54 protein-coding genes and 2 pseudogenes (1 of these 56 running past the window's edge) are annotated in these 55,841 nt (G+C 71.7%); 20 read left to right on the top strand and 36 right to left on the bottom strand.

Annotated features, from left to right (window positions below; translation table 11 throughout):
• Both IE295_RS06210 and IE295_RS06205 read right to left on the bottom strand, forming a co-directional pair.
• On the bottom strand, positions 1-447 hold the 5' portion of the coding sequence (locus IE295_RS06210) for an SAM-dependent methyltransferase (RefSeq protein WP_190062488.1). It extends 387 nt beyond the left edge of the window; only the first 447 of its 834 coding nucleotides appear in the window; it begins with the start codon at positions 445-447; its stop codon lies beyond the left edge, outside the window.
• Positions 448-631: 184 nt separating this feature from the next.
• A complete protein-coding gene (locus tag IE295_RS06205) occupies positions 632-1,672 on the bottom strand; it encodes a helix-turn-helix domain-containing protein (protein ID WP_190062487.1) in 1,041 nt (346 codons plus the stop codon).
• Positions 1,673-2,677: 1,005 nt separating this feature from the next.
• On the opposite strand from IE295_RS06205, the gene IE295_RS06200 reads away from it, so the two are divergent.
• The gene (locus IE295_RS06200) at positions 2,678-3,238 is read left to right on the top strand and encodes a GNAT family N-acetyltransferase (protein WP_190062937.1); all 561 of its coding nucleotides are present in this window, start codon (positions 2,678-2,680) and stop codon (positions 3,236-3,238) included.
• Positions 3,239-3,277: 39 nt separating this feature from the next.
• Here IE295_RS06200 and IE295_RS06195 read toward each other — a convergent pair whose 3' ends face one another.
• The 3 genes from IE295_RS06195 to IE295_RS06190 form a co-directional block, all read right to left on the bottom strand.
• Positions 3,278-3,700, bottom strand: coding sequence for a carboxymuconolactone decarboxylase family protein (locus tag IE295_RS06195; RefSeq protein ID WP_190062486.1), 423 nt, complete (start codon positions 3,698-3,700; stop codon positions 3,278-3,280).
• On the bottom strand, positions 3,697-3,819 hold the full coding sequence (locus IE295_RS34085; RefSeq protein WP_263453525.1) for a hypothetical protein: 123 nt from the start codon (positions 3,817-3,819) through the stop codon (positions 3,697-3,699). Before IE295_RS34085 ends, IE295_RS06195 begins: the two co-directional genes overlap by 4 nt.
• A gap of 103 nt (positions 3,820-3,922) precedes the next feature.
• The gene (locus IE295_RS06190) at positions 3,923-4,411 is read right to left on the bottom strand and encodes a MarR family winged helix-turn-helix transcriptional regulator (RefSeq protein ID WP_190062485.1); all 489 of its coding nucleotides are present in this window, start codon (positions 4,409-4,411) and stop codon (positions 3,923-3,925) included.
• Between the two features lie 95 nt (positions 4,412-4,506).
• Between IE295_RS06190 and IE295_RS06185 the strand changes: the two genes are divergently transcribed.
• The 5 genes and pseudogenes from IE295_RS06185 to IE295_RS06170 all read left to right on the top strand — a co-directional run bounded on the left by IE295_RS06185 (position 4,507) and on the right by IE295_RS06170 (position 8,702).
• Entirely contained in the window at positions 4,507-5,400 is an 894-nt protein-coding gene (locus IE295_RS06185) for an NmrA/HSCARG family protein (RefSeq protein WP_190062484.1), read from the top strand.
• Between the two features lie 28 nt (positions 5,401-5,428).
• Positions 5,429-5,872, top strand: a complete 444-nt coding sequence (locus IE295_RS06180) for a MarR family winged helix-turn-helix transcriptional regulator (RefSeq protein WP_190062483.1) — start codon at positions 5,429-5,431, stop codon at positions 5,870-5,872.
• A gap of 119 nt (positions 5,873-5,991) precedes the next feature.
• Positions 5,992-7,047 (top strand): ligand-gated ion channel, encoded by a 1,056-nt coding sequence (locus tag IE295_RS06175; RefSeq protein ID WP_224323132.1) that lies wholly within the window; start codon positions 5,992-5,994, stop codon positions 7,045-7,047.
• A 55-nt stretch (positions 7,048-7,102) separates the two neighbouring features.
• Positions 7,103-7,234: pseudogene (locus IE295_RS33310) on the top strand (glycosyltransferase); the annotation flags it as partial.
• Between the two features lie 250 nt (positions 7,235-7,484).
• Positions 7,485-8,702 (top strand): beta-ketoacyl-[acyl-carrier-protein] synthase family protein, encoded by a 1,218-nt coding sequence (locus IE295_RS06170; RefSeq protein WP_190062481.1) that lies wholly within the window; start codon positions 7,485-7,487, stop codon positions 8,700-8,702.
• Positions 8,703-8,733: 31 nt separating this feature from the next.
• Here the strand turns inward: IE295_RS06170 and IE295_RS06165 are convergent, their stop codons facing one another.
• Complete coding sequence (locus tag IE295_RS06165) at positions 8,734-9,300, bottom strand: nucleoside deaminase (protein WP_190062480.1); 567 nt, start codon at positions 9,298-9,300, stop codon at positions 8,734-8,736.
• A 105-nt stretch (positions 9,301-9,405) separates the two neighbouring features.
• Between IE295_RS06165 and IE295_RS06160 the strand changes: the two genes are divergently transcribed.
• A complete protein-coding gene (locus IE295_RS06160; RefSeq protein ID WP_224323131.1) occupies positions 9,406-10,383 on the top strand; it encodes an antibiotic biosynthesis monooxygenase in 978 nt (325 codons plus the stop codon).
• 24 nt (positions 10,384-10,407) lie between these two features.
• Positions 10,408-11,787, top strand: a complete 1,380-nt coding sequence (locus tag IE295_RS06155; protein ID WP_224323130.1) for an FAD-binding oxidoreductase — start codon at positions 10,408-10,410, stop codon at positions 11,785-11,787.
• Positions 11,788-11,813: 26 nt separating this feature from the next.
• Here IE295_RS06155 and IE295_RS06150 read toward each other — a convergent pair whose 3' ends face one another.
• The 6 genes from IE295_RS06150 to IE295_RS06125 form a co-directional block, all read right to left on the bottom strand.
• Positions 11,814-13,424, bottom strand: coding sequence for an alpha/beta hydrolase (locus IE295_RS06150; protein WP_190062478.1), 1,611 nt, complete (start codon positions 13,422-13,424; stop codon positions 11,814-11,816).
• A 90-nt stretch (positions 13,425-13,514) separates the two neighbouring features.
• Complete coding sequence (locus tag IE295_RS06145; protein WP_190062477.1) at positions 13,515-14,513, bottom strand: phosphotransferase family protein; 999 nt, start codon at positions 14,511-14,513, stop codon at positions 13,515-13,517.
• Positions 14,510-15,193: a StsF protein gene (locus IE295_RS06140; RefSeq protein WP_190062476.1), complete on the bottom strand. Its 684-nt coding sequence runs from the start codon at positions 15,191-15,193 to the stop codon at positions 14,510-14,512. The genes IE295_RS06145 and IE295_RS06140 overlap by 4 nt, the downstream gene beginning before the upstream one ends.
• Positions 15,194-15,253: 60 nt before the next feature.
• Positions 15,254-15,904 carry a class I SAM-dependent methyltransferase gene (locus tag IE295_RS06135; protein ID WP_224323129.1) on the bottom strand — a complete coding sequence of 217 codons (651 nt, stop codon included), beginning with the start codon at positions 15,902-15,904 and terminating at the stop codon, positions 15,254-15,256.
• A gap of 200 nt (positions 15,905-16,104) precedes the next feature.
• Positions 16,105-17,844 (bottom strand): ABC transporter ATP-binding protein, encoded by a 1,740-nt coding sequence (locus IE295_RS06130; RefSeq protein ID WP_190062474.1) that lies wholly within the window; start codon positions 17,842-17,844, stop codon positions 16,105-16,107.
• Positions 17,841-19,583, bottom strand: coding sequence for an ABC transporter transmembrane domain-containing protein (locus IE295_RS06125; RefSeq protein ID WP_224323128.1), 1,743 nt, complete (start codon positions 19,581-19,583; stop codon positions 17,841-17,843). The genes IE295_RS06130 and IE295_RS06125 overlap by 4 nt, the downstream gene beginning before the upstream one ends.
• A 232-nt stretch (positions 19,584-19,815) precedes the next feature.
• Between IE295_RS06125 and rfbC the strand changes: the two genes are divergently transcribed.
• Both rfbC and IE295_RS06115 read left to right on the top strand, forming a co-directional pair.
• On the top strand, positions 19,816-20,364 hold the full coding sequence (rfbC, locus tag IE295_RS06120; protein ID WP_190062472.1) for a dTDP-4-dehydrorhamnose 3,5-epimerase: 549 nt from the start codon (positions 19,816-19,818) through the stop codon (positions 20,362-20,364).
• Positions 20,361-21,647, top strand: a complete 1,287-nt coding sequence (locus IE295_RS06115) for an NAD(P)H-dependent oxidoreductase (protein WP_190062471.1) — start codon at positions 20,361-20,363, stop codon at positions 21,645-21,647. Before rfbC ends, IE295_RS06115 begins: the two co-directional genes overlap by 4 nt.
• A 37-nt stretch (positions 21,648-21,684) precedes the next feature.
• Here IE295_RS06115 and IE295_RS06110 read toward each other — a convergent pair whose 3' ends face one another.
• The 12 genes and pseudogenes from IE295_RS06110 to IE295_RS06055 all read right to left on the bottom strand — a co-directional run.
• Entirely contained in the window at positions 21,685-22,479 is a 795-nt protein-coding gene (locus IE295_RS06110; protein ID WP_190062470.1) for a glucose-1-phosphate cytidylyltransferase, read from the bottom strand.
• A gap of 25 nt (positions 22,480-22,504) precedes the next feature.
• Positions 22,505-23,530 (bottom strand): NAD-dependent epimerase/dehydratase family protein, encoded by a 1,026-nt coding sequence (locus IE295_RS06105; RefSeq protein ID WP_190062469.1) that lies wholly within the window; start codon positions 23,528-23,530, stop codon positions 22,505-22,507.
• 15 nt (positions 23,531-23,545) lie between these two features.
• Positions 23,546-24,715, bottom strand: a complete 1,170-nt coding sequence (locus IE295_RS06100) for a dTDP-dihydrostreptose--streptidine-6-phosphate dihydrostreptosyltransferase (RefSeq protein WP_505016466.1) — start codon at positions 24,713-24,715, stop codon at positions 23,546-23,548.
• 128 nt (positions 24,716-24,843) lie between these two features.
• On the bottom strand, positions 24,844-25,443 hold the full coding sequence (locus IE295_RS06095; RefSeq protein ID WP_190062468.1) for a streptomycin biosynthesis protein StrG: 600 nt from the start codon (positions 25,441-25,443) through the stop codon (positions 24,844-24,846).
• Between the two features lie 9 nt (positions 25,444-25,452).
• A complete protein-coding gene (locus tag IE295_RS06090; RefSeq protein ID WP_190062467.1) occupies positions 25,453-26,298 on the bottom strand; it encodes a glycosyltransferase in 846 nt (281 codons plus the stop codon).
• 114 nt (positions 26,299-26,412) lie between these two features.
• On the bottom strand, positions 26,413-27,459 hold the full coding sequence (locus IE295_RS06085; protein ID WP_190062466.1) for an inosamine-phosphate amidinotransferase 1: 1,047 nt from the start codon (positions 27,457-27,459) through the stop codon (positions 26,413-26,415).
• A gap of 83 nt (positions 27,460-27,542) precedes the next feature.
• On the bottom strand, positions 27,543-28,469 hold the full coding sequence (locus IE295_RS06080) for an aminoglycoside phosphotransferase family protein (RefSeq protein WP_190062465.1): 927 nt from the start codon (positions 28,467-28,469) through the stop codon (positions 27,543-27,545).
• Between the two features lie 73 nt (positions 28,470-28,542).
• Entirely contained in the window at positions 28,543-29,505 is a 963-nt protein-coding gene (locus IE295_RS06075; protein ID WP_190062464.1) for an aldo/keto reductase, read from the bottom strand.
• A gap of 38 nt (positions 29,506-29,543) precedes the next feature.
• Positions 29,544-30,680, bottom strand: a complete 1,137-nt coding sequence (locus IE295_RS06070; RefSeq protein ID WP_190062463.1) for a DegT/DnrJ/EryC1/StrS family aminotransferase — start codon at positions 30,678-30,680, stop codon at positions 29,544-29,546.
• A gap of 193 nt (positions 30,681-30,873) precedes the next feature.
• The gene (locus IE295_RS06065) at positions 30,874-32,253 is read right to left on the bottom strand and encodes an alkaline phosphatase (protein ID WP_190062462.1); all 1,380 of its coding nucleotides are present in this window, start codon (positions 32,251-32,253) and stop codon (positions 30,874-30,876) included.
• Positions 32,250-33,320: a Gfo/Idh/MocA family protein gene (locus IE295_RS06060; RefSeq protein WP_190062461.1), complete on the bottom strand. Its 1,071-nt coding sequence runs from the start codon at positions 33,318-33,320 to the stop codon at positions 32,250-32,252. Before IE295_RS06060 ends, IE295_RS06065 begins: the two co-directional genes overlap by 4 nt.
• 363 nt (positions 33,321-33,683) lie before the next feature.
• Positions 33,684-34,727, bottom strand: a pseudogene (locus IE295_RS06055) (ParB/RepB/Spo0J family partition protein); the annotation flags it as partial.
• 443 nt (positions 34,728-35,170) lie between these two features.
• Between IE295_RS06055 and IE295_RS06050 the strand changes: the two are divergent.
• The 3 genes from IE295_RS06050 to rfbD all read left to right on the top strand — a co-directional run bounded on the left by IE295_RS06050 (position 35,171) and on the right by rfbD (position 38,244).
• Complete coding sequence (locus tag IE295_RS06050; RefSeq protein WP_190062459.1) at positions 35,171-36,238, top strand: glucose-1-phosphate thymidylyltransferase; 1,068 nt, start codon at positions 35,171-35,173, stop codon at positions 36,236-36,238.
• 73 nt (positions 36,239-36,311) lie between these two features.
• Positions 36,312-37,301, top strand: coding sequence for a dTDP-glucose 4,6-dehydratase (gene rfbB, locus IE295_RS06045; protein WP_190062458.1), 990 nt, complete (start codon positions 36,312-36,314; stop codon positions 37,299-37,301).
• Between the two features lie 31 nt (positions 37,302-37,332).
• Positions 37,333-38,244 (top strand): dTDP-4-dehydrorhamnose reductase, encoded by a 912-nt coding sequence (rfbD, locus tag IE295_RS06040; RefSeq protein WP_190062457.1) that lies wholly within the window; start codon positions 37,333-37,335, stop codon positions 38,242-38,244.
• A 16-nt stretch (positions 38,245-38,260) separates the two neighbouring features.
• Here rfbD and IE295_RS06035 read toward each other — a convergent pair whose 3' ends face one another.
• A complete protein-coding gene (locus tag IE295_RS06035; protein WP_190062456.1) occupies positions 38,261-38,878 on the bottom strand; it encodes a dTDP-4-dehydrorhamnose 3,5-epimerase family protein in 618 nt (205 codons plus the stop codon).
• Between the two features lie 62 nt (positions 38,879-38,940).
• Positions 38,941-39,873, bottom strand: coding sequence for a phosphotransferase (locus tag IE295_RS06030; RefSeq protein ID WP_190062455.1), 933 nt, complete (start codon positions 39,871-39,873; stop codon positions 38,941-38,943).
• A 45-nt stretch (positions 39,874-39,918) separates the two neighbouring features.
• Between IE295_RS06030 and IE295_RS06025 the strand changes: the two genes are divergently transcribed.
• Positions 39,919-40,689: an inositol monophosphatase family protein gene (locus IE295_RS06025; RefSeq protein WP_190062454.1), complete on the top strand. Its 771-nt coding sequence runs from the start codon at positions 39,919-39,921 to the stop codon at positions 40,687-40,689.
• 12 nt (positions 40,690-40,701) lie between these two features.
• Here the strand turns inward: IE295_RS06025 and IE295_RS06020 are convergent, their stop codons facing one another.
• Both IE295_RS06020 and IE295_RS34080 read right to left on the bottom strand, forming a co-directional pair.
• Positions 40,702-41,937 (bottom strand): DegT/DnrJ/EryC1/StrS aminotransferase family protein, encoded by a 1,236-nt coding sequence (locus IE295_RS06020; protein WP_190062453.1) that lies wholly within the window; start codon positions 41,935-41,937, stop codon positions 40,702-40,704.
• Positions 41,938-42,004: 67 nt separating this feature from the next.
• On the bottom strand, positions 42,005-43,504 hold the full coding sequence (locus tag IE295_RS34080; protein ID WP_263453522.1) for an FAD-binding protein: 1,500 nt from the start codon (positions 43,502-43,504) through the stop codon (positions 42,005-42,007).
• Between the two features lie 233 nt (positions 43,505-43,737).
• Between IE295_RS34080 and IE295_RS06010 the strand changes: the two genes are divergently transcribed.
• Complete coding sequence (locus IE295_RS06010) at positions 43,738-45,018, top strand: DegT/DnrJ/EryC1/StrS aminotransferase family protein (protein WP_190062452.1); 1,281 nt, start codon at positions 43,738-43,740, stop codon at positions 45,016-45,018.
• Between the two features lie 7 nt (positions 45,019-45,025).
• Here IE295_RS06010 and IE295_RS06005 read toward each other — a convergent pair whose 3' ends face one another.
• Positions 45,026-45,670, bottom strand: a complete 645-nt coding sequence (locus IE295_RS06005) for an HAD family hydrolase (protein WP_190062451.1) — start codon at positions 45,668-45,670, stop codon at positions 45,026-45,028.
• Between the two features lie 282 nt (positions 45,671-45,952).
• Positions 45,953-46,561: a TetR/AcrR family transcriptional regulator gene (locus IE295_RS06000; RefSeq protein WP_190062450.1), complete on the bottom strand. Its 609-nt coding sequence runs from the start codon at positions 46,559-46,561 to the stop codon at positions 45,953-45,955.
• 91 nt (positions 46,562-46,652) lie between these two features.
• Between IE295_RS06000 and IE295_RS05995 the strand changes: the two genes are divergently transcribed.
• Together IE295_RS05995 and IE295_RS05990 are read left to right on the top strand one after the other, a co-directional pair.
• A complete protein-coding gene (locus IE295_RS05995) occupies positions 46,653-47,087 on the top strand; it encodes a nuclear transport factor 2 family protein (RefSeq protein WP_190062449.1) in 435 nt (144 codons plus the stop codon).
• Complete coding sequence (locus IE295_RS05990; protein ID WP_190062448.1) at positions 47,084-47,947, top strand: NmrA family NAD(P)-binding protein; 864 nt, start codon at positions 47,084-47,086, stop codon at positions 47,945-47,947. Before IE295_RS05995 ends, IE295_RS05990 begins: the two co-directional genes overlap by 4 nt.
• Before the next feature lie 131 nt (positions 47,948-48,078).
• On the opposite strand, the gene IE295_RS05985 is transcribed toward IE295_RS05990, so the two are convergent.
• Together IE295_RS05985 and IE295_RS05980 are read right to left on the bottom strand one after the other, a co-directional pair.
• Positions 48,079-48,570, bottom strand: a complete 492-nt coding sequence (locus tag IE295_RS05985; protein WP_190062447.1) for a hypothetical protein — start codon at positions 48,568-48,570, stop codon at positions 48,079-48,081.
• 123 nt (positions 48,571-48,693) lie between these two features.
• A complete protein-coding gene (locus IE295_RS05980; protein WP_190062446.1) occupies positions 48,694-49,458 on the bottom strand; it encodes a Crp/Fnr family transcriptional regulator in 765 nt (254 codons plus the stop codon).
• A 166-nt stretch (positions 49,459-49,624) separates the two neighbouring features.
• Here IE295_RS05980 and IE295_RS05975 point away from each other — a divergent pair, with 166 nt between their 5' ends.
• From IE295_RS05975 to IE295_RS05965, 3 genes are read left to right on the top strand one after another with little or no spacing between them, the layout of a single operon-like run.
• Entirely contained in the window at positions 49,625-50,368 is a 744-nt protein-coding gene (locus IE295_RS05975; protein WP_190062445.1) for a hypothetical protein, read from the top strand.
• Between the two features lie 47 nt (positions 50,369-50,415).
• Complete coding sequence (locus IE295_RS05970) at positions 50,416-52,557, top strand: hypothetical protein (protein WP_190062444.1); 2,142 nt, start codon at positions 50,416-50,418, stop codon at positions 52,555-52,557.
• A 9-nt stretch (positions 52,558-52,566) separates the two neighbouring features.
• The gene (locus IE295_RS05965) at positions 52,567-53,103 is read left to right on the top strand and encodes a Pycsar system effector family protein (protein ID WP_190062443.1); all 537 of its coding nucleotides are present in this window, start codon (positions 52,567-52,569) and stop codon (positions 53,101-53,103) included.
• Between the two features lie 119 nt (positions 53,104-53,222).
• Here IE295_RS05965 and IE295_RS05960 read toward each other — a convergent pair whose 3' ends face one another.
• The 4 genes from IE295_RS05960 to IE295_RS05945 all read right to left on the bottom strand — a co-directional run.
• On the bottom strand, positions 53,223-53,681 hold the full coding sequence (locus IE295_RS05960) for a hypothetical protein (RefSeq protein WP_190062442.1): 459 nt from the start codon (positions 53,679-53,681) through the stop codon (positions 53,223-53,225).
• Positions 53,682-53,819: 138 nt separating this feature from the next.
• A complete protein-coding gene (locus IE295_RS05955) occupies positions 53,820-54,521 on the bottom strand; it encodes a hypothetical protein (protein ID WP_190062441.1) in 702 nt (233 codons plus the stop codon).
• A gap of 126 nt (positions 54,522-54,647) precedes the next feature.
• Entirely contained in the window at positions 54,648-55,346 is a 699-nt protein-coding gene (locus tag IE295_RS05950) for a hypothetical protein (RefSeq protein ID WP_190062440.1), read from the bottom strand.
• 40 nt (positions 55,347-55,386) lie between these two features.
• On the bottom strand, positions 55,387-55,841 hold a 455-nt coding region (locus IE295_RS05945), incomplete at its 5' end, for a glycosyltransferase (protein ID WP_190062439.1).

The following is a 55,841-nucleotide window of genomic DNA, read 5'->3' as shown; positions in this document are numbered from 1 at the left end:
GATGAGACGTCGCGTCTCTTCATGACCGAAGATGGCCTCGGTGTCCCGCATGTCGGCCTGGATCACGGCGGTGCGGGAATTCTCCTCCAGCGCCGTGCGGCCGTGCGCGAGGACCATCGGGTCGTTGTCGATGTACACCACGCGGCAGTTCTCGTCGATGCGCTGGGCGACTTGGTGCACATTGTCCTGCGTCGGCAGGCCCGATCCGTGATCGATGAACTGCTCGACGCCGTATTGCTCGACCAGCACTCTGACGATGCGGCGCAAAAAGGCCCGGTTGTGCCGGGCCAGTGATTGTGAGCTGGGCGCGTACTCCAGGAGCTGAGCACAGGCCTCCCTGTCCGAAAGGTAGTTGTCGACTCCCCCCAATAACCAGTCGTACATCCGTGCAACGCTCGGCGTATGCACGTCGACAACGGGAGTTTCGTATTTCTCTCTGCGGACCATCCCCGTCCCCCTTCGACCGTGATCGGTCCCGCTTCGATCGAAGTGCTCATGCTAGAGAGGGCCCACAGTCGGGGGTAGTCCCCCGTTAGAGGGCTTCACGGCCCTCCGGGGTGGATTTCGGGCCACGCGCGGAGAAATTCCGGACGGGGACGACGGCCGGCGGGGCCCGGCATGGAACCGCAGGTCAGCGAAGCGCCGCGCCGGAGGACCGGTCGGCGATGCGGGCGTAATCCCATTCCTCCCACAGGCCCCGGACGAGCTCCGGGCCGGCGCCCAGCCCCACCGTCAGGGCGGCCGTCGTGGGCCAGTCGGGCAGGTCCCGGCCGCTGAGGACTCCGGCGGCGGCCGCGGCGGACAGCCCCGACGCGCGACCGACCTCCTGGAAGGAGGGGCACCCCGCCGCCAGGTGCAGACCGCGCAGCGCGTGGCGGAGATTCGTGGCGGCTTCCGCGGGAGTCAGCCTCGAGGGCCGTCGCATGCCCTGTGCCGCTTCCCAGAGGATGCGCGCTTCCTGGGGCCGGCCCCCGAAGATGGTGGTGAGCATGTGCGCGACCGGCCATACGGGCACGTGGTCGCCGCTGAGGATCCGGCGCAGTTCGGCCGGGGCGAGGTCGGCCTGCCGTGCGGCCTCCCGCACGCCGAGTCCCGAGCGCTCCCGCAGGACCGACAGCGCCTGCCCGAGAGCGTGCGATCGCAGCGAATGCTCGTCCTTGTCCTCTTCCTGCTCCTGGAGGACCGGCTCACGGACGGCCCGCGCTTCGTCCACGGTGAGGACGTCGGCCGGCATCGCCGCTGCCTTGGCCGCGAGGGGGACGAGCTGGACTTCGCTCCAACGGGCCCGCGCGGACGCCTCGCTGACGCCGCCGGCCGAGCCGACGTCCCGCCACGACATGCCCTCGCGCCGTGCTTCGTGCACCGCGGCACCCGCGTAGGAGCGTGCGAGCTCCACCATCTGTTCCGCCATGGCCAGGCGAGTGCCCAGAGGCGCGCGGGAGTCCTCCGCCGCCTCCAGCCGCCGCGCGAGGACGCGCAGGCCGCGCGCCGCTGACGCCCCGGTGGGCAGCACGTCCACCGACGGAGGCCGGTGCCGGCTGCGCGCGCGGTCGCGCTCGGCACGTCGACGGCACGTCACGTCGCAGTAGTCCCTCGGCCTGCCGGCCCCGGCCCGGCGGACGACCTCCTCGCCGCACGCCGCGCACGTCCGCCGCTCCTGCGACGCCCCCATCCGCACCTCCCCTGCCGGCCTGCCACGGTCGGCGACCGGCGGGCACCGGCCGCCCATGGCGGGTGGGCGGGCGCCCGACGGCTGGCCGCCCACCCGCGTCGTGTCAGCCGCGGCGGATGCTCAACAGCGGTACGGGGGAACCGGACGCCCCCGTGGGAGATCCGACCGGGATCTGGGGTAACCATTCCGGCACGGGGCCGCCGACGACCGTCCAGACGGCGAGGACCAGCAGCATCACGGCAACGTCCGGGTACAGATTGATCTCGTATGCCCACGAGGATGTTTTCACGCTGCCGGGGCGAGGCATGCTTGACTGATGTAGGACCGAGGACGTGGCAAGACGTCCGCGGTCATTTCGCATGGCCATGGGTTTCCCTTCCGAGGATCGGGCCATCGAGAAACGACCCTGGGTGGCAGCCCAGGGTCGCTTCATATGAGCGACGGGTAAGTGACGCCCGTTATCCCGACGATACAACTTGTGCCCGCACATTTACGACCTTCATGGAAGGACAAGAAGATCGTTCTCACCATGCAAACGGCGACGCCGATGCAACCCGGAGGGCACGAACAAGGGCGCACGTCAAGGGAATCGACCTCATCGCGCATAAAATTTCCGACATCACGCCTGAGAGGTCACCGCCAACACCCCATAGTCGAAACGAAATTGCTTTACTTCTGTCAGATTCGATCAGTCGCGCAACCCGCCGAGTAGACCTCGACTGCATCAACCATCAACTACAGCCCGGAAGTCCTGCAGAAATACGCTCGTGTGAGTGAAGGATCCCCTGCGGCGAAATATCAGTTCCACTTGCGCGCGCACGGGAAGATGCAAAAAATAGCAAATCGCTTTCGCATATACACGCACTTGGAGCAAACCTCCGGGACCCCCGTCACCTGCACGGAGGACCGTATACCCCCCGTTCGCTCCAACCCCTCGGCGCTCGACGCCTCCGTGAGAAGATCATTTCGCGCGTGTGTGCTGGTCCGAACCATTGGAGGGTGACGATGTACGCGATACCGCTGGGCGACGACGGTGCCGAGCTGCGCCCGCTCGAGCCGTGGCAGGCCGAGGAGTTCCTGGCCCACGTGGACCGGGGACGGGAGTTCATCGGGCAGTTCAACGCCCTGCCCGACATCGTCACGGACCTGGAGTCGAGCCGGGCGTTCCTCCAGGCCTACGCGGAGAAGACCGCGGCCGACGCCGGGCGGCTCTACGGCATCCGGGTGGACGGCAAGCTGGTCGGGGCGGTCCTCTTCCGGAGGATGGACGTCGCACAGGGTGTTGCCGAGGCGGGCTGCTGGCTGGAGCCGGCGGCGGCGGGCAAGGGGCTGGTGACCCGGGCCGTACGCCTGATCATCGACTGGGCCGTCGAGGAGCGCGGCATCCACCGCGTGGAGTGGTGGGTCGTGTCGGGCAACGCGCCCAGCATCGCCGTGGCGCGGCGGCTCGGGATGACGAAGGACGGCGTGCTGCGCGAGAGCTACCTCTACCGGGGCACGCGGCACGACGAGGAGATCTGGTCGGTGCTCGCGCCGGACTGGCGGGCGGCCAAGCAGGCGTCGTGAGCCGCTGACTGGTCTCTTTTGCGGGGGCGGCGGTCGTCGTTACCGCGACGCGACGGGGAGGAGGCCGCGTTCGCCGAAGACCTTCTTGGCGACGAAGGTCGCGTTGAGGGCGCGGGGCATGCCGCAGTAGACGGCGGAGTGCAGGAGCGCCTCGGTGATCTCCTCCGGGGTGAGGCCGACGTTGAGGGCGGCGTTGATGTGCACGTCCAGCTGCGGTTCGCAGCCGCCCAGGGCGGTGAGCATGCCGAGGGTGACGAGCTGCCGGTCGCGCGGGGCCAGGCCGGGACGGTCGTAGATGTCGCCGAAGGCCCAGGCGACGACTTGATGTCCGAGCTCCGGGGAGATGTCGGCCAGGGAGTCGATGACCTTCTGCCCGCTCTCCCCGTCGATGCGGGTCAGGACCTCCATGCCATGGTCGAAGCGCGCCTGGCGGATCTCGGCGGTGGTTGCGTTCGCGGTCATCTCTGATCCGTTCCCCGCTGCCCGGACGGCAGCCGTTCGTCGTGGTCGGTCCTCGCGGCCGGCGCGAGCGCGTCCCGCTGGAGAGCCTGGCCGTGCGGAAGGGCGTTTCCGCTGGTCATGTGACCACCGTAGGACTTGGAGCGTGCTCCAGGTCAAGCTCTGCCGCCGCCGCGCTGCGGCGCCGCGGAACACCCGCCCATCCCCCCGTACGTGGGCCCGTGCTCAGTCCGGCTTCGGCCGGGAGCGCAGGTGTTGCATCTGGGCGTGGCTGAGGTCGTACGCCTCGCGCATGTGACGAATGATCACCTCGAGTTCGTCCTCGGTGTTCCCGTCGAGAAGCGCCTGCCAGGCCGGGCCGAGGTCGTCCCACACCGCGGTGACGCGGGCGAGACGGTCCGGCACCGGGGTGACCAGCACCCGTCGGCGGTCCTGCTGGTCGGGGGCGCGGACCACGTAGCCCCCTCGCTCGAGCCGGTCCACCAGCCGTGTGGCCGAGCCCGTGGTCAGCCCCGTCATGTCGGCGATCTGCTTGACGGTGAGCGGCTCGGGCTCGGCCGTCAGCAGGCTCAGGCACTGCACGTCCGTCGGGTGGAGCCCGAGGTGGTCGGCGAGTGCCTGGTTGAACAGCACGTACGCCGCCAGGTAGCGGCGGGATTCCGTCGACAACTCCTCGTAGAGCCGGCTCCGGCGCGCGTCTGTCACGTGGATCACACCCCTTAATCGCTGCGCGGCGCAGCAATATCTCGTACTCTTCTGCGTGACGCATTAACTGCGCCACGCAGCCATTGTAAACCTCTGGGAGAACCATGCTCACCGTCGCCGTCACCGGAGCCACCGGAGCTCAGGGCGGGGCCACCGCCCGCGCCCTGCTGACCGCCGGCCACCGGGTCCGCGCCCTCACCCGCAACCCCGGCTCGCCCGCCGCCGACGCCCTGCGCCGCCTCGGCGCCGACGTGCACCACGCCGACTTCGACGACCGCGCCTCGCTCGACGCCGCCCTCGCCGGCGCCGACTCCCTCTTCGCGGTCACCACCCCGTTCGGCGCCGACACCGACACCGAAACCCGGCAGGGCAACGCCCTCGTCGACGCCGCGGCGGCCGCCCGCCTCGGGCACGTCGTGCTCACCTCCGCCGCCCACGCCGACCGCGGCACCGGCGTCCCGCACTACGAGAGCAAGCACCGGGTCGAGCAGCACCTGCGCGCGGCCGGCATGCCCTGGACCGTGATCGCTCCGGCGGCGTTCATGGACAACTACGCCAGTGGCTGGACCCTCGACGGACTGCGCGACGGCACCTTCGCCTGGCCCATGCCCGCCGACCTGCCGCTCACCCTCATCCCCGCCGCCGACATCGGCGCGTTCGCCGCGCTGGTCCTCCAGCGCCGCGACGAGTTCGCCGGGCGACGCATCGACATCGCCTCCGACGAACTCACCCCCGGCCGGATCGCGGAGGCCCTCACGGCCGCCATCGGCCGTCCGGTCACCCACCACGAGGTGCCCTTGGCCTACGTCCGGACCCGGTCCGCCGACCTGGCGGCCATGTTCGAGTACTTCACCACGCACGGCCTCGACGTCGACGTCGCCGGACTGCGCCGTGACTTCCCCGAAGTCGGCTGGCACAGCTTCACCGACTGGGCCGCCGGCCAGGACTGGGCCGCACACCTGTCGTCACACCTGTCGTCCGTGCCGGCACATCCGTAACGTCCCCCCTCATGGGAGGAGCACCCTCGTGAAGCCCATCGGCTATTGGCTCAACCGCACCGACCAAGCCCTCACCCGCCACATGAACGACATGCTGGAGGAGTTCGGCCTCACCCGGATCGCATGGCAGGTCCTCAACGTCCTCCACGCCGCCGGCGAGGCCGCCGACGCCGAGATCCTGTCGGTTCTTTCCGCCAACGCCGACGTCCCCACGCTGAACGCCGCCATCGACACCGCGCTCGCCGACGGCTGGGCGACCCGCCCCGCACCGGACCGGCTCACCCTCACCTCCGGTGGCCGCCGGCGCCTGGGCGATGTCGCCGAGCACGTCGACGCGTTCCGCGACCTGTCCACAGCCGGCATCTCCCCCGACGAGTACCGGACAGCGGTTCTCGTCCTGGAACGCATGACCCACAACCTCGAGACGACAACCGGCTCCGACCGTCGGCCACTTCGCCGCGTACTGCCGTAGCCGGCAACGGGCCGGACCTCCTGGTTCATCGAACGGTTCGGGGAGCAGGTCCCCCACACCGGCGCATTCGCCCACTGGGCCCGCCTCGGTCAGCCCGGGCCCGGCGACAATAGGGCCATATGGCTGCGATGACGTTCGCACGACAGCACCTCTTCCGGCCCGCCGCCGTACCGGCCGTGTCGCTCGCCGTCCTCACCCTGTTCGCGCTCTGGCTGTCCACGGCCCCGGCAGCGGCCAGGACTTCGCCCGGCCGGGCAGGCGTTCCCCGGTGTGAGCTGGGCGCCTACGTCAGCGACCTGTACGACATCGACCCCGCCAAGGGCAGGTTCTCCGCACGGTTGTGGCTGTGGACCATCTGCCCCGACCGGCGCACCGATCCCCTGCCGCAGATGTCCTTCTCCAACGCCGACGACCCCGACACCTCCGAACCCAACCTGATCAACCAGGGCGGGCAGGTGCTGGACCAGGTGCGGGTGCAGTCCAGTTTCCGGCAGGAATGGGACGTCCGCGACTTCCCCTTCGACCGCCACCGCATCGAGGTGCTGATGACCGCGCCCCAGGACACCGGCCACTTCCGCTTCACCGCGAACGAAGCCGACTCCCAGCTCAACCCGGAGATCCGCCCGCGTGGCTGGCGGGTGACCGGGTTCCGGCTGGTCACCGCCGACAAGCACTACACCACCACCTACGGCGACCGCAGCCTCGAGCACGGCAGCACCTACCACCGGGTACGCATCCAGATCGACCTCGAGCGTTCCCACCCCACCGCCTTCTGGAAGCTCACCACTCCCCTCTACCTCGCCCTCCTCATCGCCGCCTCCACCTTCCTCGTCTCCTCACGCCACGAAGAACTGGCGACCGCCGAACGGCTGGAGGGCATTCACAGCCGGCTCGGCGTCCTGGGCGGCGGACTGTTCGTCGTGGTCCTCAACATGCAGCAGGCCGAGAACGAGATCACGAGCACCATCGGGCTGACCCTCATCGACTGGCTCCACCTCATCACCCTCGCCTACCTGCTCCTCGCCGTGGCCGGCACCGTCCTCGCCTGGCGCCGGACCAGCCGGGGAGGCAGCGTCGCCCGGGCGGAGCGGGTCAGTCACCGCGCCGCCTGGGCCGGACTCGCCACCTACGCCCTCACTTGCGGGACCTTGGTGCTCCTCGCCGCGTGCAGATGACCCCCTCCGCATCCGCCCGCAAGCGGCCGGGCGGTTGCCGCCGGCTTCCGGATCCGGCGACGCGGAACGGCTGAGCGAGATCGCCGTGCGAGCCCTGCGCCGCGCCGGGCTGCGCGGCATCCTCCAAGGCGGCAGCGCCGGGCTCGCCGCCGAGGGCGACGACGTCCTCACCATCGGGGACGTACCGGGTGTGCGAGCACGGAGCAGGCCAGGTCCTCAAGGCCGTCCAGCAGCTGACCGGCAGATGATGCCCATCGGCTTCCGGCAAGCGGCCGTTTTGTAGCACCCCCATAGATTCCCGCTGCCGATTCGGTGGACTGGGCCGAGCGGGAGCCCCTGCCGCGAGCTGGCAGTGTCTTCTTCGTGACGCAAGGAGGAGGCGCGCGGATCATCCTCGCGCCTTTGTTGATTTCCTACCTACGCAGGGAGGGGTGGCTGTGAGCAGCAACGAAGAGGTGCTCGTCACGGGCATAGGGGCGATGACCCCGCTCGGCGCCGGCGCCGCGCAGTCGTGGAGGGGGCTGGTGGCCGGGGAGTCGGGTGTGACCCGGCTGGAGGACGAGCAGGCGGCGGACCTGCCGGTGCGTGTGGCGGGGCGGCTTCCCGTGGATCCGGTGTCGCTGCTCGAGCGCGTGGAGGCCCGCAAGTGGGACCGCTGCGAGCAGCTGGCGGTGATCAGTGCGCGTGAGGCGTGGGAGGACGCCGGCCGGCCGGCGGTGGAGCCCGAGCGGTTCGCCGTCGTCATCGGTACGGGCACCGGCGGCATCCTCACCACGCTCGCTCAGGACGACGTCTACGAACGGTCGGGGGCCCGCAGGCTCTCACCGTTCACCGTGCCCATGCTGATGCCCAACGGCCCGGCCGCGTGGGTCAGCATGGACCTGGGCGCGCGGGGCGGCGCGCGGACGCCGGTCAGCGCCTGCGCCTCCGGCGCGGAAGCCATCGCGATGGGCCTCGACCTCATCCGGGCCGGGCGGGCCGACGTCGTGGTCGCGGGCGGCGTCGAGGCCTCCCTGCACCCGTTCTGCATCGCCGCCTTCGCGCAGATGAAGGCCCTCTCCACCGACGAGGGGGACCCGGGCGCGGTCTCCCGCCCCTTCGACGCCGGCCGCAGCGGCTTCGTCATGGCCGAGGGCGCCGGAGTGGTGGTCCTGGAGCGCGCCGCCTTCGCGCGCGCCCGCTCGGCCCGTACGTACGGGGTGCTGGCCGGGGGTGCCGTCTCCTCCAGTGCGCACCACATCACCGCGTCGGACGCGGAAGGCCAGGTGCACGCCATCAGGACGGCCCTGCGCGACGCGGGCCTCGGGCCGCGGGACATCGACAACGTCCACGCCCACGCCACGTCCACCGAGTCCGGGGACCTGGCCGAGGCGGAGGCTGTCGCGCAGGCGATCGGCGGGCACGCGGCGGTCACGGCCACGAAGTCGATGACCGGTCACATGCTGGGCGCGTCCGGCGCGGTGGCCGCCATCGCGGCGCTGCTCACCCTGCGGGACGGGACGCTGCCCGCCACCCGCAACCTCGAAACACTCGACCCGAGGATCGACCTGGACGTGGTCCACGGCGCGAGCCGCACCGGGGACTGGTCCGCGGGACTGGTCAACTCCTTCGGGTTCGGCGGGCACAACGTCAGCCTGGTCGTCACCCGGGACTGACACCGGCGAGCCCTGGAAGGCACCCGTCCGCTCAGTACGGGTGCCGGTCCGGCTTGCTCGTCCACGCGTCGTAGGCGTGGGCGCCGATTTCGGGATGGATCTGCTCGATCCTGATCCTCCGCTGGTCGAGCGGCTTCGTGAAGTCCTCGTACTGGAAGGAGTCGTCGAAGCCGATGTTCCGGGTGTCCTCCAGGCTGCGGCTGAAGTACACGGCGTCGATCCGGGACCAGTAGATGGCGCTCATGCACATCGGGCACGGGGCGCCGCTGATGTAGATGGAGCAGCCCTGGAGCATGCGGGCCCGCTCGGGAACGGGGTCCGGTGAGCCCTCGGGACGGGGCACGTAGGCCAGGGTGCTCTCGTTCTGGTGCTCTTCGGCGATCGACGGCGCCTCGGGGTTGAGGTACTGCACGGCCTTGCGGATGGTCTCGACCTCGGCGTGGGCCGTGGGGTCGCCGGTCAGGAGGACCCGGTTCTGCCCACGCGCGATGATCTCCCCGTCACGGGTGATCACCGCGCCGAAGGGGCCGCCCCAGCCCTTCTCCACGGACTCGGTGGCAAGGCGCACCGCCTCGGTGATGAGTTCTTTGTGTTCCATCACGGAGTCTCCCATCGACGCCGGTCCCCGCCGGGGAGGGGCGCGGAACAGGTAGCCAAATGACCGGTTTGCCGCATAAGTGCTATATGAACTAGGCTACTCTACGTGAGCCCACGCGCAAGCCGTGACTCCGCGGCCGACCACGCCACCGTCGTGACCTCGCAGAAAGTGCGACCGGGCCACGTCGACGAGTACCAGCGCTGGCAGAACCGGACGAACGAGGCAGCACGCGAATTCGACGGGTTCGAGGGCTCCGAGGTGTACCCGCCCGGCGCCGGTTCCGAGAACGAATGGGTGGCGGTCTTCCGGTTCTCCGGGATCGACTGCCTGACCGCCTGGCTGGAATCGGACCGCCGGCGGGACCTTCTCGCGGAGGGCCGGCAATTCTTCGACGGGCCTCCGACGCAGGAGGTGCTCCATGGCGGCGCCCCGGCCGAACAGGCCCCCGAGACCGTCACCGCCGTCGTCTCCCACGAGGTGAAGCCCGGACGCGAAGAGGGCTTTCTGCGCTGGCAGGAGAAGATCCTCAAAGCACAGGAGAAGTCACCCGGATTCATGGGGTCCGAGTTGTTCAAACCGGTCGAGGGGGTCCAGGAACGCTGGGTCGTCGTCTTCCGGTTCGACTCCCGCGAGCACCTCGAGGACTGGCTCGAGTCCGACGTCCGCAGCAGGCTGCTCGAGGAAGGGCACAGCTACTTCGCCTCCTACGACGTACGCAAAGTCGGCTCCGCGTTCAGCGGCTGGTTCCGCTTCGGCGAGGGTGCGCAGGACACTGCGCCGCCCAACTGGAAACAGGCCATGTCCGTGATTCTGGCGCTCTATCCCACCGTCATGGTGCTGAACCTGACCGTGGGCGCCGAGCTGGACGATCTCAACGTCCCGGGGTACGTGGCCCTGTTCATCGGCAACGTGCTGAGCGTCAGCGCACTGACCTGGCTGCTGATGCCTCTGGTGAACAAGTGTCTCGCGTTCTGGCTCGCGCCCAGCCGCGCGCGGGGATTCCGCGTCCATGTGGCGGGTGCGGCGGCAGTGGTGCTCTGTTATCTGCTGTTCATCGTGATCTTCGGCCTGATCGTCCACTGACCGGCTCCCCTCGAGGAGGTCATGATGCCCGGGCGTTCTCCCGCAGCACGCTTCGAAGGGACCCTGATCCGGCGGGGCGACCGCGCGTACGACAGCGCCAGGGCCGCCGCGGTGTGGAACGGTCTCAAGCCGGAGCGCTTCCCCGAGGTCATCGTGCGGGCAGCCTCCGAGCGGGACGTCGCCGAGGCCCTTTCCTACGCGCGCTCCGAGGGGATGCGCGTCTCGACGCGTTCCGGTGGACACAACTGGTCCGGCTCCCAGCTCCGCGACGGGAGCCTGCTGATCGACCTCTCCGGGCTCCGGCAGTGCAGCATCGCCCCGGGGACGATGACGGCCACCGCGGGGCCCGCCGCCACCGGACAGGACCTGGTCAGGGCGCTGGCCCCGTACGATCTCGCCTTTCCCGTGGGCCACTGCCCCTCCGTGGCGCTGGGCGGGTTCCTGCTCAGCGGCGGGCTCGGGTGGAACTCCCGCGCGTGGGGGCCGTCATGCGCCGACGTCCTGGAGATCCGGGTCGTCACCGCCGACGGCCGGACCCTCACGTGCAGCGAGGCCGAGAACGCCGACCTCTTCTGGGCCGCCCGCGGCGCGGGGCCCGGCTTCTTCGCCGTCGTCACCCGCTTCCGGCTCGGCCTGCACCCCCACCCGGGGGCCATCGTGACCACCGGCCTCACCTTCCCGCTCTCCGCGGCCGGCCCCGTGGCGGCCTGGGCGGAAGGCGTGGCACGCGAACTCCCGGTGAACGTCGAGACGGCCTTCGTTCTCACGGCTTCCGGTGAACCGACCGCCACGGCCCCGCCCGGTCCGCGGATCCTCCTCGCCATGACCGCGTTCGCCACGACGCACGACGAAGCACTCGCCGCTCTCTCGCCGGCGGCGTCCTGTCCCTTCGCCGACAGCGCCGTCCTCGTGCGAGCGCCCGAACCGACGTCGTTCGCCCGCCTGCACCAGGGCGCCGACGCGGCATGGCCCTCGGCGCACCGGTACGCGGCGGACACGCTGTGGTCGGCGGAGACGTACGAGACACAACTGACCCGCATGGCCGCCGCGGTGGCCCACGCCCCCTCCGGCAAGTCCCTCGTCCTCGCGCCGGTGCAGCCCGTCTCCGAAGACCCGGCCCTGCTACGGAACATGGCCTTCTCCCCGCTCGGCGAGTCCTACCTCGTGTGCTACGCGGTGTGGACCGACCCCGCCGCGGACGGGACCAACGCGCGGTGGCTGCGGGATGCCATGGCGTCGGCCGATCCTTCGGGACGCGGCGGACGCTACATCGCCGAGACGGACCTGGAAGCCGACGCCTCCCGGGCCCGGCGCTCGTACGCGCCCGCCGACTGGGAACGCCTGCAGGAGCTCAAGGCCGCGTGGGACCCGGAGAACGTCTTCCACTCCTACCTGGCGCCGTGACCCGGGGGTGTCCTCGCGCTGCGGCCCTAGCCGGCCCGCTTGGAGCAGATCTGGTCATCGGCGGGCAGCTTGCCGGTGGCCAGGTACTGGTTGACCTTGTCGTCGACGCACGTGTTCCCGTAGAGGCCGTAGATCGCGTGCCGGTTGGCACCCTCGAGGGTGATCAGCCTGGAGCTCTGCAGCAGGCCGTGCAGGGCAACGGCACCCTTGTGCGCGGTGCGCGGGTCGCCGGTGGCGGAGACGATCAGCACTTCGGCGTCGTGCTTCACCCGGGTGGGTTCCTCGCGGGGCCGGTCCCAGAAGGCGCACGGGCCGATGTTGTCGGTCAGCGCGCCGAAGCGCGGGTACGCGGCACGGCCGCGCTCGATGTCCCGCCAGTAGACCTCGGGGTCGCGCGGGGCCGCCCTGTCCCCGCAGATGATCGCGGACTGCACGCTGCCGTGGTGCGACTGTTCGCCGGTCATCGCGGTCCGCAGGGTCGCGGCGAAGTGCGGTGACAGCCGGGTCGGCTGCCCGGCCGCCGCCTTGTCCAGCACGGACACCTGCTCGGCGAGGGATGCCCGGGACGCGTCGGTGTCGCTGTCGACGCCGGCGAGCAGGATGAACGGGATATGGGTGTCGTCGAGACGGAAGGTCTCCGGGGCGGTGCCGACGGTCAGCGGGCTGCGCGAGGAGGCCTTGATGACGCGGTCGATGGTGGCGAGGACCTGGGCGCGGGTGCGGCCGAGGCCGTAGGTGTCGTTGCGGGCGGCGGCCCACGTGGCCCAGTCGGCGAGCGCGCGCTCGTTCTCGCCGACAGCCTGCTGGAGCAGTCGGGGGTTGAACGTGCGTGGGTCGATGGCGCCGTCCAGGACCATGCGGTCGGTGCGGCCGGGGAACATCTGGGTGTAGACGGTGCCCAGGTAGGTGCCGTACGAGTAGCCGAAGTAGGAGATCTTCTTCTCGCCGAGCGCGCCGCGGATGACGTCCATGTCGCGGGCCGTGTTGCGGGTGGTGACGTGCGGCAGCACGGAGGCGTTGGTGGCGCGGCACTTGTCTGCCAGACCCTTCTGGAGGGCGACCTGGCGCTCGAAGCTCGCCCGGCTGAGACCGGCCGAGAAGAGGTTGGTGCCGACGGGCCATCCGCAGTCCAGTGGGGTGCTGCGGCCGACGAAGCGCGGGTCGAAGCCGACGATGTCGTACCGCGGGCCGGCCTTCTTCATCCATGTGCGGAATTCCGGCGGGGACTCGAGGGCGGTGCCGCCGGGACCGCCGTTGTTGAGCAGGAGCGAGCCGACGCGGTGGCGGGTGTCGGTGGCCTTGAGCCGGGATATCGCGACGGTGATCGTACGGCCCCGGGGGTCGGCGTAGTCGAGCGGCACGGTGACGTCCGCGCACTGCGCGCCGGCCTTGTCCAGGTCACGTCCCATGGTGTCGTCCGGGCCCGTGGCGCAGCCGCCCCAGACCGGGCGCTGGTCGTAGTAACGGTCCAGCCCGGCACCGGATTTCGACGCGGCGGGGGCCGCTGTGGTCGTGGTGGTGGGGGCCGCGCCCAGGCAGGCGGCGAGGGCGAGGCCCACGGCCGCGGTGCGGCGCACGGCGGCGCCGGGGGTTTGCACGAAGGGGGATCTCTTGGCCCTGTTCCGTAAATGTCTCATACCGTCAGACATTAGGCTGACCAGCTGCCCCATTCACTGCGGCTGTCCCCCCAGCCTCGATGGGGCCAGCCCCACCAACGGCCGGGCGCCTCAGAGGTGGCCCAGGGCGTTCAGCAGTGGCGCGTAGTGGCCGCCGTCGGTGCGGGCCCATTCCGCGAGCATCCGGTACGGCTCCCATTCCCGGAACGCCTCCCGGCCGGGCTTGGCCAGCTCCCTCTCCAGGCCCCAGGTCTCCAACTGGATCGCATGGCCCAGCAGGAGGTCCACCTCGGCCGCCGTGCGCAGCAGGGGCCGGGCGAGGGCGGTCACCGCCTCCTGCAGCCGGCGGCGGCCCGCCGCGTCCGCCCCGGTGGGTGACGCGCCGGGCGCCGGTGGCGCGTAGGCGAGCTTGACCAGCTCGTTGAGGTCCAGCTGCACGGGGGCCACGACGGCGAACTCGAAGTCCAGCAGCGACACGACGTCCTTTCCGTCCCACAGCGCGTTGACCGGGGAGAAGTCACCGTGGTTGAGGACGGGCGCGGCGTGCGGCAGCGCGGCCCAGTGCCGGTCGAGCGCCGGGAGCAGGCGGTTCAGCTCGGCGTCGGTGAGCACTCCCGCCGCGTGCAGGCGCAGCAGACCGGCCTCGGCCTCCCGGGGGGTCTGCGCGTAGAAGGGGTTGCGGGGGCGGGCCAAGGGCGCGGCGACGGCCGGGTCGACCCGGTGCACCGCCCGGGCCCTGGCCCAGAGCCGGCGGGTGGCCTCGATGCGCTGGTCCCAGGTCAGGTCCGGCCAGGCGTCGTCGAGGCTCGCCGCGGCGATCTCGGCCGTCGCCATCCACTGGAATCCGCGGGTCGTTCCGGTGTCCAGCACCCGGGGGTAGCCGGTCTCCGGGGGGAGCACCGCCGCCAGGCGGGCTTCGCGGCGCAGGTCCTCGGAGCCCGATGCGCCGGCGACGCGCACCGCGATTCCGCCGCCCAGCCAGGTGGCGTTCGTCCAGCCGCTCGCGCGGCGGGCGTCCGCGAAGTCCACCCCGTACCGGTGGAAGACCTCGGCTGCCACCGAGGCGTTGTCCTGTGCGTCCTGCGTGTCCTGTGCGTCCTGTGCAGTCACGGCTTGGCCATCAGCCGCAGCGAGACGACCAGGCGCAGGGGGTCGGGGCCGCCGGGCAGCCGGAGCAGCGGCGGCACCTCGTGCCACATGCGCGGGCCGAGCAGCCGGGCGTCACCGTCGCGGTCGTACATCGGCTCCAGGTAGCCCCGGCGCAGGATGCGCATCGCACCGACCGTGTCGTAGCAGAGCGGGAACTGGAGGTTGAACCTGTCGAGGTCGGTGTCGTGCTCGGCGCCGTGGGGGCCGATGTAGTCGCCCTCGCGGTAGGCCAGCAGGAACACCCGCTCGTACCGCAGTTCGCGGCCGGTGATCTCGTTCACCAGCGGGATCAGATCGGTGGCCGCGTGTTCCGCCCAGTCGAGCAGCCCGTGTTCGCGGAAGACGGCGGTGACCCGTTCGGCGTGCGCCGGGGAGTCGGACTTGGCGTCGATGCGCAGCAGCCGGAAGCCGTAGCCGAGCGTGTCGTTGTCGGCCGTGTGCTCCTGTGCGTCCAGCACGGGCTCGTCGTGCAGCTGCTCGTAGGCCGAGCGCGCTGCCGTGCGCAGTGCGCCGACGTCGGCGATCCGCGGGATCTGTGCGCACCGGTGAGCGGCGTAGTGCGCCCGCAGGCCTTCGACGTCGGCTTCCGCGATGCGGTGCCGGTCGGTCGATGCCACGAGCCGGGCGGAGTCGGCGGCCACGGGGCTCCTCCTTCACAGTGATACGGACGGACGGGGGCGGTGGGCGGCGGAAGGCCGGCTTCAGGCGATGCCGAGCACGACCAGGCGGCGGCTGCTGACGGTGAACGTGCCGCCGTGCTCGTTCATGACGCGCGCCTCGGAGAATCCGGCGGTGCGGAACCATTCCAGGATCTCCGGCGCGGTGAACATGCGGACGCTGTACCGGGCCCGTTCCACCGTGCCGTTCCGTATGGTGATCTTCTCCGCGTAGTAGCGGCCGGCCTCCGCGTCCAGCTCCTGGATGTCGATGGCCATGTCCTCGCCGCGGCGCAGCACGTCGACGTGCATGTCGTGGTTGGCCAGGACGCTGGGAATGTGCCGGTACGGGGAATGCATGTCGAGCAGGAAACGGCCGCCCGGGCGGAGCGCGCGACGATAGCGGCGCAGAATGTCCCGGTCGGTCTCGTCGTCGAAATAGCCGAAGGAACTGTACCAGGAGACGGCCGCGTCGAATTCGGCGTCGAAGGACATCTCCCTCAGGTCGACGTGGCGGTAGTCGACCTGTACGCCCATACGTTTTGCCTCGTCGGCCGCCATGGCCAGAAAGCGTTCGTCCCGGTCGACGCCGACCACGGAATAGCCCTGGGAGGCCAGCACGTTGGCGTGCCGGCCGTGCCCGCAGGGCGCGTCGAGGAGGGTCATTCCACGATCGAATCCGCCGAGTTCGATCATGCTCGACGCTTCCTTGGCACTCAGTTCGGGAGTGAGGTCCGGAAGGTCGAAGTAATCGTAGTCGTCCCCGAAAAGACTGTCCCAATCCACATGCGGTTGCCTGGAATTCATATCGCCAGGCTAGGACCGGAACGTCTTTGTCTGCAATAAGTGCCGCAACCAGTTCGGCGATCAGACCGGCAGTCAGATCCGCAATGCGTTCAGTCGCCGTGCCAGGCGCGCCACAACGCGGCGTAGGCGCCGTTCGCGGCCAGCAGCTCGTGGTGGCTGCCGAGTTCGCTGACGCGGCCGTTCTCGACCACCGCGATGCGGTCGGCGTCCCGCGCGGTGTGCAGGCGGTGCGCGATGGCGATGACGGTGCGGTCGCTGAGCACCGCGGCCAGCGCGCGTTCGGTGTGCCGGGCGGTCGCCGGGTCCAGCAGGGCGGTCGCCTCGTCGAGCACCACGGTGTGCGGGTCGGCCATCACCAGCCGGGCCAGGGCGACCTGTTGGGCCTGTGCGGCGGTGAGCGGGTGCCCGGCGGAGCCGACGACGGTGTCCAGCCCGTCCGGCAGCGCCGTCGCCCAGTCGGCCGCTCCGACGACGGTCAGCGCGTGCCGGACCCGGTCCTCGGCGGCGGGTCTGGCGAGGGTGACGTTCTCCCGCAGGGTGCCCCGGAAGATGTGGTGTTCCTGGGTGACCAGCGCGATGCGGCTCCGCAGCTCCTCGGTGCCCAGGTCGACCAGTCGCACGCCGCCGAGTTCGACCGTGCCGGAGCCCGGCGCGTAGATGCCGGCGAGCAGCTTGCCGAGCGTGGACTTCCCGGAGCCGGACGGGCCCACGACGGCCAGCCGCTCGCCCGGGGCGAGCTCCAGGTCGACGCCGTGCAGGATGTCGCGCCCGGGCAGGTAGGAGTAGGTGACCTCGCGGGCGGCGAGCTCCTGGCCGTTCGGCCGGGCGCCGGTGGGCTGCCGGTCGGCGGGCAGCTTGCTGACGCCCAGGACCCGGGCCAGCGAGGCGAAGCCGATCTGGAGCTCGTCCATCCAGCTCAGCACGTCGTCCAGCGGGAAGATCAGCTGCCGGACGTAGAGGGTGGCCGCGACGACCTGTCCCAGCGTGGCCAGGTCGTGGGCGTGCAGCAGCCCGCCGACGGCCAGGGTCGCCACCACGGGGACGACGTAGCTGAACTCGACCAGCAGGTACCACGAGCTGCGCAGCCACATGGTGTACCGCTCGGCCTCGTAGGCCTCGCCGAGGTCGCGCTCCAGCACCCGGCGCCGCGAGGACTCGAGGCGCAGCGCCTCGACCGTGCGGGCGCCCGGCACCGTCTCGGCGAGGGTGTCGCCCAGCGCCACGTAACCGGCGGCGCGCCGCCGGTAGCTCGCGCCGGAGCGGCGCAGGTACCAGCGGGTGCCGGCCCACAGCAGCGGGATGACCACCAGGCTGGGCAGTGCGGTGAGCGGGCCGGTCAGCATGAGCGCGGCGAAGGTGAACAGGCACGTCATCACCGCGATCAGCGTCTCGGGCGCGGCGTAGCGGACGGTGTTGGTCAGGGCGTCGGTGTCGCGCGAGGCCCGGGTGATCAGGTCGCCGGGCTCGGCGTCCTCCACGGTGGACAGCGGCAGGCCGACGACGCGGTCGACGAAGTCCTCGCGGACCTCGGCGGTGACCTTCTCCCCGAACCGGCAGGAACGCTGCACCGCCCAGTAGGTGAGCGCCGACTGCGACACCAGTGACAGCAGCAGGCCGAGGCCGAGCCCGTTGACCGTGCCGGCGGTGGTGCCGTGGGCGACCTCGTCGATGAGGCGGCCGATCAGCCATGGCCCGAGCAGGCCGCAGATCGCCGCCAGTCCGTGCAGCAGGAGCAGCCGGCCGAGGTCGCCGGCGTGGCGACGGGCCAGTGCGCGGCCGTGCTCGCGGACCTCGGCGGCGTCGGCTACGGGCAGGGTGGCCCTGGTCATTCGGTGCTCCCCCGGGAGGCGAGGCTGGTGGACGAGGCGTTGCCGGCCGGGGCCTCGCCGGTTTCGCGCTGGATGACCAGGCGGTAGTCCGCGCCGGCGGCCAGCAGGTCGCGGTGGGTGCCGGTGGCCGCGACGCGGCCGTCGCGCAGGAAGGCGACCTGGTCGGCCCGGTCGAGCAGCAATGGGCTGGAGCTGATGAGCACGGTGGTGCGTCCGGCGCGCGCGGCGCGCAGGCGCCGCGCGATCGCGTCCTCGGTGTGCGCGTCCACCGCCGAGGTGGGGTCGACCACGACGAGGACGTCCGGGTCGGCCAGCAGGGCCCTGGCCAGGACGAGGCGTTGGCGCTGGCCGCCGGAGAAGCGGCGCCCGTCGGCGGTGATGTGGGTGTCCAGGCCTTCGGGCAGTGCCTCGACGACGTCCTCGGCGACGGCCGCCCGCAGGGCCGCGGCGATCGCGGTGTCGTCCGCGGTTCCGTGCGGGTCGAGGGCGGAGCGCAGGGGTCCGCGGAAGAGCCGGGAGCGGTTGTCCACCACCAGGATGCGGCGACGGACCTCCTCGGCCGGCAGCCCGGCCAGGGGCAGTCCGCCGTAGGTGACGGGCGCGTCGGCGTAGCCGCCGAGGCGGTCGGCGAGGCGCACCCCGTCGGCGGGCGGCGCGACCACGACGAGGAACGCGCCGGGGGCGACGGTGAGTCCGGAGTGTTCGTCGCTCAGCTCCCGCGCTCCGGCAGGTACCGGCTGGGTGTCCGTATCCTGTGCGGACCCGGCGGACCCGGCGGACCCGGCGGACCCGGCGGGCAGGGCGGGCAGGGCGGGCAGGGCGAGGACGGCGATGGCGCGCCGTGCGGCGACGTGGGCGCGGGCGAACCGGTCGGCGGTCTCGGTGAAGATGCCCAGCGGCTCGACGAGGAAGGCTGCGTAGGCGTAGAAGGCCACCAGCTCGCCGGCGGTCACCGAGCCCGAGAGCGCGGCCCGCGCGCCGATCCAGGTGACCGCGCCGACCAGCAGTCCGGGCAGCAGCACCTGCGCGCCCCTGATCAGGGCCTCGGCTCCGGCGACGCGCTCACCCGCGGCCCGCACGCGCTGGGAGCGCTCGCGGTAGGAGCGGGCGAAGGAGGTCTCCCCTCCGACGCCGCGCAGCACGCGCAGGCCGGCGACCACGTCGGTGAGCCGGGAGGTCAGCTCGCCCTGGAGATCACGGTAGGCCTCCTGGCGGCGGTGCAGCGGCCGCAGGGTGTAGCCCATGGTGAGGATGATGGCGGGCAGCGCCACGATCAGGAGCATGCCGAGCGTGGCGGACTGCTCGAGCAGCACCACCGCCACCAGGATGACGGAGACCACGGCTCCCACGGTCCGGCCGACGACGTCGAAGGCGTTGCCGATGCTGGCCATGTCCGAGGTGCCGACGCTCACCAGCTCGCCGTCGTCCACGCGCCGTTCCAGGGACGAGCCGAGCCGGTTGGCGTGTCCGACGACCAGTTGGACGGTGCGGAAGCCGGCGGACAGCGAGATGTACGTGTTGAGCCGCCTGCGGACGGTGCCGGACACCGCCTGCACCACGCCGAGCCCGAGCAGGACGGCCGACCAGAGGAGCACCGCGTGCATGTCGCCGGGGACGAGACCGTCGTCGATGGCCTCGCGCACGACCACCGGCATCAGCGCCTGTGAGCCCAGCCAGAGAAGGCCGCAGAACGCCGCGGCGCTCAGTGGCCGGACGATGCGGCCCGCGAGCCACAGCAAAAACCGCGTGGCCGACCGAATATCCGGTTTTCCCGGATCCGTGACAGGTAACGGGCGCATTGCGCGAGGATACCGAGCACGGCGGACGGACCGTCAACTCACTTCTCGCCAGAGCCCGTCGGCCGTTCGACTGCGTACCGTCAGCAGTCGGAACGCAGCCGTTGCCCCGAATCCTGATGCGGCCATAGTCTCGGAATTCCATGACGAATCGATACAAATCAGGGAGTCGCCCATGCTGGTGCACGCAACTCCGCTGGAAGGCGCCGCACTGATCGAGCTGAAACGGCTGGAGGACGACCGGGGATTCTTCGCCCGCTCGTTCTGCCGCGAGGAATTCGAGGCGGCCGGGCTCGAGCCCGCGGTCGAGCAGTGCAACGTGTCGTTCAACCACCGCAGGGGAACCCTGCGCGGATTCCATTACCAACTGGCACCGAACGCGGAGGCGAAGACCATTCGCTGCATCCGGGGCGCCGTCTACGACGTCATCGTCGACCTGCGGCCGGACTCCCCCACGTATCTGCAGCACTTCGGCGCGGCCCTCACCGCCGAGAACCGGCTGGCCATGCACGTCCCCAGGAACTTCGCGCACGCCTATCTGACGCTGACCGACGAGGCCGAGACGCTGTACCAGGTCTCCGCCGCCTATACGCCGGGCGCCGAACGCGGGCTGCGCTGGGACGATCCGGCACTCGGGGTGGAGTGGCCCGTCCCGGTGGAGGTGGTCACGGCCAAGGACGCCGGCTGGCCGCTGCTGGCCGCCGCCCCGGTGGGCACGCGATGATCATCGTCGACACCGCCCTGCGCCGGCGCGCGGAGCAGGACCGGCCGATCCGGGTCGCCATGGTGGGCGCCGGCTTCATGGGCCGCGGACTGGCCCGCCACATCGTCGGCTCGGTGCCCGGCATGCGACTGGCCGCGATCGCCAACCGGAACCTGGAGGGCGCCGAACGCGCCTACACCGAGGCGGGCGTCCGGCCGCTGCGCGCCGAGACGACCGGGCAGATCGAGTCGGCGGTCGCCGCCGGCCGGCCGGTGGTGACCGAGGACGCGTTCGCCCTGCTCGCCGCCGAGGGGATCGACTGCCTGGTCGACGTCACCGGCGCGGTGGAGTTCGGCGCCCGCGTCACCGTCGCCGCCATCGAGCGCGGCCTGCCCGTGGTGACGATGAACGCCGAACTGGACGGCACGGTGGGCCCCTTGCTGGCCCACCGGGCCCGCGCCGCCGGCGTCGTGCTCACCGGCGCGGACGGCGACCAGCCCGCGGTGCAGGCCAACCTCCTGCGCTTCGTACGGGGCCTGGGGGTGACGCCCCTGGTCGCGGGCAACGTCAAGGGCCTCCAGGACGAGTACCGCACGCCCGCCACCCAGCGGGGCTTCGCCGAACGCTGGGGCCAGAACGTGCACATGGTCACCAGCTTCGCCGACGGCACGAAGGTCTCCTTCGAGCAGGCGATCGTCGCCAACGCCTTCGGCTTCACCGTGGGCAGGCGCGGGATGTACGGGCGCGACCACACCGGGCACGTCGACGAGTTGACCGGGCTCTACGACATCGACGAGCTGCGCGAGCTCGGCGGCGTGGTCGACTACGTGGTCGGCGCGCGGCCCGGTCCCGGGGTGTACGTGCTGGGCACCCACGACGACCCCCGGCAGCGGCACTACCTCGAGCTGTACAAGCTCGGCAAGGGCCCGCTGTACAGCTTCTACACCCCCTACCACCTGTGCCACTTCGAGGTGCCCAACACCGTCGCCCGCGCGGTGGACTTCGCCGACGCCGCCCTGGCGCCGCCCGCCGGGCCGAGGGTGGACGTGGTCGCCTCCGCCAAGCGGGACCTGAGGGCCGGTGCGACGCTCGACGGCCTCGGCGGCTACGACACCTACGGCGTCGCCGAGACCCACGCGGCGACCCGCGCGCAGCGCCTGCTCCCCATGGGGGTCGCCGAGGGCTGTGTGCTCCGCCGCGACGTCGCCCGGGACGCCGTGCTCACCTACGACGACGTGACACTGCCGCCGGGCCGGCTGATCGACGCGCTCCGCGAGGAGCAGGACAAGCTCTTCGGCGCCTGACGGGCCGTCGCAGCGAGCCATGGGGCCGGCGGGTGCCTCAGTCCCACACCTTCCAGGGAGCGTTCCCCGCCGCCCACAGCCCGTTCAGGTGCTGGTAGTCCTTGTAGGTGTCCATGGCGCACCAGAAGTCGTGGTGGGCGTGCAGGGTCAGCTGCTTGTCGCGGGCCAGGCGCTGCAAGGGGTCGCTCTCCAGCCACAGCATCGGGTCGTCGTCCAGGTAGTCGTCGAGGAACTCCCGGCGGAACATGAAGAACCCGCCGGAGACGAAGCCGGTGACCTGCGTGGGCTTCTCGTTGAATTCCAGGACCACATCGTTCTCGACGTCCATTTCGCCGAACTTCGACGTCGGGTGGATTCCGGTGACCGTGCCGATCCGCCCGGCGTCGCGGTGTTCCTTCTCCAGCGCGGCCAGGTCGATGTTCCCGACGCCGTCGCCGTAGCCCATCATGAAGTCATCGGTGTCCACGTAGTGCCGGATGCGGCGCAGCCGGGCGCCGGTCGCGGTCTCCAGGCCGGTCTCGGCGAAGGTGATCTCCCAGTTCTCGTCGGCCCGGTCGTCGTGGAAGCGCAGCCGGTGCTCGTCGGTGAGCGAGATGGTGAAGTCCGACGTCCGTGCGCGGTAGTCCAGGAAGAACTGCTTGATCTCCCAGCCCTTGTACCCCAGGCACAGCACGAACCGGCGGAAGCCGTAGTGGCTGTAGATCTTCATGATGTGCCACAGGATCGGACGGCCGCCGATGTCGACCATGGCCTTGGGCAACCGCTCGCTGGCCTCCCGGATGCGGGTGCCGTAGCCGCCGCACAGGAGCACCACCGGAATGTCCGGGTTCACTGTCGTCCCCTCCTCAGCAGAATTCTCATCGCCGCACCCGCATGGCCTCGTCCAGGGAGCCCTCCCGCTGTCTGCGCCGCAGCACCGCGAGGCGGGTGAAATCGTTCTCGAAGGCCGTCCGGGTGAGGCCGCGTGCGCGGTATTCCCTGCGGAGCTGGGCTGCCCCGTCCGGGATGCTCCAGCGGGCCCGGAAGCCGAGTTCGGTGCGCGCCCGCGTGAAGTCGACCCGGTAGGAGCGCGGGTCGTCGCCGGTCTCGCCGGTGATCTCCACGACGGAGCCGGGCACCGCGGCGGCCGCGGCCTCGGCGATCTGCGCGACCGTCCGGTTGTTCTCCTCTCCGCCGACGTTGAACGCCCGTGCCCGGACCACGTCCGCCGGCGCGGCGAGCCCGGCGAGCACCGCGTGGGCGATGTCCTCGGCGTGCACCAGGGGCCGCCAGGGGGTCCCGTCGGAGAGCACGGTGACCCGGCCGGTGAGCAGCGCCCGGCCGACCAGGTTGTTGAGCACGATGTCCGTGCGCATCCGGGGCGAGAAGCCGAAGGCGGTGGCGTTGCGCAGGAAGAACGGCGTGAAGTGGCTGTCGGCGAGCTCCACCAGGTCGTCCTCCACGCGGACCTTCGAGACCGCGTAGGGGGTGACGGGCTTGAGCGGCGCGTCCTCGTCGACCGGTTCGTCGCCGGACTGCGCCCCGTACACCGAGCACGTCGAGGCGTAGGCGAACCGGCTCACCCCGGCGTCCTTGGCCAGCCGGGCGAGCCGGGTGGAGGCGTGGTGGTTGATGTCGAAGGTGATGTCGGGGGCCAGCGAGCCGAGGGGGTCGTTGGAGAGCGCGGCCAGGTGGACCACGGCGTCGAAGCCGCGCAGCGTCTCCACGGTGACCTCGCGCAGGTCGAGGGCCAGGCCGGGCACGTCCTCGGTCTCCGGCGCGCCCAGCACGCAGGAGGCGAACAGGCCGCTGTCCAGTCCGGTGACCTCGTGCCCGGCGGCGGTCAGGATCGGTGCCATGACGGTGCCCAGGTAGCCCTGGTGGCCGGTCAGCAGTACGCGCATGACGCTCCCCCGCCCTCAGCCCAGCACCGCGTGCCAGCGCGGGTCGGTGACGTCGACGCCGACCGCGGAGAGCTTGCCGCTCAGCTCCTCCTTGAGCCGTGCCAGGTCCGTCTTCGACTGGCGCAGGCTTGCGGCGAGCCGGACGCTGCGGGCCCGGTAGGCCTCGGGCGCGTCCTGGCGGGCGTTGAAGTCCTCCAGCAGCAGCGCGTCGATGTGCGCCGACCACGGCAGCTCGTGGATGCCGGCGGCGATCTCGCTGGGCCGCAGCCGGTGCCAGTAGGAGATGCCGCCCGCGTGCACCATCTGCGGCGCGAAGACCTTGGTGCCGGGGAAGCTGTGGAAGTGCGCGATGCGCCAGCCCGCCGCGAGGGCCATGAGCTGGTAGAACATCAGCCCGTCGAAGACGACCCGGATCACGCTGTTCCCGTTGTGCACATGGTGGTGGCGCTCGTGGCTGCGCACCTCGCGGCCGTCGTCGAGCACGTCCAGCAGACCGCCCTGCGGGAACGGCAGCCGGTGGTCCTCCATCGCCAGCACCTTGGCCAGGGCCGCCTCGTGGTGCGGCTGGATCAGCCGCACCATGGCGCCGTCGATCTCCTTCTCCGGCCCCGGCGGGGTGTAGGAGTAGGCCGCCGGCGAGACGGGACCGCCGATGGCGCGCTCGATCTCGGGGCGGGCCAGCGGGTTGATCGCCAGGAACGGCGGGGCGGCCAGCGGGATCGGCCCGTAGCTGAGGGGGCCGCTGACGGCCACGCCCGGCTCCAGCCCGTCCGTGCACCGGGTGAACCAGTCGGCGTCCATCACGAAGCAGTCGCTGTCGACGATGCCGAACGGCCGGTCGAGGTTGCGCAGCAGGAACTCGAAGATCTCGTGGCTGCCGACCCGCTCGTCCATGTCGAAGGCGGGGAGCCCGCCGCTCATGGTGTCCCGTACGGCGATCTCCTCCGGGGTCAGCCCACTGGAGAGGAACGCGCAGTTGAGCTGTGGCGGGACGAATCGCAGGAAGTGCTGGATGACGTGCAGGAGTCCGGAGGAGAAGAAGCAGAACCACACCGGACGGTCGGCCGGGAGACTGGCCACGAATTGCTGGAATCGCTCGTCCAGGGACAACAGAGCCTCGTCGGAATTGCCGTCCGCGGTGGAAAATGTCGCGGGAATGGCAGTCGAATTCGAAGTCGTCTCCACGCTGGGATTCATGACGACAGGCTATGAAGACCGTATTTTCATGTCAACGCCCCGTCGGCGGGCGGGTAAACGAAGGAAAGGCGGTACGGCGGAGGATATCCGCCGTACCGCCCGTCCCCTCGGCAGGTTCAGGGGATGTCCCAGTACTCACCGAGGAGGAACGGCATCCCGAAGGACACCGACTTCTTTTCGTTGGGTCGGTAACTGGCCCGGGGAATGGTGCGGAAGTCCATGCTCACCCGGCTGATCTCCGTGTCGTTGACGACGTTGCCGTGCCAGGAGTTCGCGCCGTCGAAGACGATGACGTCGCCGTACTCGGCGTGCACCGGCTCGTTGTCGATCCACACGGTGTTGTTGCCGAACGCCCTGGTGAGCGGCACCCAGTAGTTGACCTCGGTGACGTCGTGACCGAAGTCGCGGTCACGGTGCCAGTCGCCGACCGCGACGGAGTTGCGCAGGTGCACCCGGAACGTCGGCACCCGCTGGAGGTAGTGGGTCTCCGCCTCCCGGCCCAGCAGCTCCTGGGCGAGCTTGCGGTAGGCGGGCGTGATGACGTCGAAGCGGTCGTAGAAGCGCTTGTGGTGGTCCGTGCTCTGGTCGGTCTCCCGCGTGGCCGGCGCATCGCTGGCGGCCAGGCCCTCCAGGTCGTCCACCGCGAGGATCTCGCGCACCAGCTCGGCGATCGGGATCTTCTCGACGTCGTAGCGCAGCCGCGTGTACTTCGCCATGTCCTCTCCTCACACCTTCATCCGGCCGCGCAGCCGCTTGCACCGCCGGTACCAGCCGTCCACGAGCTCGTCGATCGCCGGGTCGCCGGACTCGCCGTCGCTCACCTCGTGCCCCCGGCCCGCCGCGCGCAGCGCCAGCCGCCGTGCGGCGACCCGGGCCGGGATCGTGGGCACGGCGAGGTCCTCGAGGTGGTTGCCCAGCCGCTCCAGCGGGCTGAGGTCGAAGAACTGGCGCTGCCAGCGCAGCTCGTTGTGGCGCCAGTCCGTCAGGCCGTTGAAGCCGCGGCCGGCGTTGTGGTGCATGACGTCCTGAAGGTCCTCGACCACGACGCGCTTGCCGGCGGCGCGCACCAGCGTGGCCAGGATGACGCCGAGCCCCTCGAAGCCGCGGTAGTGGCCCGGCGGGAAGCGCACGTTCTCGATGACCCATCGGTTCACGCACAGGATCACGTCGTCCACGGCGTGCACCTCGTGCCGTCCGGCGCCGTGGTCGTGCACCTTGTCGTAGTCGGCCACCCGTCCGCGCCGGGTCGCCTTCTCGTTCCACCAGGCCAGGGACACGGTGTCGGATCCGCCGAGCGAGCCGAGCATGCCCACGGACTCGTCCTCGAACACCGGGCCCGCCACGTCGACGGGGTTCTTGCGCAGCTCGACGTCGTCGTGGAGCATCACCAGGCCCGTGACGTCGGAGTTGGCGGCGGCCTGGTCGAAGATGGCGTTGTAGGCCTCGAACATCGAGCGCTGGTGGCGCATCGTGAACAGCGGGCTGCCGGGCGTCCGGACGCGCTCGATGCCCGGCCGGCAGATGCGGTCGAAGAGATCGGACGGGCCGACGCAAACCCCGTAACCTATCACGTTGGGCAATCTCCTGTCGCGGTAGGGGAGTTGAAGGACGGTCCGCGGCGGCACCGGGGCGGCCGCCGCGGACCGGGGGGCTCGTTCAGAACCGGTAGGCCGGAAACCGGTGGGTCAGAACCGGTAGGTCTCCAGGGAGCCCGAGCGCCGGACGTCCAGGGTGGCGCAGTGGAAGCCGCCGCCGAGGGTGCGGGAATGGGTGAGCTGCAGCGGCAGCACGTCCATGCCGTGCTTCTCCAGCAGCTTGATCAGCCCGGTCTGCCGGCGGTCGACGACGGCGAGGTCGGGCCGCACCACGAGCAGGTTCATGCCGATCCACACCGAGCAGTGCGGCTTGTCGCCGGTGAAGCCGATGTCCACCAGCTCCGGGCAGGTGATGGTCTGCCAGGAGCGCAGGAAGTCGGGCATGTTCTCGTCGTTGACCCGCGAGGGGTTGATCAGCACCAGGCCCGGCCGCAGCGGCACGATCGTGGAGTCGACGTGGGTGGAGGCGTACAGCTTGCGGCAGGGGTGCACGGTGTACTGGTCGCCGACGGCCGACTGCAGCCACTTCGCACCGAGTTCATTGCCGCTGTCGGAGACCAGGTACAGCAGGTCGGTGCCGAAGCGGAGCACATTGGCGGCGTCGAAGACCGGCTCCAGGTCGAGCAGCCGCTCCCCGGCGGGCGCCGACGGGTCGTACATGGCGTCGGTCAGCCGCGGCTTGGGCGCGGAGATCCACCGGCTGCCGCTGGCGAAGTACTCCAGGAGGATGTCCTTGTAGGCCAGCGACTCCAGGAAACGGGCGCGCAGCGCCATCGGCGACTCGATGACCGTCTGCCCGACGGAGAGCAGTCCGTCGCGCGGGCAGTAGTCGTGGAAGCCGTCGGTCTGCCAGTCCGGGGTCGTGATCAGTGCGGAGTTGTCGCGCTCCTGCGGGCGCCGGACCGTGACGCCGAGCCCTTCGAGCTCCTCGCACAGGACGTTCAGCTCCTCCTCGGTCTCCTTGAGCACCCGGTCCGGGTAGGCGCCCGAGGGGACCTGGTCCTGGCTCTCGTACTCCCCCGCGTATTCCACGGCGAACACGCTGCGGTCGGCCCTGGGCACCCGTGCGCCCATGGCCGTCCCCACGATGATCTCCTCCAGCGGGTCCCATTCGTTGTGCACGCTGACCAGACTCATGACTCTCCTCATTGACTGTTGGCGTGAAGGGGGAAGAAGAACTCCCGGCCGCGGCCCGCGCGGGCCGCGGCCGGGAGGGCGCGCTAGCGGTTCAGCAGCGCCTGCGCGACGGCGACCTGGGGAGCGGCCAGCGCGGTGTGCCCGTCCTCGATGTCCCACAGGGAGTTCTGCAGCACGCGCCCCAGCGTCCAGCCGGCCGCCCGCCCGCGGTCCAGGCCGAGCGCGTCGGTCAGCAGGTCGAACCGCCGCCGCACCACCCGCAGGGCGTCACCGGTCGCGGCGACGTCCTCCCACCGGCTGTCCAGCGCGGGCCACAGGTCGAAGCCCGGGTCCCCGGCCAGCGGCTCCGGGTCGATGGCCAGCCACGGCTCGCGCTCCCCGGCGAGGACGTTGCCGTAGTGCAGGTCCCAGTGCAGCAACCGGTCCCCCGGCTCGCCGGCCAGTTCGGCCACCGCCGAGGCGCAGGTCCTCAGCAGCTGCCGGTCGGCGGGGTCGGCCAGCGCCGCCACCGCGGTGGGCACCTGCTCCAGCATCCCGGCGGCGATGCCGCCGAGCCCGGGCAGCCCCTCCGGCGCGCGGACGGAGACGAGCCGCGCCAGCAGGCCGGCGAGGATGCCCATCGCGACGTCGTCGTCCTCGACGGACTCCAGAGTGCGGGAGGCGTCCAGCCGCTCCAGCAGCATGGTGCTGCTCGCCGGATCGTGATCGAGTAACCGCACCGCGCCGTCGCCGTTCCAGGTGCGCAGGCCGGTCAGTGCCGCGGCGGTCTCCTCCTTGGGCATCTGGAACTTCAGCGCCGCCCGCGTGCCGTCCCTGCGCAGCACGGGCAGCACCAGCGAGGCCTCGCCGTGGCCGGCCTCGCCGTCCCGCTTCAGCTCCCAGCGCTCGAGGAGCCGGGACGCCAGGGCGGGCAGCGCGGCGATCCAGGCCCGCCCGGCCTCACCGGCGCTGCGGTGGTACGACGCCGCCAGGGCGTCCGGGACCTCGACGACGTTCTTCGACGTGCTCATGTGCGGAATGTCCTTCTACGGAGTGGATTTTCCCGCCGCAACCTACCGGAGGGCGCCCGGGCTCGGCGGCATGTCACTGACCGGGAAGCACGCCCTCGCCGCTCTCCAGCCACTCGCGCTCCGGCCCGGTGAGCCGGTACGTCATCGCCGTCAGGGAGTCGCGTACCTCCTCCGGCTGCCTGGGCCCGATCAGCGCCACCACCGGGAACGGCTGGGACAGCGTCCAGGCGAGGGCGATCCCCGTGGAGGAGATGCCCTTGCGGCCTGCGAGCTCCTGCGCCCGGCGCAGCCGTGCCGTGTTGGCCTCGCTGTACCAGCTCTCGGCGAGCGGGCCGGTGCGCAGCTCGTCCGGGTCCGCGAGGGCGTGCGCCCCGCGCCCCTGGCTGGCCCACGGGTACAGGCACATGCCCTCCTCGGCGAGCCAGGCCCGCCACTGGGGGTCGTTCGCGCTCACGGTCCCCGGATAGATGGGCTGCACCATGTCGATGAGGCTGAACTGGTTGCTCACCCCGGCCGGCTCCGGGAGGCCGTGCGCACGGGCGTAGGCGACCGCCTCCTTCACCCGGGCCAGCGACCAGTTCGACATCCCGTAGGCGCCGGTCAGACCGCGCCGGACCAGCTCCGCGAGGACGGTGACGAACTCGCCGACCGGCACCTCGGGATTGTCCCGGTGCAGCATGTAGAGCGCGGCGTCGTCCCGCTGCATGCGCTCGAGGCTCTCGGCGAACTGCGCTTCCACCCGGTCCGGCAGGCACTCCGGCGTGTGCGCGCCCTTGGCCAGCACCCAGACGTCCTTCTCGACGCCACGGGACGCCGCCCATGCGCCGAACGTGCGCTCGCAGCAGCCGGGCCCGTACGCGTGCCCGTACAGCCACGCGGTGTCGAAGGCCCTGCCGCCGCCCTGCCAGTAGGCGTCGTAGACGGGGAAGGCCCGCTCGTTCTGGCCGAAGGCGGAGGTGCCGAGCAGCACCGGCGGGCGTTCGGCGGGGGTGGCCGACGAGGCCCCGGAGGATGCGGGGGACGGGGCAGAGGACATGGGCTCTCCTGTTTCTCCTGATGTCGCGGGGAGGGCCGTCACGCGGCGAAGGCCCTGCGGACCTCGTCCGCGATGTGATCGAGGTGCCCCTCCGTCAGCGCCGGGTGCGACGGCAGCGCCAGCAGCTCCTGCGACAGCCGCTCCGCGACCGGGAGCGACACGTCCTGATGGCCGTCGAAGGCGGGCTGCTGGTGCAGGGGGAACGGATAGCGCAGCAGCACCGGGACGCCACGGGAGCGCAGCGTCGCCGCGATCTCCGCCGCCGGCGGACGGCCGTCGCCCGGCACCGCGCGCACCACGTACTTCCAGAACGCGTGGACCGTGTTCTCCGGCTCCACCGGCAGCTCGAGCCCCTCGACGCCGGCGAGCCGCTCGGACAGGCGGGCGGCGTTGTTCCTGCGTGCCTCGACCATCGCGCCGAGGCGGGCGTGCTGGGAGAGGCCGACCGCCGCCTGGACCGTGGTGAGCCGGTAGTTGTAGCCGACCTCATGGGCCCAGATGAGCCCGGGGCGGCCCTCGATGGGGCCCTCGCCGTGGCTGCGCAGCCGCCGCACCCGCTCGGCGTAGGCCGGGTTGTTCGTCAGGACGGCGCCGCCCTCACCACCCGAAGTGATCACCTTCTGCTCGAAGAGGCTGACGCACGCCAGATCGCCGAAGCCTCCCACCGGGCGCCCGCCGATCTGCGTGCCCAGCGCCTGGGCCATGTCCTCGATCACCGGTACGCCGGCCGCCGCGCCCACGGCGGCCAGGGCCTCCATGTCGGCGGCACAGCCGTTGATGTGGACGACCACGATGGCCTTCGTGCGCTCGGTGATGAGCGACTTCACCGAATCGGGGTCCAGGCAGTGGGTGTCGGGGGTGACGTCGGCGAAGACCGGGCGGGCCCCGAGATAGGTGACGGGGCTCGCCGAGCCGATGAACGTATGGGTGGGCACGATCACTTCGTCGCCCGGGCCGACGTCGAGGGCGTGCAGCGCCAGGTGGACCGCCGCCGTGCCCGTGGACACCGCGACCGCGTGCCCGACCCCCTGCCCGGCGGCCAGCGCCGACTCGAATTCCTCGACGACGCTGTTCGACAGACCGACGAGGCGGTTGGAGCGCAATGCCGCGACCGCCGCCTCGATGTCGTCGTCCGAGAGCTGGGGCCACCTCGGCAATTCCTGGAAAGAGCTCACGATTTCACACCCTTCGACTTCCATGGAGGCCGTGCCGGAAAGACGGAGATCCGCTTCCGCCGGACCATGCTGCGGGGGACTCGGGAATTCTTCAACCGAGGCCCTGTGAAAGGGACATGGGAATGGCATGGGTGAAGGAATTTGCGGCCGCGGGCGACCCCGGAATGGACGCGCGTCCTCCTTCGCGGAAGCCTCAGCGCAGGCCGAGCGCCGAACGCAGCGTGCCGAACAGCGCGGTGTTGTCGTGGACGCCGAGCACCCGGTGGGCCTGCGGCCCCCTGGCCGCGATGCGCACCTGCACCCCGGTGTGCTCCTGCACGTCGTCCGGCGCGCCGCTCGCGTACCCGAGCTGCAGCAGAGCGCCCTCGTCGGTGATGAGCGTGCTGGAGCGGCCGGGCGGCCGCGCGTCCACCGGAAGGACCTGGCCGGCGTGCCCGTGGTCGGCCGTGACGATCACGAGGGTGCGGGGGTGCGCGTCGGCGTACGCGAGCGCGGCGGCGACGGCCCGGTCGAAGGCGACGGTCTCCCCGATCTGGCCGCACGGATCGGCGTCATGGCTCCGGTCGTCGATGGAGGCGCCCTCCACCTGCAGGAAGAACCCCTTGCCGGCCGGCCCGGAGCGCTCGTGCCGGGCCGTCAGCAGGTCCAGCGCGGCGCGCGTGGACTCCTCCAGCGTGGGCGTGCCGGCCGGGCGTGCGGGGTTGTGGACGGCGCATCGCTGGGGCCGCGTCCCGCCGACGACGGCCGGGGCCCCGGTCCACTCCACCGGCACGGCGGCCGGCGCGAACAGCCCGAGCACCGGCTGCCCGGAACGGGCCGCCTTCAGGCCCGCGCTGTCGCGCACCACCTGGTAGCCCCCGGCCCGGGCCTGCTCCAGCACCGTACGGCCGCGGTGCGGCCCGTCGGTGACGGTCTGCGCGAAGACGTCCGTCCCGCCGCCGAGCAGGACGTCGGGCCGCAGCGCGACGGTCTGCTCCGCGACGGAGCCGGCGCCGCCGCGCGCCCGGGTGTCCGCCGGGCAGGCCGCCATGTCGGCCGGCCCCTTGCACGAGCGGTCGGTGGCGTGCGCGGTGAGGGCGGCGGGCGTGGCGTCGGCGACCGACTCGGTGGTGACGCTGCCGACCGCGTACCCCTGGCGCCGGGCCAGCTCCAGCACGGTGGGCACGGGCCGGTTGGTGCCCGCGGTCTTGGACACCCGTCCGTTGACGGTCTTGTGCCCCGTGGCCCACGCACTGGCACCGGCCGCGGAGTCGGTGACGTAGTCGGGCCGGCCCCGTTCGTCCACCGAGTGGGTCAGGGACGTGCCGGTCATCGGCAGCCGGTCCATGGCCAGGCGGCCTCCGGCCCCCACGGTGTAGTCGCGTGCGGCGGTGATCTCCGAGTCGCCCATGCCGTCACCGACGAGGAGGATGACGTTCTGTGCCGTCTCCTGTCCCCGGTCCGGCTTCCCGCCGTCCGGACCGGACGCCGAGGAGGCGACGGGAACGGTGACGAGCGTCAGCAGAACGCTGCAGGCGACCGCACCCCGACGCCACGGGGCACGCCGCGTGGACCCGTTCGCCCTCCGCGTCATCGGATCCGTCCTTCCGTGGCGGCTTCCATAGTGGCTTCCGTGGCGGCTTCCGCAGTCCGGGAGGCATCCACCGCCGGGGTGATGCGGGTCCCGGCCCGCGCCGACCGGCCCGCGGCCGCGGCCACTTCCTGGGCCGCCAGCGCCTCCGCGGCGGTGCACGGGCTCGGCTCCCCGTGCGTCGCCATCCGCAGGAACGCCCGCATCTCCTGCTGGTACGCCGCCGCGAAGCGGTCGGTGAAGTCCCGGTACGGAGCGTGCGGCGGCGGCCCCGCGGCAAGCCGGTCGCCGTCGGCCCCGACCCGCCGCAGCGGGGTCCGTTCGTCGAGCCCGACGGCGAGGGAGCCCTTCGTTCCCAGGACCTCGACGCGGTGGTCGTAACCGTGCGGATCCAGGCGGGAAGCGGAGAGCACGGCCCGCGCGCCGTCGCCGAGGGTGAGCACGGCGGTCGCGACGTCGTACCCATCGCCGCCCAGCATCCGGGCGCCGTCGGCCTGCACCGCGACGGTCGGCTGTCCGGTCAGCCAGTGCACGACGTCCATGTCGTGGATGAGGCAGTCGGTGAAGATGTCGCCCGCGGTGCGCTCGTACGCGCCGGCGGGTGGCGCATGGTCGAACGCGGTGCACCGCACCATCAGGATCCGCCCCAGCCGGCCGGACCGGATCTCCTCCCGCAGCATCCGGTAACCCGGGTCGCAGCGGCGCTGGAACCCCACGTGGAGCCGTGCCCCGGAAAGGGCGGCGGCGATCTCGCGGGCCTCCTCCACGTCGGCGGTCAGGGGCTTTTCGCAGAACACCGGAAGGCCCGCCCGTGACGCCTCGAGCAGAGCCGCCCGGCGCCGGGTCGCCGGGGTGGCGACCACCAGTGCGTCGGCGCCTGCGATGACCTCGCCGAGCGAGGACCGGGTCGTCGCCGTCCCCGCGGCGTGTGCGTTCAGCGAACGGGCGAGCCGTTCGGCGGCGTCGTGGTCGACGTCGTGGATCACCAAGGAGGGGGCGTCCGCGAGTGCGGCCAGCGCCCGCGCGTGCAGCTGCCCCATGCGCCCGGCGCCGAGGATTCCCACCTTCATCGTTCATCTCCCTTGAACATTCCGGTCGTTGAGTGGGCAGCGGCCGTACGGGCCGGCCGCTGCCCGGAACCGGGCACGCCCGGTGGCCTACCGCCGCGTCGTGCGCAGCTGCCGGCGAGCGATGACGGCGCAGCAGGGTTCGGAGGGGCCGCTCGCCGCACGCTCGGGCGGGTCGGTCACCGGGACGGCCACCTCCTCAGGCCGCACGGCGCTCATGGCGCGCGCCGCGCGGGACCCGACGCCGGTCCCGATGCCGGTACCGATGCCGATGCCGGTGCCAGTCCCGATGCCGCCACCGAGGCCGCCGCCGGCGCCGACGACGGACGCCTGGACCGGGGCGTCGGCGGAGCGCTCGCCCGCCGTGCCCTCCACCTCGCCGCCGCTCCTCTCCAGCTGCTCGGCCACCTGCTGCCAGATCTCGGCGCAGCCCCGGGCCAGTTCGGCGATGACGCCGACGCGGTGCGGCGGGATGTTGCCGAGCAGGCGCTCCCAGTCCTGGCCCTGCACCGCCACGACGTTGAGCCAGCGCAGGAGTGCGCGGCCGTCCTCGGTCAGCCGCACCGACGGATCGCGGCTGAGGTGGCGCAGCATCAGGGTGCGTGAGGGCCTGTTCACCTCGGCCTCATCAGAGCGCCGTCGCTGTGGCGGCTCCTCGGTACCGTTGCCCGTCCCCGTCTCCTTCCGTCCCCGCGCCCGTTCGGGTACGGGGCCCTCGCCGCGTTGCAGCCGTTTGCGGACGTCGGAGACGGTGCTGAGCGACACGCCCGCCTGTGCGGCGATCTGGCGCAGCGGGGCCGAGGGGTTCTCCTGCAGGAGGCGGCCGGCCAGCACGCGTCCTTCGGTGGGGTCCAGCGGCCGGGCCCTGCCGTCCCGGCCGATGCGGACGTTCGACTGTGGAAGTGCCTCGGTTGAACGGGCGCGGAGAGCGCCCACCGTCTTGGCCGAGAGCCCGGTCGCCGACCCGATCGCCCGGTCCGACCACAGGGGGTGGCTGCTGAGGATCCGTGCCGCGGCCGCCTTGCGGTCGTCGCGGGTGAGCGGCAGGCCGTGGGTGACGTTGGATTCCACGGCGAGCACGAAGGCGTCCTTCTCCTCGCCCTCGAAGTACCGGACCTCGATCTCCGTCGCACCCCGGAGTTCGGCGGCCCGCAGCCGGTGCATGCCGTCGATGACGCGCATCGTGGACGGCATCACGACGATGGGGGGCAGTTGTGCGTCGGATTCCGCGAGCGCGCGAATGTGCTCCGGGTTCTCTCCGGCCCTGCGGGGGGAGTCGGACGGCCGGAGAGAGCTGATGGGTACCCTGGCGACACCGGATAAATTCGAGCTACAGGTACTGAATTCTGCGGTAGGACCCGCAGGCGTGTCACGGGCTTGAACGGGGCTGTTACGGGAATTAGTCTCCACTACATACCCTTCGGCCACAAAGGCATTCCACTGTAAGGAGTCCGGCACCGCCTCGGGGCTTTCCTCCGTCATATGCTTAGCACCCGCCAAGATCTCAGTAAAGCAAGGTAAAGCGGCTGAAAAGTGCCCCTGTGGAGGGCGGGCGCCGCCCCGTCCCGGACCCGCCGGCCGAGCAGAACCGGGCGGACACCGGGCGGACACCGGGCCCGCACGGGACACCGGCGGCGGCACCGCTCGGCGGACCGTACCCGCCTGCGGCGCTTTCCGGCCGCAGGTGCGTCACAACGACCGATCTTGTCTCAATGCGCCCCTTACACATGCGAGTTGCGCCGAGGAGTGGATCACGCCACGCAGCGTACGTTTCCCGCCACCCGGTGGCGGGGCCGCCCGGTGCGGCGACCGACGGACCCCTGGCCCCACCCCACACCATGCAGGGAGCACCCATGAAAGCGCTCGTACTGGCCGGCGGCGCGGGCACCCGCCTGCGGCCCATCACCCACACCTCGGCCAAGCAACTGGTCCCGGTGGCCAACAAACCCGTTCTCTTCTACGGGCTGGAGGCGATCGCCGCCGCCGGGATAACGGACGTCGGCATTGTGGTCGGCGACACGGTCGACGAAATCATGGAAGCCGTGGGGGACGGCTCCAAATTCGGCCTCGACGTCAGCTACATTCCGCAGCAGGAGCCACTGGGGCTCGCCCACGCCGTCCGTATATCCCGCAAGTACCTGGGGGACGACGACTTCGCGATGTACCTCGGAGACAATTTCGTCGTGGGTGGCATCGACGAGCCGATCCGCGAGTTCCGCGCGCACCGGCCGGACGCCCACCTGCTGCTCACCCATGTGTCCGACCCCCGGTCCTTCGGCGTGGCCGAGCTCGACGCCTCCGGCCGGGTGCGCGGTCTGGAGGAGAAGCCTGCGCGCCCGAAGAGCGACCTCGCCCTGGTCGGCGTGTACCTCTTCTCCCCCGCGATCCATGAGGCCGTGCGGGCCATCGAGCCGTCCTGGCGGGGTGAGTTGGAGATCACCCACGCCGTGCAGTGGCTCATCGACGCGGGCAGGGACGTGCGCTCCACACAGATCACCGGCTACTGGAAGGACACCGGCAACGTCACCGACATGCTGGAGGTGAACCGGCTGGTCCTGGAGACCGTCGAGCCGCGCTGCGACGGCCTCGTGGACGAGCGCAGCGAGCTCATCGGACGCGTCCGCGTCGACGAGGGCGCCGTCGTCCGCAACTCCCGCGTCGTGGGCCCCGCGGTGATCGGCTCGGGCGCGGTCGTCGCCGACTCCTACGTCGGGCCCTTCACCTCCATCGCGGAGGACTGCCTCGTCGAGGACAGCGAGGTGGAGTTCTCCATCGTGCTGCGCAACGCCTCCATCTCCGGCGTGCGGCGCATCGAGGCGTCCCTCATCGGCCGGCACGTCCGGGTGACGCCGGCCCCGCCCGTGCCGCACGCCCACCGGCTCGTCCTCGGCGACCACAGCACGGCCCAGATCTCGTCCTGACCACAGGCCTCGACCCACCCTCCCTCGATTCCGCCCTTCCTCGATCCCACCTTCCGGAAAGCAGGGCCCCGCCATGACCACGCGTCTGCTCGTCACCGGCGGAGCCGGTTTCATCGGCTCCCACTACGTCCGCACCCTGCTCGGCCCGGAAGGGCCGCCCGATGTGCGGGTCACCGTGCTGGACGCCCTGACCTACGCGGGCAACCCGGCCAACCTCGACCCCGTGCGCGACGACCCCAGATGCGTCTTCGTACGGGGCGACATCTGCGACGCGCCCCTGGTCGACCGGGTCATGGCCGGCCAGGACCAGGTCGTCCACTTCGCCGCCGAGTCCCACGTGGACCGCTCGCTGCTCGACGCCTCCGCGTTCGTGCGCACCAACGTGCAAGGCACGCAGACGCTCCTCGACGCGGCGCTGCGGCACGGCGCGGCCCCGTTCGTGCAGGTGTCGACCGACGAGGTCTACGGCTCGCTGGAGCACGGATCGTGGAACGAGGACGAGCCGTTGCGGCCCAACAGCCCCTACTCCGCCTCCAAGGCGTCGGCCGACCTCCTCGCCCTGGCCCAGCACGTCAGCCACGGCCTGGACGTCCGGATCACCCGCTGTTCCAACAACTACGGCCCCTACCAGTTCCCGGAGAAGCTGATCCCCCGCTTCGTCACCCTGCTGATGGACGGACGCAAGGTGCCGCTGTACGGCGACGGACTGCACGTGCGGGACTGGCTGCACGTGGACGACCACGTACGGGGCATCGAGGCGGTCCGGACCCGGGGACGGGCGGGACGGGTGTACAACATCGGTGGCGGCACCGCGCTGAGCAACAGGGAGCTCGTCGGCCTGCTGCTGGAGGCCTGCGAGGCCGGCTGGGACAGCGTGGAGTACGTCGAGGACCGCAAGGGCCACGACCGCCGCTACGCGGTGGACTCCGGCAGGATCAGCCGTGAGCTCGGCTTCGCGCCCGCCACGGACCTGGGCACCGGCCTGGCCGCCACCGTCGCCTGGTACCGCACCCACCGTTCCTGGTGGGAACCGCTGCTCGCGCACCGTGCCCTGTCCGCCTGACCCCGCCCACCCCGAACCGGAGGTCGTCGCCGTGTCCCCGATACCCGCTGCCGGCTGGCTCGTCGCCGGCGCCGACGGCATGCTCGGGCGCGAACTCACCGCCCGCCTGGCCCTCCAGGGGATCGCGGTGACCGCGCTCGGCCGCGCCGCCCTGGACGTCACGGACCCCGCCTCCGCGCGGGCCGCCGTCGCACGCCACCGGCCCGCGGTGGTCGTCAACTGCGCGGCGTGGACGGCGGTCGACGCGGCCGAGTCGCATCCCGCACAGGCCATGGAGGTGAACGGCGCGGGACCCGCGCACCTGGCCCACGCCTGCCGCCGGAGCGGCGCACGACTGCTCCAGCTGTCCACCGACTACGTCTTCGCCGGGCTGGCCGACCGCCCGTACCGCGAGGACGACCCTCCCGGCCCGCGGACGGTGTACGGCATGACCAAGCTCGCGGGCGAACGGGCCGTGCTCGGCATCCTGCCGGAGACCGGTTACGTGGTGCGCACGGCCTGGCTGTACGGGGCGGGCGGCCGGAACTTCGTCTCCACCATGATCCGGCTGGCGGCCGGCCGGGACACCGTGCCGGTCGTCGACGACCAGCACGGTCAGCCGACCTGGACAGCTGACCTCGCCGACCGGCTGGTCGCGCTGGGCACCGCGGCGCTGCGGGACACGGCGCCCGCCGGCGTCTACCACGCGACCAACACGGGCGGGACGACCTGGTACGCGCTGGCGCGTGAGACGTTCCGGCTGCTCGGCGCCGACCCGGACCGGATCCGCCCCACCAGCAGCGGCGCACTGGACCGCCCCGCCCCGCGGCCGGGCTTCAGCCTGCTCGACCAACGCCGGTGGCAGGAGGCGGGGATGGGCCCGCTGCGCGAGTGGCGCGAGGCGCTGGCGGAGGCGTTCCCCGCGCTGCGCGATGCGGCGGGCCGGGCGGAGCAGGGGCGCTGAGCAGCCCCCCGGCCCCTCAGGCCGGGTGCCGTGCGGCCGCGAACCTCTCCCGCATGGCTTGGTGGAACGTCGTGCACGCGCCGAAGTCCGGCAGCAGCCCGCGCCGTTCCATCTCCTCGAGACCGGGGGCCGTGCGGTCCTTCTCGGACAGCACGGGCTCGATCCCGGCGGGCCAGTCGATGCCGAGGGCGGGGTCGAGGGGATGGACGGCGCGCTCGCGCTGCGGGGCGTACTCCTCGGAGGTGAGGTAGACGACGGTGGCGTCGTCGGTGAGGGCCATGAAGGCATGGCCGAGGCCGGCTTCGGCGTACACGCTCAGCCGCGGGTCGTCCAGGCGCACCGCCCGCCAGGTGCGGTAGGTGGGCGAGCCGACGCGGAGGTCGACCACGACGTCGAGCACGGAGCCGCCGACGCAGGTGACGTACTTCGCCTGTCCGGGCGGGACGTCGGCGTAGTGCACGCCCCGCACCACGCCGCGCCGGGAGACCGACCGGTTCACCTGCGCGACGCCGGGTGCGTAGCCGAGGACGTCGCTCAACGCCCCGCCGCGGAAGAGTTCCTGGAACTCTCCGCGGTCGTCCCCGAAGGCCTGCGTCTCCACCAGCCAGGCGCCTTCCATACCGAGCGGACGCATGCAGCGACTCCTCACACGAGCAGGGGTGATGGTGGTCCCGGCGCCGGGACCCCGAAGGGCGGTCAGAGGGCCGGGAGGTAGTGCGTGAGCCGTCCCCACATGGCGTCGTCGTCGGCGTCCCCCGTGTGGGGCCCGGAGAACCGCGCGGCGTACTCGGCGATCTCGGCGAGCGTCCAGCGCAGGGCGTAGAAGCGCAGGAATTCCGCGCGCCCGCGCGGTGGGGTGCCGAACGCCCTGGTGACGGCCGACCAGTCGCGTTCCGGCGGGGCCCACATCATGCCGCCCCAGTCGAGGATGTGGACGTCCGGCCCGAACAGGACGTTGGACGGGCTCGGGTCGCCGTGCGTCAGCGCGGGCCGCTCGCCCTGCCACAGGATGGCGCAGCGGTCGGCGACGCGTGCCGCGTCCCGCCGCAGCGCGGTGAGGTGGTCCCACCGCCGGGTGACCAGCTCGGTCAGGCGCCGGCCGTACGGCCCGTGGCCGGCTGTCTCGTCGTTCAGCGCGGCCTGCAGCGCCTTCTCCAGATCGGACTCGAACGGGAACCGGAAGTCCTCCACGGGCACGTCGGCCGGGAGTCCGGCGGGGGCGGCGAAGCGGTGGACCTCCTCCAGCTGCCGTACGAGAACAGCGAGTTGCGCGGCGTCCGGGGCCACCGGGGCGGCGGCCGCGCGTTCGACGTAGGGGAAGACCACGACGGGGAAGCCCGCTATGTCGTGGACGACCCTTCCGTCCCGTCCGGGCAGCGGGGCGAGGACGAAGTCCTTTCCGCCCTCCCGCAGCAGAACCGCCGCCTCGTAGGCCCCCGGGAAATGGCCGTCGAGATCACGGCGCACGCTGATCCACAGGGATCCGAAGCGATATGACCAGCTGTCCTCGCCGAGCGGAAGGAATTCCAGCTCTTCGGCTTCTCCGTCATCGCGCCCGGTGTCCTGGAAGTTCTCCGCGACAAGGCGGAGCAGGCTCCGGCGCTCCACGATCTTGTTCTCCAAGAGCATGCCAGAGGCTAACACCGGCCTGTGGCAAAGGGATATGGTGCGGCGATGGAAACCGACAGCGATGTCATTCTCGCGCACCGCCTCGTCGACCTGGCCGACGAAATGGCACTGGGATTCTTCGGACAGGATCCCGATTCACGGAAGAAGGCCGACGGCAGTCCGGTCAGTGAAGCCGATCTCGCGGTCGAAAAGGCCATGCTCGAGGTGCTGGCCGCCGAGCGTCCCGGGGACGCGGTGCTCAGCGAGGAGAGCGGAGCGATTTCGGCGGCCGCGCGCCGCTGGATTCTCGACCCCATCGACGGCACGATCCCGTTTCTGGCCGGAGAGCGCGACTGGGGCACCCACGTGGCCCTCGAGATCGACGGGGAACTGCGGATCGGCGTCATCAGCCGGCCCACCGAGGGCAGGCGCTGGTGGGCGCGGCACGGCTTCGGCGCGTACGCCTCCCCCTCCGCCCGGCCCCTGTCGACGGCGCGGCGGCTGCGGCTTCCGCAGGCCGATCTCGCCCTCGACCGGGCCCGGGTGGGCGGCTTCCTGTTCCCCGGCTCGCCCGTCGGCGCCGTGCAGGAGCGGATGCGCTGGACCGAGTCCTCGGTCTGCCTGGTCGGCGACCTCCTGGAGGGACGCGTGGACGCGGTGATCGACGAGGGCGGGCACGTGTGGGACCGGGCCCCGGTCGCCCTGCTGGTGCGGGAGGCCGGCGGGCGCCTCGACGATCTGCGGGGCGGCCGCCGGCTCGACGGGCCGTGGCTGGTGTACGCGGCGAGCGGCGTCGCCCGCGAACTGACCGGGCTCCTGCGGGGCGTGGCCGGCTGAGCCGGCCCCCGCTCACACCGTCCTGGTGCCCGTGACCGCTCGCCGGAACTCCCGCGCCACCTCGTCGATCTCGGCCTCCGACGACCCGGCGTGCACGCCGAATCCCGCGCCCAGGTAGCCGTCGGAGACCCCGGTGGCCAGCGCCACCGAGCGGGCGAGGATGTCGTCGGTGCGCGGCAGCGCGCCCCGCTCGTAGTCGCGCGGCCACCGGCCGGCGCCGGGCGCCCGGAACGGCACCACCGAGCGGTCCCCCCGCCCGAACGCGGCCAGCGCGGGCAGGCTGCCGTAGTGGTGCGTCGGGGAGTCGGAGAGCGGTTTGGCGCCGATGCGTCCGGCGACGTCCTGCGCGTGCTTGGCGTGCTCGAACACGTACACCGCGAAGGTGCCGCACTCCCCCGCCGCGTCGTGCAGCGTCCTGCGGCGCACGTCCGGGAGGTCGCCGATGCGCTCGACGAGCCGCCGCTTGACCGCTCTGACCCGCTCGAGGATCCGGTCGAGCTTGCCGAGCTGGGCGAGCGCCACGGCCGCGTGCAGCTCGCCGAGCCCGAGGTTCATGCCGAGCAGCGGATCCCCCTCGCCGTGGTCCCGGCGGTAGGGGAACCATCCCTGGTCGTGGAAGGAGTAGGCGCGCTGGAAGACGAGCGGGTCGTCCGTGAGGACGAACCCGCCCTGGAGCGCCGTGATCACCTTGAAGTGGTTGAGCGAGAACGTCCCGGCGGCACCGAGGGTGCCCAGCGGGCGCCCCCGGTAGCTGGCGCCGGCGCTCTGCGCGCAGTCCTCGAGGATGTGCAGCCCGTGCTCGGCGGCGAGGGCGCGCAGGGCCGTCATGTCGGCGGGCGCGCCCAGCATGTGCACCGGCATGATGGCCTTGGTGCGGGGGGTGATCTTCGCCCGTACGTCGGCCGGGTCGAGGGTCAGGGACTCGTCGATCTCGGCGAGGACGACGTCGGCACCGCAGTGCAGCACCGAGGCGATCGAGGCGACGAACATGTAGCCGGGCACGATCACTTCGTCGCCCGGCCCGATCCCGAGTCCCACCAGGGCGGCGACGAGCGCGGACGTGCCGCTGTTGACGCCGAGGCAGTGGGCGGCGCCGAAGCGCGTGGCCGCGGCCCGCTCGAAGCGGCGGACCATGACCCCTTCGCCGGGGTCGTCGAAGGCCTCGCGGCCGGCCTGCCAGCGGTCGAGCACCTCGAGGACGTTGTCGCGTTCCTCCTGGCCGACGAAGCGGTATCCCGGTCCCGGCACTGTTCCTCCCTGGGTTGTCGCGCGGAGCTGATGCTGGTGGTCGTGGCGGTCCGTGCGGCCGGGCGGCCTACGCCGCGCGGGCGAGGAGCGCGGCCAGCCTGCGGGACAGCGCGATGGCCGTCAGCGACGGGTTCGCGGCGCCCAGGCGGGGGAAGACGGCCGGCCCCGCGGCGTACAGGCCGGGGAGGTCCGCGAACTCGTGGCGGGACGTCAGCACCCCGCCCAGCGGCAGGCTGCCGCCCTCGTGGTCCTCGGTGCCGAGCAGGCTCGTCCAGGTCTCCGGCACGCCCGGCGGCTGGGACCGGGTGCGGCCGGGCAGCACCAGGGTGTTGTCCCGGCCCGGGTCGCCGAACTCCGTGAAGTCCATGGGTGCCGGGGGTAGCCCCAGCTCGTGCGCGAGCGCCCGCCAGAAGTCGCGCAGGACGTCGCGCTGCGCACCGATCAGTTCGCGGTCCTCCGCGAGCAGCGCGGTGCGGACCCGCGCCTGCCAGGGCAGGGCGGCGGCGGGGCGGCACTCCACCACGCTGTCGGCATTGGGGAGCTGCTCCCCGGTCACCCGTACGTCCAGCAGCACGGCGCCCGGCCCGTCGTCGTGGACGTCCATCCGCAGGTACGAACGCGAGGCGGGGTCGGCCGGCACGTAGTACGAACCGGGCCGCGGGACGCGTGCGGCGGCGGTGCCGCCGGCCGTGGGCAGGCGGACGACGAAGCCCTGCACGATGTGGTCGGCGAGGCCGCCCAGCCGGGGCGCGCTCAGCCGTCCCGTCGCGGTGAGGGCCTGGATCGCCAGGCGCGTGCTCTCCACGGTGCCGGCGCACAGCACCACGGTGCCGGCGGTGATCGCCCTCGTGGCGCCGGCGGCGTCCCGGACGAGCACGCCCCGGGTGGTGCCGCCGCGCACCTCCACGGCGAGGACCTCGGTGCGGCAGTGGACCCGGACGCCGGGCGGGGGCGCCGGGCGGCCGTCGGTGTCGCGCCAGTGGTGCAGGGCGGTGTACGCCTCCCAGCGGTCCTCGCCGGGGGCCCGGCGGCAGGCCCGGGGCAGGGGGCGGAAGTCCTGGCCGCCCAGCGCGTGCCGCTCCGAGGCCTCCCCGGTGCTCCAGGGCGCCCGGGAGCTCCAGTCCATCAGGTCGGCGGTGACCTGCTTGTACAGCGAGGGGCCGCCCCGCCAGCTCTCGGTGAGGTCGGCGACGACGTCGGAGGGCCACCAGGGGGCGCGCAGCGCCCAGTCCTCCAGCGGCAGGATCACTCCGTGCCAGTACAGGGACCGGCCGCCCAGCCTGCGGCGCAGGCCGGAGATCCCGGTGTAGTGCGGGGCCGAGTCGGCGGCCCAGGGGCGGTGGAAGTGCGGGTCGCTCTCGGGGGCGAAGACCACGTGGGTGGCGTCGTCCCGCGTGCGCTCCATGTGGATGTGCGCGAGGTCGTCGCCGGGGCCTGCCTCCAGCACCACGACGTCCCCGGCCCCTTGTTCCGCCAGGGCCGTGGCGAGCTCGAGCCCCGCGAGCCCGCCGCCCACCACCACGATGCCGGCATGGGGCTGGATTTCCGTTCCGGTAATGCTGGACAACTTCACTCCCTCGCGCGCTGCTTTTCCCGCCGTTGGTCACGAAGGTGCGGCCGGGTGGAACCGGTCGCAGGCTCGCCGCAGCGTACCCAGCCGTTCGACTGGGCGCGTTCTTCAGTCGAACGCGGCCGCGTCCCGGCGCTCCACGGAGGCGAAACGGCACGCTGTGGCGTACGCCCGGCAGGGGTGCGTAAATTCCGTGGGATCTGTCGCATCCTCGAAAGGCGAGGGCAACCATGGGAAATTCACTGGCGATCTCCGGTGGGCCACGACTGACCGACCGGGAGTGGCCGCGCTGGCCGCAGCCGGGGGACCAGGCGCTGAAAAGCCTCGAAGACGTACTGACGAGCGGCCGCTGGACCATCAGTTGCGCCTATCAGGGGCGGCAATCCTACGAGCGGCAATTCGCCGCCGCATTCGCGGACTACTGCGGTTCCACCCTGTGCGTTCCGACGGCGACGGGAACGTCGGCTCTGGCCATCGCGCTCGAGGCCTGCGGGGTAGGGGCCTCGGACGAGGTCATCGTCCCCGGCCTGAGCTGGGTGGCCTCGGCGTCGGCCGTGCTGGGGATCAACGCCGTGCCGGTCCTGGTCGACGTCGACCCCTCGACCTACTGCCTGGACCCGGCGGCCGTGGAGGCGGCCGTCACCCACCGGACCCGGGCCATCACCGTGGTCCACGCCTACTCGGCCGTCGCCGACCTGGACGCGCTCCTGGACATCGCGCAGCGGCACGGCCTGCCGCTCATCGAGGACTGCGCGCACGCGCACGGCGCCCGCTACGGCAAGTGGCCGGTGGGCGCCTTCGGTACGGCCGGGGTGTTCAGCATGCAGGGCAGCAAGCTCCTGACGTGCGGCGAAGGCGGCGCCGTGGTCACGGACGACCCGGAGATAGCGGTCCGTGCGGAGCACCTGCGCGCGGACGGCCGGATGCTGCGGCGCGACGCGGTGGGCGTCGGCGAGATGGAACTGCTGGAGACCGGCCAGCTGATGGGCAGCAACGCGTGCCTGTCGGAGTTCCATGCGGCGGTGCTGATGGACCAGCTCGACCTCCTCGACGAGCAGAACGCCCGCCGGACCAGGTCCGCGAACCACCTGACCGGCCGACTGGGCGAGTTGGGCCTGGGCCTGACGGTGCAGGAGACGTCGGCCGGGACGACCGATCGCGCCTACTACCGGTACGCGGTGCAATTGCCGGACGAGCTGCTGGCCGTCGCCCCCGTGGACCGGATCGCCCGGGCGCTGACCGCCGAGCTGGGCTTCCCCGTGATGCAGACCCACCGGCCGCTCAACGACAATCCGCTCAACCGGCCCAGCACCCGGCGCCGGTTCGCCACCGACGCCGAGTACATGGCACGCGTGGAACCCTCCCGGTTCGGCCTCCCCGTCGCCAAGCGCATCCACGAGAGCGTGGTGAGCTTCGGCCACGAGGTGCTCCTGGCCCCCCTCGACGCCATCGACGACATAGCTTCGGCGTTCGGGAAGGTCATCGCCCATGTCCGGGAGCTCGCCGACTGAGGGAACGTCACAGCATGGTCGGCAGGGCGTCACCGTGCAGGGCCGGCCCGAGCCCGCCGGCGAGGACGTCCGGCGTGGAGACGTGCAGGGTGCGCATCCCGAGTGCGGCTCCCGCCCGCAGCACCGCGAGGCGGTCGTCGATGAGCAGCGTCTCGGCGGCCGTTGCCCGGCACCTGCGCAGGGCCTCGGCGAAGTACGACCGCGCCGGCTTGACCCGGCCGACGCTCCATGACGAGCACAGCACGTCGAACATCGCGAAGTGACCGAAGGCGTCGTTCTTCAGCCGGTCCCAGTGCTCGGCCTCGTTGTTGGTGAGCACCACCGTCAGGCCGGGCCGCTCCTCCCGCAGCTCCCGCAGGGCGCGGAAACTGTCCTCGTACGCGCGCACGCTGTCCATGTACGCGCGGTCCAGCCACCGCGTGTCCCGGAGCACGTCCCCGGCCGGTCCACGGCAGTCCGCGACGAGCTGCCGGAACACCTGGTGCACATGCCGTCCCCCGTCTTCGTACGCGGGTGCCGCCGCATAGGCCCGCCGGGTCAGCTCCTCCCGGTTCACGCCGTACCGGTCGGCAACCTCATGGAGGAAACCGGTCTCCTCATTGATGTTGTTGAACAGCACACCGCCGGCATCCACGAAAAGCGTCCGGATCACCGCATCGCCCTTTCCCCCTAGCCGTCCGCGCTCATTCCGCGCGCACCCGCCCCGCGGGCGGCACGACCATACTGGGGATTCGGCTTGTGTGAGCAGCAACGGACCATGGACGTGACCACAGGCCGTCTCCTGCCGGCGGATTCAGCGGGAAGTTGGGACGATCGCAGGGCCTGCGCGTCACCCTTCGATGCCCGGGCTCCGGGCGCCCGGGGGCGAGAACGGCTCGACGCCGACCACGCGACGTACCCTCACGCCGGCCCGAGCGGCGTCCGAACGATGTCGTCAGTGTTCGGCGGCCGACCCTCGTCGAGCGCGGGTGCCGAGGATCCCGGCGGTGAAGTCCGCGAGTTGCAGGCGGAGTTGTTCGCGGGTCACATCCTTCTCGCCGGCCAGGTAGGCGACGAGATCGGCCCGGGTGGCGGCGAGCAGGGCGTGGGCGGTGAAGTCGCTGTCGGTCACGCCGGGGATCTGCTCCAGCAGGTCGCGGAGCAGGGCGTGCCATCGCTCGTAGTGCTCCGCCCGGTAGGGGCTGTCCGCCCCGGTCCCCTCCAGGGCCAGCGCGAGGTGGCGGTGGTCGAACTTGAAGCACAGCACGGCGTCGAGCAGGGCCGGCACGCGCTCCGGCGGCGGGGTGCCGGGCCCCAGCGGCGGCGAGCCTTCTTCGACGGCGTTCCTGATGGGCTCGAGCCGCGCCTCGCACAGCGCGCGGATCAGCCCGGAGCGGTCGCCGAAGGCCCGGAAGAGCGTTCCCTTGCCGACGCCGGCCGCTGCCGCGATGTCGGCCATGGTCACTTCTTCGGGGCTCTGGCATTGAGCGAAGAGGGTGTCGGCGGCCGCGAAGACGGCTGCCCGGTTCCGGGCCGCGTCCTTGCGTGGCTTGCGTTCGGGCATGGGGTTCCTCCGGTTGCGATACGGACCAGCGGTCCGTATCTTTGCGGAAGAAGCGGACCACAGGTCCGTATCGTACGGGACGGAGACCCTCATGCCCGCAGACACCTGCGTCTCGGCAGCAGATCTGTACCGCCACAGCCTGCGGCTGCTGCTGGACAAGGACATTCCCGCCTGGATCGGCCTGTGGGCCGAGGACGGCGTCATGGAATTCCCCTTCGCTCCCCCGGGCCGGCCCGGGCGCCTGGAGGGCAGGGCGGCCATCGCGGACTACATGCGCGACTACCCCGACCACATCGACCTGCACGACTTCCCCGACCTGAAGATCCACGAGACCACCGCCCCCGGGACCGTCGTGGTCGAGATGCGCGGAGTGGGCCGCCTGGTTGAGACTGGCGCCCCCTTCGACATGACCTACATCGCCGTCGTGACCGTCGAGGCCGGACGTTTCACCTCCTACCGCGACTACTGGAACCCGCTCGCCGTCCAGGAGCTCGGAGCGGACTTCGCCCGGGGCGGGGCCCGATGACTGTCACCGCCACCGGCGACGTCGGCACCACCCTGGTCATCGGGGCCACCGGCACCACCGGCAGCCGCACCACCGCACAGCTGACCGCCGCCGGCCACCGCGTCAAGGCCGCGAGCCGTCGGGCCACCCAGCTCCCGGGCGCGGAACCGGTCCGCTTCGACTGGTACGACCCCGCCACCTTCGGAGCCGCACTCGACGGAGCCGACCGCGTCTACCTCGTCCCGCCCGTCGGTGACCCCGACCCGGCCGCGGTCATGCTGCCCTTCCTCCACCGGGCCCGCGCCGCCGGCGTCCGCCGCGCCGTACTCCTCAGCTCCTCGGCCGTCCCCGAGGGCGGCCCGGCGGCAGGCGCGGTGCACCGGGCCCTGCCCGGCCTGTTCGAGCAGTGGGCGGTGCTGCGGCCCTCCTGGTTCATGCAGAACTTCACCGGCACGCACGCCCACGCCGACAGCATCCGCGAGCACGGCGTCATCCTGACCGCGGCCGGGACCGGCCGGGTCGGCTTCGTCGACGCCGACGACATCGCCGCCGTCGCCGTACACGCCCTGACCGACGACCGCGCCCCCGACACCGACCTGGTCCTCACCGGACCGGAGGCCCTCAGCCACGACGACATCGCCACGATCGTCACCCAGGTCACCGGCCGCCCCGTGACCCACCACCACCTGACCCACGACGAGCTGCGCGACCGGCTCGCCGCCCTGATGCCGCGGGAGTTCGCCACGATGCTGGCCGCCATGGACCGCGCCATCGCCGACGGAGCCGAGGACCGCACCACCGACACCGTCCAGCGCCTCACCGGCCGCCCACCGCACAGCTTCCGGACGGTCGCCGAACGGGAGCTGACGCCCCGCGGATGACGTGCGACGTACTCCGGCCGGCCCGGGAGCTCTCCGGGCCACGCCAACGGCAGCGGGGAACCTCCGGTTCGTCGGCACGGCAGAGCGCCCTGTGCACTCCCGCGTGCACAGGGCGCTCGTCATGGTGCGCCTCAGGAGCAGCGGCCGCCGGTGCCGGTGCTCCAGATCGGCTGCCCGCCGGGCCGGTAGATCACCAGGTTGCCGTCGTTCTGGACCTGGAGGTAGGCACCCCGGTTGCCCTCGGTGCCGGATGCCCAGAGGACGCGGCCGCCGGCGTCGTAGACGACGAAGTTCCCGTCGTCCTGCATGGTCGCCCTGTAGCCGTTGGGCCAGGCGTTCGACGCCTGCCACAGTCCCGTGCCCCCGCAGTAGAGCACCAGGTTTCCGTCGTCCTGGAGGACGAGCTTGGTGTTGCCCGCTCTCATCCAGTCGCCGCGGTAGAGCGACGACTGGCCGGGGAGGGAAATGTCGGGGACGCTCGGCTGGGCGGAGGTCGTGCGGGTGGCCGCCGTGGCCGCCGAAGGCGCGGCGGAAGCGGTGGCGGCGGTGGTGGCGACCGTGGAACCCGCCAGTGCGAGTGCTGCCAGCGCGAGAACCGCACGCTGCTTTCCGGTTCGCTTCATGATGTCCTCCATCGTCTGCACAGGCATGGCCCGTGGCTGTGGTTCGGGGCGGTGCGTGCGCCGTTGATGCGGTGCCGTGGAACCCGGCGCATTCGCAGCGTGCCGGTGCAGGGGCGGAGGCCACTACGACAAGTGGCGCGTTCGCGGACTGGACGGGCGGGACGGGGCGGACGGGGCGGACGGGGCGGACGGTCGGGACGGTCTGTTGTGGTCGCCGTCGTCGTGTGCGGCATCGGTGAGGGCGTCACGCGACAGGACCGTGATGCCGCGACGCCGGGTGGCCACGGCGCCGTCGGCACGCAGCTGTTCCAGGGCGCGGGCGACGGAGCGCAAGGAGGTGCCGAGGTGGTCGGCGAGTTCGGCCTGGGACAGCGGGATCGGGCGGTCCGGGGAGGCCTCGGGGTGCCCCGGGCTGACGTCGAGCAGGAGCAGGGCCAGGCGCCGGTGGACGGTGTGGGCGGCCGCGTCCAGGCGGCGGTGGTCGGAGGTGCGGAGCCGGTCGGCGACCGTGCCCAGCAGGGCGAGGGCGGCGCCCGGGGTGTCCCGCAGGTAGCGCACGAAGTCGTCGGCGGGGATGGTCACCGCCCGTACCGCGTCGGCGGCGGTGACACGGGCCAGGCGGGGATGGCCGTCGATGGCGGCGAGTTCTCCGACGACACTGCCGGGACCGCGCAGGGCGAGCAGGATCCTCCGGCCGTTGCCGGCGGAGAGGGTGATCTTCAGGTAGCCCTCATGGACGAGGAGGACGTGGCGGGTGGTGTCGTTCTCGTGGAGCAACACGTCGCCGGTTGCGTAGGTCCTGGCCGTGCCCATCGCGAGCAGTCGCCCGCGGGCCTGCCCGTCGAGCCGGTCGACATAGGCGTGCCGGTCGGTGAAGGTGCGCTCCATCTGTTCCTCCATGTGCAGTGCAGCGGGCCGAACGCGCCATCTGGCGTGGCCTTCACGACCGCCGTCCGGCATCCTGAACCGAACACAAGTGCAGCACCAACAGGTCCGCTCCCATGACCCGTTCACCCGGCCATGCACGGCGGCTTTGCGTCACGGAGGTTGTTTGATGACGGTCGTACCGGCCCGGCGGACCATGCTCCTGTTCGACATCGAGGACTCGCAGCGTCACCACGACGCCGGTCAGCAGGCGATCCGGCAGACCTTGTACGACGTCGTGGGCGCACTGCTCGAGCAGTCGGGCGCCGACGAGGCCGAGTGCCGCACGGAGTACCGGGGTGACGGGCTGTTCGTCCTGGTGGACCCGGCCGTCCGGCTGCCCGCGCTGTTACGGCAGTTGCTCATCACCCTGCCCGAGGAGCTGGCCCACCGCCGGCAGAACCACGGCCACGGCGCCCCCGTCCGGCTGCGGGCCGTGCTGCACCGGGGAACGGTCATCGAGGACGAGAACGATGTGGTCGGCTCCACCCTCAACTCGGCCTTCCGCCTGCTCGACAGCGATCCGCTCAGGTCGTCCCTGCGGGGGGCCGGGCCGGGGACCGACTTCGTCCTGTGCGTCTCGGAGACCGTGTACGACGACGCGGTGTGGCCGGGGCACAAGGGCGTCGACCGGGAGGCGTTCAGGCAGGTGGTCGTCCCGGCCAAGAACGGCAGCCGGGTGCTGACCGGCTGGCTCTACGCACCGGAGGCACGGGGGCAGGGGTCCGAACCCTCCGAGCCCGGACCGGATTCGGCCACCCGGCCCGCGCGGACGGACCAGGCGGCGCCGGGGGGCGCGGGCTCGGTCAACGTCAAGGGGGCCCAGGTCAGCGGCGGTCACGTCGGCACCCTCACCAACAACTTCAACGGCTGAGGACGCAGAGGGCGCAGAGGGCGCAGAGGCCACAGGAGACCGCGCACATGGAACGACAGCAGACCCCGGGGCGCCGTTCCCTGGACCGGCGCAGACGGCAGCGGGCCGCGGCCGGCCACGGAGACCTCTCGCACAAGGTCAAGGGAGCCCAGGTCAGTGGTGGCCATGTCGGCACGCTGACCAACAACTTCCACGCGGCGGCGCAGCACCACCACTACCACGGGCCCGCCGACAGCGCACTGCCGCAGGCGGGCCGGGTGCCCGCGGAGCGCCTGGAGCAGCTGGAGCGCGTGTACGTACCCGGTCCGTACCATGCGAAGGCGCTCGGGCAACTGCTCGCGCAGCGTTACGTGGTGCTGCGCGGACAGCCCGGCACCGGCCGCTCCACGGCCGCGGCCAGGATGCTCGCCGAGGTGGCGGGCACCGACGTGTACCGCCTCGCGGAGACGGCGGAACCGGAGAGGATCCCCGACCGGGAATCGCGGACGGGCGGCTTCATCCTGCCCGTCTCGCCGCAGGGCCGCGTACTGACCCGCGGCGCTCTGGAGACGACGGCCTCCCGGTTGCTCGAGAACGAGCAGTACCTCGTGCTCGTCGTCGACCACAACGTCCGGCTCGGCGGTGTGGAGCCGGTGGACTGGGAGCCCGCGCCCCCTCGCGACGTGCTCGCCAGGCACCTCGAGTCGCTGCTCGGCGACGGCGACTACCGCGCCCACGGCACGGAGCTGATGGAGCTGGAGGCCACTCACCGTTTCCTGGCCTCGCCTCCGGCACCCCGCGAATGCCCCGCATACGCCGGGCTCCTGGCCGAGTACCGGCGCGGCACGGTGTCCGAGGAGGAGCTGGAGCACTTCGACACCGAGGCCGACCGGCGCCGGGTCACGTCCGCCCTGGGCAATCCGGACGTCTCGCTGTGGGACAAGGCCTTCCTGATCGCCCTGTCGGTCCTGGGCCCCGCGCCGTATCCCCTCCTGGTCCAGTGCGGTGACCGTCTCGCGGAGGGGTTGTACGCCGTCGAGCAACCCGGCACGCCCGTGGGCCGCCCGGTGTTCGACCCCGACCGGATGCGCAGGCTGCTGGGGCTGGCACACGCCTTCCTGGCGGAGTCCGCCGGGACGCGGTTCGGCGGTGCCGAGCAGGCGGTGGTCCGCATGTACGACGAGGACGACCGCCTGCATGTGCTGGGGCAGGTCTGGTGGCAACATCCCGAGTCCCGTGCCCCGCTGACCGAGTGGCTGGACGCGCTGGCGCACGACGACGAGGACAGCCCGGTCCCGCCGAGCATGGTCCTGCCGGTGGAGGACGCCTTGGCGGAGGGAGCGATGCTCCTCGGCCTGGTGGACTTCCCCGGCGTCTCGGACGACCTGCTGACCGTGTGGGCGATGTCCCCGGCCGAGCCGGCCCGTCGCGTCGCCGCCACGGCCATGACCCTGCTGGCGGAATACGACGCCCTGGCCGACGACGTGCACGACGTGCTCGCCGACTGGAGCAGCGGCCCGGAACCGGAACTGTCCTGGACCGCGGTGCACGCCTACAGCACCCGTACCGACACGCTCGGTGTCCGTACACCCGACGAGGCGCTGGCTGTCATCGAGAACGCGCTGCGGGCCACGCCGGACCACGAAGCCGAGGACGGGACCGAGGACGGGGACGAGGACGAGGGGCCGGACGTCGTCGGCGAGTGCGGCGACGCCCTGTGGTGGATCGCCGAGCTGGGCGACGCCGCCGTCGTGCAGGAGGTGATCGAGCGCCTGCACTCCTGGGTGTTCGACACCGGCGAAGCCGAGGAGAAGAGCCAGGAAGAGTGGCAACGCCTGGGCCTCATGCTCTTCCTGCGCGCCAACCACGCCGCCGACGCTGACGCCGACGAGGACACACTGCTGGGCGTCTCCTTGCTCGCCGCCCTGGCCGACGACGGACCCGACCTGCCGCAGCGAACTCGCGACCAGGTCCACGACCTGTGGGCCGAGGCACTGAGCGCCCCCGACAGTGCCGACGACGTCCGCGCGCTGCTGCACACCTGGCTGGCATGCGCCCGGACGCACGAGCCGTCACGTCACTATCTGGCCGAGCGGCTGCTGCCCGAGCTCGCCACCGGTCAGGACGACCGCGAGCGGCTGCACCTCCTCGTACAGGAGACCGCCGCCGCCTCGGGCCAGGCCGACGACGCCCGACTCCTCACCCCATAGGCAGCCCCCATGACAGCAGTCCGCCGACCACCGACCCCGCCCTCCCCGCCGGCCGACACCACCACCGACCTCGCGCTCCGGCTCCTGGCGGAGACCCGGAAGGAGATCAGCCAGGCCGACACCAAGGCAGCCGCCCTCCTCACCGTGGCAGCCGCGTCCGCAGGCATCACCGTCACCGTCCTCGCCGGCCGCTCCCACCAGCCCGCCGCCCTGTCCGCTCCCGCCCAGTTGCTGTGGTGGACCGGGTGCGCGGCCTGGGCCGCCGCACTGCTCCTCCTGCTCGCCGCGATCATCCCCCGCCGCCTGCACAGCCCCTGGCGGCGAGGACATCCGCTCACCTACTTCGCCGACATCCGCCGGGCACCCGACGCCCACGCGCTGCGCCAAGCGCTCGTCGACACCGCCCGGGACCCCCTCACCCCCCTGATCGGCGAACTCGGCACCGTCGCCCGCATCGCCACCGTCAAGCACCGCTGCGTCCACGCGGGTGCGTTGTGCCACATCACCGCGATCCTGCTCATCCCCATGGCCCTGATGGCCGGCTGAAAGTGACCTGCGCGCCGGCATCAGCGAGGTGAAAGCCGGAAGGCCTTCGGTGTCTCGACACAACCAAGCGCCCCTCCGCCGCGACGGCGGAGGGGGCGAGGGAGCGGGCCGTTACCCCCCTACGGCGCGGTGAGGCCCATCGCCGCGAAGGAGAACCACAGGTCGGCCGGTTGACCGGTGTTGTAACCGGTGTGGAAGCTGAGCTGTGCCGTGGTGGTGCCGATGGTGAGGCCGTCGGGGACGGTGCGGTCACCCGGGGCGGCGGTCGCCAGTGCCTGGACGTTGACGGAGTAGAAGCCCTCTGGCTGGTTGCCGATCGCCCCGGCCTTGAAGCGCACCAGACGGCCGTCGGGGTCACGGCTCTCGATGGGCATCAGCTGGTTGATGCCGGCGTCGAGCTGCATGTAGCGGACCTCACCGGTCAGAGGGAAGACCAGGCCCTCCGGCAGCTTCACCTGAATGATCTCGCCAGGCTCGACCGGGTCGCCGTCGACGTACACCTCGATCGTGAACGAGGCGTTGCCCCCCGGCGCCAGGGCCAGCGGGTTCGGGCTTCCCTGAGCGATGTGGAATGCCATGTCTCTGCTTCCTCTCCTTCTCTCGGTGTTCCCTCGTGGCCGCGGCGGGGACGGTAGGTGTCGGCGCGAAGCCGCCCCAAAGAGCCCCTCTGCCAGAGGAAAGGCGGAAGGGCTGAGATGGGGGGAATCGGGGCGCGGCTACTCCTGCGCCGTCGCGAGGCCCATGGCGATGAAGCAGAAGTCCCAGTTGACCAGTTGGTGGGAACTGTCGCGGATGGCGACGATGAACGACGTCGGCACGACGTAGCTCAAGGCCGCGTGGCCCTCTGGCGCCAAACCGCCGCTCCAGACCGTCGCCGTGACGGCCGGCGTGGACGTGAAGCTGTTGAGGAAGGTGACCTTGTACACCCCTGTTCCTGTCCTCTGGGCAGTGAAGCCGGATCCCGCGTAGACGAATCCGTCGCGCGTGACGACCCCGTACACCCGCTGCTCCACCGGATGCCGCGGGCCGATGCGGAAGCTGAGCTGTGCCGTGGTGGTGCCGATGGTGAGGCCGTCGGGGACGGTGCGGTCACCCGGGGCGGCGTTCGCCTCCGCCTGGACGTTCACGGAGTAGAAGCCCTCCGGCACATTGCCGATCGCCCCGGCCTTGAAGCGCACGAGACGCCCGTCGGGGTCACGGCTCTCGATGGGCATCAGCTGGTTGATGCCGGCGTCGAGCTGCATGTAGCGGACCTCACCGGTCAGAGGGAAGACCAGGCCCTCCGGCAGCTTCACCTGAATGATCTCGCCAGGCTCGACCGGGATGCCGTCGACGTACACCTCGATCGTGAACGGCGAGTTGCCTCCCGGCTCCAGGGCCAGCGGGTTCGGGCTTCCCTGGGTGATGTGGAATGCCATGTCTCTGCTTCCTCTTCTCTCGGTGTTCCTTGTGGCCGGGGCGGGGACGGTTGGTGTCGGCGCGAAATCCGCCCCCACGAGCCCCTCCGCCGGGGGAGAGGCTGAGACAGGGGAATCAGGGCACAGCTACGCCTGTGGCGTCGCGAGACCCATGGCGATGAAGGAGAACTGCCGATTGGCCATCTGACCGGCAAGATCGCGAATGTAGACGTGGAAGAGATTCGCCTGGCCGGCGATGTCAGTGACCACCACCTGGCCCCATGAAGTGTCATGGACCGTAGCTGTCTTGGCCGGTGCGGACATGAAACGGTCGGTGAGGGTGATCTCGTACCATCCGGTTTCTTTCCTCCTCGCGGTGAAGCCGGAGCCGAAGACGACGGTTCCGTCACCCCGGACGGTTCCGTACACCTTGTGCTCCACGGGCTGCGGCGGGCCGACGCGGAAGTTGAGCGGTGCTGTGGTGAGGCCGATGGTGAGGCCGTCCGGGGTGGTGTGGTCGCCCGGGGTGGCATCGGCCGCTGCCTGGACGTTCACGGAGTAAAAGCCCTCCGGCTGGTTGCCGATCGCCTCGGCCTTGAAGCGCACGAGCCGCCCGTCGGGCTCGCGGCTCTCGACGGTCAGCAGCTGGTTGATGCCCGCGTCCAGGTTCATATAGCGGATCTCGCCGGTCAGGGGGAAGACCAGGCCCTCGGGGAGCTTGACCTGGATGATCTCGCCCGGGCCGACCGGGTCGCCGTCGACGAACACCTCGATCGCGAACGAGGCATTGGCCCCCGGCTCCAGGGCCAGCGGGTTCGGGGTTCCCTGAGCGATGTGGAATGCCATGTTTCTGCTTCCTCTTCTCTCGGTGTTTCTCGGTGTGTGGTCATCCGTCGGTGACGGGTGCCTCGTGCGGGGGCCGGTCGCCCGGGGTGACCTGGTGGTAGGCCGCGAGCTGCGCGGCGGCGATCCGGTCCCAGTCCAGGTGGGCCACCGTCGGTGGCCCCTTCGCACCCAGCGCCGCGCAGCGGTCCGGGTCGCGGGTGAGCGCGGCCAGGGCGGCCGCATAGGCGTCGAGGTCGCCGGGCGGGACGCGTACGCCCACGTTGTCGGTGACCAGGTCGCGCAGGCGGGGGATGTCGAAGGCGAGCACGGGGGTGGCGGTGGCCAGGGCCTCGGCGGCGACCATGCCGAAGGTCTCGTGGCGGCTGGGCACGCAGGCCAGGCGGGCGGAGGCCAGCAGGTCGAAGCGGGCCGCCCCGTCGATACGGCCGAGCCAGCGGACGCGGTCGGTGATGCCGAGCTCGGCGGCCAGGGCGCGTGCGGCGCCGGCGTGGGGGC

Source organism: Streptomyces griseocarneus, assembly GCF_014655595.1.
In the GTDB taxonomy this organism is placed as follows: domain Bacteria; phylum Actinomycetota; class Actinomycetes; order Streptomycetales; family Streptomycetaceae; genus Streptomyces; species Streptomyces griseocarneus.
The sequence above is the reverse complement of the archived record's forward strand: the minus strand, read 5'-3'. Positions and strand labels throughout refer to the sequence as shown.

Coding starts and splice junctions, on each gene's coding strand:
- IE295_RS06085 (WP_190062466.1), bottom strand. CDS start 27,459: ATGAGTCTGGTCAGCGTGCACAACGAATGGGACCCGCTGGAGGAGATC.
- rfbC (WP_190062472.1), top strand. CDS start 19,816: ATGCTGGTGCACGCAACTCCGCTGGAAGGCGCCGCACTGATCGAGCTG.
- IE295_RS06060 (WP_190062461.1), bottom strand. CDS start 33,320: ATGAAGGTGGGAATCCTCGGCGCCGGGCGCATGGGGCAGCTGCACGCG.
- IE295_RS05985 (WP_190062447.1), bottom strand. CDS start 48,570: ATGAAGCGAACCGGAAAGCAGCGTGCGGTTCTCGCGCTGGCAGCACTC.
- IE295_RS34085 (WP_263453525.1), bottom strand. CDS start 3,819: ATGACCAGCGGAAACGCCCTTCCGCACGGCCAGGCTCTCCAGCGGGAC.
- IE295_RS05990 (WP_190062448.1), top strand. CDS start 47,084: ATGACTGTCACCGCCACCGGCGACGTCGGCACCACCCTGGTCATCGGG.
- IE295_RS06035 (WP_190062456.1), bottom strand. CDS start 38,878: ATGCGTCCGCTCGGTATGGAAGGCGCCTGGCTGGTGGAGACGCAGGCC.
- IE295_RS06105 (WP_190062469.1), bottom strand. CDS start 23,530: ATGCGCGTACTGCTGACCGGCCACCAGGGCTACCTGGGCACCGTCATG.
- IE295_RS06010 (WP_190062452.1), top strand. CDS start 43,738: ATGGGAAATTCACTGGCGATCTCCGGTGGGCCACGACTGACCGACCGG.
- IE295_RS05965 (WP_190062443.1), top strand. CDS start 52,567: ATGACAGCAGTCCGCCGACCACCGACCCCGCCCTCCCCGCCGGCCGAC.
- IE295_RS06080 (WP_190062465.1), bottom strand. CDS start 28,469: ATGAGCACGTCGAAGAACGTCGTCGAGGTCCCGGACGCCCTGGCGGCG.
- IE295_RS05980 (WP_190062446.1), bottom strand. CDS start 49,458: ATGGAGCGCACCTTCACCGACCGGCACGCCTATGTCGACCGGCTCGAC.
- IE295_RS06200 (WP_190062937.1), top strand. CDS start 2,678: ATGTACGCGATACCGCTGGGCGACGACGGTGCCGAGCTGCGCCCGCTC.
- IE295_RS06155 (WP_224323130.1), top strand. CDS start 10,408: ATGCCCGGGCGTTCTCCCGCAGCACGCTTCGAAGGGACCCTGATCCGG.
- IE295_RS06195 (WP_190062486.1), bottom strand. CDS start 3,700: ATGACCGCGAACGCAACCACCGCCGAGATCCGCCAGGCGCGCTTCGAC.
- IE295_RS05960 (WP_190062442.1), bottom strand. CDS start 53,681: ATGGCATTCCACATCGCTCAGGGAAGCCCGAACCCGCTGGCCCTGGCG.
- IE295_RS06095 (WP_190062468.1), bottom strand. CDS start 25,443: ATGGCGAAGTACACGCGGCTGCGCTACGACGTCGAGAAGATCCCGATC.
- IE295_RS06000 (WP_190062450.1), bottom strand. CDS start 46,561: ATGCCCGAACGCAAGCCACGCAAGGACGCGGCCCGGAACCGGGCAGCC.
- IE295_RS05995 (WP_190062449.1), top strand. CDS start 46,653: ATGCCCGCAGACACCTGCGTCTCGGCAGCAGATCTGTACCGCCACAGC.
- IE295_RS06130 (WP_190062474.1), bottom strand. CDS start 17,844: ATGACCAGGGCCACCCTGCCCGTAGCCGACGCCGCCGAGGTCCGCGAG.
- IE295_RS06030 (WP_190062455.1), bottom strand. CDS start 39,873: ATGCTCTTGGAGAACAAGATCGTGGAGCGCCGGAGCCTGCTCCGCCTT.
- IE295_RS06075 (WP_190062464.1), bottom strand. CDS start 29,505: ATGTCCTCTGCCCCGTCCCCCGCATCCTCCGGGGCCTCGTCGGCCACC.
- IE295_RS06025 (WP_190062454.1), top strand. CDS start 39,919: ATGGAAACCGACAGCGATGTCATTCTCGCGCACCGCCTCGTCGACCTG.
- IE295_RS06150 (WP_190062478.1), bottom strand. CDS start 13,424: ATGAGACATTTACGGAACAGGGCCAAGAGATCCCCCTTCGTGCAAACC.
- IE295_RS06205 (WP_190062487.1), bottom strand. CDS start 1,672: ATGGGGGCGTCGCAGGAGCGGCGGACGTGCGCGGCGTGCGGCGAGGAG.
- IE295_RS05975 (WP_190062445.1), top strand. CDS start 49,625: ATGACGGTCGTACCGGCCCGGCGGACCATGCTCCTGTTCGACATCGAG.
- IE295_RS06165 (WP_190062480.1), bottom strand. CDS start 9,300: ATGGAACACAAAGAACTCATCACCGAGGCGGTGCGCCTTGCCACCGAG.
- IE295_RS06135 (WP_224323129.1), bottom strand. CDS start 15,904: ATGATCGAACTCGGCGGATTCGATCGTGGAATGACCCTCCTCGACGCG.
- IE295_RS06050 (WP_190062459.1), top strand. CDS start 35,171: ATGAAAGCGCTCGTACTGGCCGGCGGCGCGGGCACCCGCCTGCGGCCC.
- IE295_RS05955 (WP_190062441.1), bottom strand. CDS start 54,521: ATGGCATTCCACATCACCCAGGGAAGCCCGAACCCGCTGGCCCTGGAG.
- IE295_RS05970 (WP_190062444.1), top strand. CDS start 50,416: ATGGAACGACAGCAGACCCCGGGGCGCCGTTCCCTGGACCGGCGCAGA.
- IE295_RS06115 (WP_190062471.1), top strand. CDS start 20,361: ATGATCATCGTCGACACCGCCCTGCGCCGGCGCGCGGAGCAGGACCGG.
- IE295_RS06065 (WP_190062462.1), bottom strand. CDS start 32,253: ATGACGCGGAGGGCGAACGGGTCCACGCGGCGTGCCCCGTGGCGTCGG.
- IE295_RS06185 (WP_190062484.1), top strand. CDS start 4,507: ATGCTCACCGTCGCCGTCACCGGAGCCACCGGAGCTCAGGGCGGGGCC.
- rfbB (WP_190062458.1), top strand. CDS start 36,312: ATGACCACGCGTCTGCTCGTCACCGGCGGAGCCGGTTTCATCGGCTCC.
- IE295_RS05950 (WP_190062440.1), bottom strand. CDS start 55,346: ATGGCATTCCACATCGCTCAGGGAACCCCGAACCCGCTGGCCCTGGAG.
- IE295_RS06175 (WP_224323132.1), top strand. CDS start 5,992: ATGGCTGCGATGACGTTCGCACGACAGCACCTCTTCCGGCCCGCCGCC.